This window comes from Sphingomonas elodea ATCC 31461 (genome assembly GCF_000226955.1).
GTDB lineage: Bacteria > Pseudomonadota > Alphaproteobacteria > Sphingomonadales > Sphingomonadaceae > Sphingomonas > Sphingomonas elodea.
The window spans coordinates 1-42,987 of sequence record NZ_AGFU01000072.1; the positions used below are offsets into that span (position 1 = coordinate 1).

General features: G+C 67.2%; 51 protein-coding genes and 1 tRNA gene. 30 read left to right on the plus strand and 22 right to left on the minus strand.

Features of this window, described 5'->3' with window-relative positions; translation table 11 throughout:
- Positions 1-181: 181 nt before the first annotated feature.
- On the plus strand, positions 182-484 hold the full coding sequence (locus KK7_RS0117135) for a hypothetical protein (protein ID WP_158000031.1): 303 nt from the start codon (positions 182-184) through the stop codon (positions 482-484).
- A 72-nt stretch (positions 485-556) separates the two neighbouring features.
- Here KK7_RS0117135 and KK7_RS0117140 read toward each other — a convergent pair whose 3' ends face one another.
- Both KK7_RS0117140 and KK7_RS0117145 read right to left on the minus strand, forming a co-directional pair.
- Positions 557-1,636, minus strand: coding sequence for a 1,9-bis(guanidino)-5-aza-nonane synthase (locus KK7_RS0117140; protein WP_010545877.1), 1,080 nt, complete (start codon positions 1,634-1,636; stop codon positions 557-559).
- A gap of 185 nt (positions 1,637-1,821) precedes the next feature.
- Positions 1,822-3,051, minus strand: a complete 1,230-nt coding sequence (locus KK7_RS0117145) for a type III PLP-dependent enzyme (RefSeq protein WP_010545878.1) — start codon at positions 3,049-3,051, stop codon at positions 1,822-1,824.
- A gap of 154 nt (positions 3,052-3,205) precedes the next feature.
- Between KK7_RS0117145 and KK7_RS0117150 the strand changes: the two genes are divergently transcribed.
- The 4 genes from KK7_RS0117150 (at position 3,206) to KK7_RS0117165 (ending at position 5,501) form a co-directional block, all read left to right on the plus strand.
- Positions 3,206-4,174: a threonine ammonia-lyase gene (locus KK7_RS0117150; RefSeq protein ID WP_010545879.1), complete on the plus strand. Its 969-nt coding sequence runs from the start codon at positions 3,206-3,208 to the stop codon at positions 4,172-4,174.
- Positions 4,146-4,352 (plus strand): hypothetical protein, encoded by a 207-nt coding sequence (locus KK7_RS0117155; RefSeq protein WP_010545880.1) that lies wholly within the window; start codon positions 4,146-4,148, stop codon positions 4,350-4,352. Before KK7_RS0117150 ends, KK7_RS0117155 begins: the two co-directional genes overlap by 29 nt.
- Positions 4,334-4,522, plus strand: coding sequence for a hypothetical protein (locus tag KK7_RS0117160; RefSeq protein ID WP_010545881.1), 189 nt, complete (start codon positions 4,334-4,336; stop codon positions 4,520-4,522). The genes KK7_RS0117155 and KK7_RS0117160 overlap by 19 nt, the downstream gene beginning before the upstream one ends.
- A gap of 91 nt (positions 4,523-4,613) precedes the next feature.
- Positions 4,614-5,501, plus strand: a complete 888-nt coding sequence (locus KK7_RS0117165) for an alpha/beta hydrolase (protein WP_010545882.1) — start codon at positions 4,614-4,616, stop codon at positions 5,499-5,501.
- A gap of 13 nt (positions 5,502-5,514) precedes the next feature.
- On the opposite strand, the gene KK7_RS0117170 is transcribed toward KK7_RS0117165, so the two are convergent.
- A complete protein-coding gene (locus KK7_RS0117170) occupies positions 5,515-6,264 on the minus strand; it encodes an alpha/beta hydrolase (RefSeq protein WP_083836133.1) in 750 nt (249 codons plus the stop codon).
- Here KK7_RS0117170 and KK7_RS0117175 point away from each other — a divergent pair.
- From KK7_RS0117175 to KK7_RS0117185, 3 genes are read left to right on the plus strand one after another with little or no spacing between them, the layout of a single operon-like run.
- Entirely contained in the window at positions 6,264-7,340 is a 1,077-nt protein-coding gene (locus tag KK7_RS0117175; RefSeq protein ID WP_010545884.1) for a cysteine desulfurase family protein, read from the plus strand. The two genes, KK7_RS0117170 and KK7_RS0117175, sit on opposite strands and share 1 nt — an antisense overlap.
- Entirely contained in the window at positions 7,337-8,419 is a 1,083-nt protein-coding gene (locus KK7_RS0117180; protein WP_010545885.1) for a cysteine desulfurase family protein, read from the plus strand. The genes KK7_RS0117175 and KK7_RS0117180 overlap by 4 nt, the downstream gene beginning before the upstream one ends.
- Positions 8,416-8,751, plus strand: a complete 336-nt coding sequence (locus KK7_RS0117185) for a 2Fe-2S iron-sulfur cluster-binding protein (protein WP_010545886.1) — start codon at positions 8,416-8,418, stop codon at positions 8,749-8,751. Before KK7_RS0117180 ends, KK7_RS0117185 begins: the two co-directional genes overlap by 4 nt.
- A gap of 3 nt (positions 8,752-8,754) precedes the next feature.
- On the opposite strand, the gene KK7_RS22700 is transcribed toward KK7_RS0117185, so the two are convergent.
- Positions 8,755-8,952, minus strand: a complete 198-nt coding sequence (locus KK7_RS22700) for a hypothetical protein (protein WP_158000032.1) — start codon at positions 8,950-8,952, stop codon at positions 8,755-8,757.
- 83 nt (positions 8,953-9,035) lie between these two features.
- Here KK7_RS22700 and KK7_RS21055 point away from each other — a divergent pair, with 83 nt between their 5' ends.
- The 8 genes from KK7_RS21055 to KK7_RS0117230 all read left to right on the plus strand — a co-directional run bounded on the left by KK7_RS21055 (position 9,036) and on the right by KK7_RS0117230 (position 16,319).
- Positions 9,036-11,711, plus strand: coding sequence for a bifunctional [glutamine synthetase] adenylyltransferase/[glutamine synthetase]-adenylyl-L-tyrosine phosphorylase (locus KK7_RS21055; protein ID WP_040599023.1), 2,676 nt, complete (start codon positions 9,036-9,038; stop codon positions 11,709-11,711).
- 13 nt (positions 11,712-11,724) lie between these two features.
- Positions 11,725-12,195 (plus strand): peroxiredoxin, encoded by a 471-nt coding sequence (locus KK7_RS0117200; RefSeq protein WP_010545888.1) that lies wholly within the window; start codon positions 11,725-11,727, stop codon positions 12,193-12,195.
- Positions 12,196-12,230: 35 nt separating this feature from the next.
- Positions 12,231-12,995 carry a ferritin-like domain-containing protein gene (locus KK7_RS0117205; protein WP_051121399.1) on the plus strand — a complete coding sequence of 255 codons (765 nt, stop codon included), beginning with the start codon at positions 12,231-12,233 and terminating at the stop codon, positions 12,993-12,995.
- 122 nt (positions 12,996-13,117) lie between these two features.
- The gene (locus tag KK7_RS23635) at positions 13,118-14,287 is read left to right on the plus strand and encodes a M23 family metallopeptidase (RefSeq protein WP_010545890.1); all 1,170 of its coding nucleotides are present in this window, start codon (positions 13,118-13,120) and stop codon (positions 14,285-14,287) included.
- A gap of 49 nt (positions 14,288-14,336) precedes the next feature.
- Positions 14,337-14,681 carry an iron-sulfur cluster insertion protein ErpA gene (erpA, locus tag KK7_RS0117215; RefSeq protein WP_010545891.1) on the plus strand — a complete coding sequence of 115 codons (345 nt, stop codon included), beginning with the start codon at positions 14,337-14,339 and terminating at the stop codon, positions 14,679-14,681.
- A gap of 10 nt (positions 14,682-14,691) precedes the next feature.
- Positions 14,692-15,462 (plus strand): exodeoxyribonuclease III, encoded by a 771-nt coding sequence (xth, locus tag KK7_RS0117220; RefSeq protein ID WP_010545892.1) that lies wholly within the window; start codon positions 14,692-14,694, stop codon positions 15,460-15,462.
- Positions 15,463-15,682: 220 nt separating this feature from the next.
- The gene (locus KK7_RS0117225) at positions 15,683-15,958 is read left to right on the plus strand and encodes a hypothetical protein (RefSeq protein WP_010545893.1); all 276 of its coding nucleotides are present in this window, start codon (positions 15,683-15,685) and stop codon (positions 15,956-15,958) included.
- Between the two features lie 94 nt (positions 15,959-16,052).
- Entirely contained in the window at positions 16,053-16,319 is a 267-nt protein-coding gene (locus KK7_RS0117230) for a hypothetical protein (protein ID WP_010545894.1), read from the plus strand.
- 49 nt (positions 16,320-16,368) lie between these two features.
- On the opposite strand, the gene KK7_RS0117235 is transcribed toward KK7_RS0117230, so the two are convergent.
- Complete coding sequence (locus tag KK7_RS0117235; RefSeq protein WP_029623392.1) at positions 16,369-17,526, minus strand: hypothetical protein; 1,158 nt, start codon at positions 17,524-17,526, stop codon at positions 16,369-16,371.
- A 151-nt stretch (positions 17,527-17,677) separates the two neighbouring features.
- On the opposite strand from KK7_RS0117235, the gene KK7_RS0117240 reads away from it, so the two are divergent.
- Together KK7_RS0117240 and KK7_RS0117245 are read left to right on the plus strand one after the other, a co-directional pair.
- Complete coding sequence (locus KK7_RS0117240) at positions 17,678-18,784, plus strand: fatty acid desaturase family protein (protein WP_010545896.1); 1,107 nt, start codon at positions 17,678-17,680, stop codon at positions 18,782-18,784.
- A 127-nt stretch (positions 18,785-18,911) separates the two neighbouring features.
- Entirely contained in the window at positions 18,912-19,712 is an 801-nt protein-coding gene (locus KK7_RS0117245) for a polysaccharide deacetylase family protein (RefSeq protein WP_010545897.1), read from the plus strand.
- 60 nt (positions 19,713-19,772) lie between these two features.
- Here KK7_RS0117245 and KK7_RS0117250 read toward each other — a convergent pair whose 3' ends face one another.
- The 3 genes from KK7_RS0117250 to lptF all read right to left on the minus strand — a co-directional run bounded on the left by KK7_RS0117250 (position 19,773) and on the right by lptF (position 22,768).
- Positions 19,773-20,351, minus strand: a complete 579-nt coding sequence (locus tag KK7_RS0117250) for a PEP-CTERM sorting domain-containing protein (RefSeq protein ID WP_010545898.1) — start codon at positions 20,349-20,351, stop codon at positions 19,773-19,775.
- Positions 20,352-20,462: 111 nt separating this feature from the next.
- Positions 20,463-21,560, minus strand: a complete 1,098-nt coding sequence (gene lptG / locus KK7_RS0117255; RefSeq protein WP_010545899.1) for an LPS export ABC transporter permease LptG — start codon at positions 21,558-21,560, stop codon at positions 20,463-20,465.
- Positions 21,557-22,768: an LPS export ABC transporter permease LptF gene (lptF, locus tag KK7_RS0117260; RefSeq protein ID WP_010545900.1), complete on the minus strand. Its 1,212-nt coding sequence runs from the start codon at positions 22,766-22,768 to the stop codon at positions 21,557-21,559. The genes lptG and lptF overlap by 4 nt, the downstream gene beginning before the upstream one ends.
- Positions 22,769-22,957: 189 nt before the next feature.
- Between lptF and obgE the strand changes: the two genes are divergently transcribed.
- The 9 genes from obgE to KK7_RS0117305 all read left to right on the plus strand — a co-directional run bounded on the left by obgE (position 22,958) and on the right by KK7_RS0117305 (position 32,480).
- Positions 22,958-24,013, plus strand: coding sequence for a GTPase ObgE (obgE, locus tag KK7_RS0117265; RefSeq protein WP_010545901.1), 1,056 nt, complete (start codon positions 22,958-22,960; stop codon positions 24,011-24,013).
- 126 nt (positions 24,014-24,139) lie between these two features.
- Complete coding sequence (locus tag KK7_RS0117270) at positions 24,140-24,805, plus strand: suppressor of fused domain protein (protein ID WP_237709245.1); 666 nt, start codon at positions 24,140-24,142, stop codon at positions 24,803-24,805.
- 42 nt (positions 24,806-24,847) lie between these two features.
- Positions 24,848-25,993 carry a glutamate 5-kinase gene (gene proB / locus KK7_RS0117275; protein WP_010545903.1) on the plus strand — a complete coding sequence of 382 codons (1,146 nt, stop codon included), beginning with the start codon at positions 24,848-24,850 and terminating at the stop codon, positions 25,991-25,993.
- Positions 25,990-26,895, plus strand: coding sequence for an NAD-dependent epimerase/dehydratase family protein (locus tag KK7_RS0117280; protein ID WP_010545904.1), 906 nt, complete (start codon positions 25,990-25,992; stop codon positions 26,893-26,895). The genes proB and KK7_RS0117280 overlap by 4 nt, the downstream gene beginning before the upstream one ends.
- 35 nt (positions 26,896-26,930) lie before the next feature.
- Positions 26,931-28,484 carry a hypothetical protein gene (locus KK7_RS0117285; protein WP_010545905.1) on the plus strand — a complete coding sequence of 518 codons (1,554 nt, stop codon included), beginning with the start codon at positions 26,931-26,933 and terminating at the stop codon, positions 28,482-28,484.
- Positions 28,485-28,567: 83 nt separating this feature from the next.
- The gene (locus KK7_RS0117290) at positions 28,568-28,810 is read left to right on the plus strand and encodes an acyl carrier protein (RefSeq protein WP_010545906.1); all 243 of its coding nucleotides are present in this window, start codon (positions 28,568-28,570) and stop codon (positions 28,808-28,810) included.
- A gap of 5 nt (positions 28,811-28,815) precedes the next feature.
- Complete coding sequence (gene spt, locus KK7_RS0117295) at positions 28,816-30,018, plus strand: serine palmitoyltransferase (protein ID WP_010545907.1); 1,203 nt, start codon at positions 28,816-28,818, stop codon at positions 30,016-30,018.
- A gap of 45 nt (positions 30,019-30,063) precedes the next feature.
- Positions 30,064-32,028 carry an ATP-binding protein gene (locus KK7_RS0117300; RefSeq protein ID WP_010545908.1) on the plus strand — a complete coding sequence of 655 codons (1,965 nt, stop codon included), beginning with the start codon at positions 30,064-30,066 and terminating at the stop codon, positions 32,026-32,028.
- 53 nt (positions 32,029-32,081) lie between these two features.
- Positions 32,082-32,480: a hypothetical protein gene (locus KK7_RS0117305; RefSeq protein WP_138983990.1), complete on the plus strand. Its 399-nt coding sequence runs from the start codon at positions 32,082-32,084 to the stop codon at positions 32,478-32,480.
- Here KK7_RS0117305 and KK7_RS0117310 read toward each other — a convergent pair.
- The gene (locus tag KK7_RS0117310; protein ID WP_029623393.1) at positions 32,477-33,058 is read right to left on the minus strand and encodes a TetR/AcrR family transcriptional regulator; all 582 of its coding nucleotides are present in this window, start codon (positions 33,056-33,058) and stop codon (positions 32,477-32,479) included. The two genes, KK7_RS0117305 and KK7_RS0117310, sit on opposite strands and share 4 nt — an antisense overlap.
- Before the next feature lie 184 nt (positions 33,059-33,242).
- On the opposite strand from KK7_RS0117310, the gene KK7_RS0117315 reads away from it, so the two are divergent.
- Positions 33,243-34,274, plus strand: a complete 1,032-nt coding sequence (locus KK7_RS0117315) for an SAM-dependent methyltransferase (RefSeq protein ID WP_010545911.1) — start codon at positions 33,243-33,245, stop codon at positions 34,272-34,274.
- A 29-nt stretch (positions 34,275-34,303) separates the two neighbouring features.
- Here the strand turns inward: KK7_RS0117315 and KK7_RS0117320 are convergent, their stop codons facing one another.
- The 4 genes from KK7_RS0117320 to hspQ form a co-directional block, all read right to left on the minus strand.
- Complete coding sequence (locus KK7_RS0117320; RefSeq protein ID WP_010545912.1) at positions 34,304-34,846, minus strand: GNAT family N-acetyltransferase; 543 nt, start codon at positions 34,844-34,846, stop codon at positions 34,304-34,306.
- Positions 34,847-35,019: 173 nt separating this feature from the next.
- On the minus strand, positions 35,020-35,289 hold the full coding sequence (rpmA, locus tag KK7_RS0117325) for a 50S ribosomal protein L27 (RefSeq protein WP_010545913.1): 270 nt from the start codon (positions 35,287-35,289) through the stop codon (positions 35,020-35,022).
- A gap of 31 nt (positions 35,290-35,320) precedes the next feature.
- Entirely contained in the window at positions 35,321-35,626 is a 306-nt protein-coding gene (rplU, locus tag KK7_RS0117330) for a 50S ribosomal protein L21 (protein ID WP_010545914.1), read from the minus strand.
- Positions 35,627-35,774: 148 nt separating this feature from the next.
- On the minus strand, positions 35,775-36,155 hold the full coding sequence (hspQ, locus tag KK7_RS0117335; RefSeq protein ID WP_010545915.1) for a heat shock protein HspQ: 381 nt from the start codon (positions 36,153-36,155) through the stop codon (positions 35,775-35,777).
- A gap of 217 nt (positions 36,156-36,372) precedes the next feature.
- Between hspQ and KK7_RS0117340 the strand changes: the two genes are divergently transcribed.
- A tRNA-Ser gene (locus KK7_RS0117340) sits at positions 36,373-36,462 on the plus strand.
- A gap of 211 nt (positions 36,463-36,673) precedes the next feature.
- The gene (locus KK7_RS0117345; protein ID WP_237709246.1) at positions 36,674-37,918 is read left to right on the plus strand and encodes a tyrosine-type recombinase/integrase; all 1,245 of its coding nucleotides are present in this window, start codon (positions 36,674-36,676) and stop codon (positions 37,916-37,918) included.
- On the opposite strand, the gene KK7_RS21065 is transcribed toward KK7_RS0117345, so the two are convergent.
- The 9 genes from KK7_RS21065 to KK7_RS0117390 are packed head-to-tail and all read right to left on the minus strand — an operon-like array spanning position 37,915 to position 42,885.
- Complete coding sequence (locus tag KK7_RS21065; RefSeq protein ID WP_010545917.1) at positions 37,915-38,151, minus strand: helix-turn-helix transcriptional regulator; 237 nt, start codon at positions 38,149-38,151, stop codon at positions 37,915-37,917. The two genes, KK7_RS0117345 and KK7_RS21065, sit on opposite strands and share 4 nt — an antisense overlap.
- A gap of 48 nt (positions 38,152-38,199) precedes the next feature.
- Complete coding sequence (locus KK7_RS0117355) at positions 38,200-38,478, minus strand: hypothetical protein (protein WP_010545918.1); 279 nt, start codon at positions 38,476-38,478, stop codon at positions 38,200-38,202.
- Positions 38,471-39,259 (minus strand): PRTRC system ThiF family protein, encoded by a 789-nt coding sequence (locus KK7_RS0117360; RefSeq protein ID WP_010545919.1) that lies wholly within the window; start codon positions 39,257-39,259, stop codon positions 38,471-38,473. The genes KK7_RS0117355 and KK7_RS0117360 overlap by 8 nt, the downstream gene beginning before the upstream one ends.
- Entirely contained in the window at positions 39,249-39,905 is a 657-nt protein-coding gene (locus KK7_RS0117365) for a PRTRC system protein A (RefSeq protein WP_040599043.1), read from the minus strand. Before KK7_RS0117365 ends, KK7_RS0117360 begins: the two co-directional genes overlap by 11 nt.
- Positions 39,905-40,396, minus strand: a complete 492-nt coding sequence (locus KK7_RS21070; protein ID WP_010545921.1) for a PRTRC system protein B — start codon at positions 40,394-40,396, stop codon at positions 39,905-39,907. Before KK7_RS21070 ends, KK7_RS0117365 begins: the two co-directional genes overlap by 1 nt.
- 51 nt (positions 40,397-40,447) lie before the next feature.
- Positions 40,448-40,657, minus strand: a complete 210-nt coding sequence (locus KK7_RS0117375; RefSeq protein WP_010545922.1) for a PRTRC system protein C — start codon at positions 40,655-40,657, stop codon at positions 40,448-40,450.
- A gap of 14 nt (positions 40,658-40,671) precedes the next feature.
- The gene (locus KK7_RS0117380) at positions 40,672-41,079 is read right to left on the minus strand and encodes a PRTRC system protein E (RefSeq protein ID WP_010545923.1); all 408 of its coding nucleotides are present in this window, start codon (positions 41,077-41,079) and stop codon (positions 40,672-40,674) included.
- Positions 41,080-41,083: 4 nt separating this feature from the next.
- Positions 41,084-42,454, minus strand: a complete 1,371-nt coding sequence (locus tag KK7_RS0117385) for a PRTRC system ParB family protein (protein ID WP_010545924.1) — start codon at positions 42,452-42,454, stop codon at positions 41,084-41,086.
- Entirely contained in the window at positions 42,451-42,885 is a 435-nt protein-coding gene (locus tag KK7_RS0117390; RefSeq protein ID WP_010545925.1) for a DUF4326 domain-containing protein, read from the minus strand. The genes KK7_RS0117385 and KK7_RS0117390 overlap by 4 nt, the downstream gene beginning before the upstream one ends.
- Positions 42,886-42,987 lie beyond the last annotated feature (102 nt).

Consider the following 42,987-nt stretch of genomic DNA (forward strand, 5'->3'; position numbering starts at 1 on the left):
CTCCTCCTTGGAGGAGGGGTTGGGGTGGAGGGATTCCAGAACGCTTGTTGGTCTCTGCGAAACACAGCCCCACCCCGATCCCTCCCCTGAAGGGGAGGGGCTAGGAAACACGGCAGGCTGTGGTCACGTGCATGGTAGGCCAACGCTTGCGTAGCGCAATGCTCCCATGCATCGTTTCGCCATGGCCCCAATCCTCGCGTCCATCATGGCTCTGCTGCTTCCGGGAGGAAGTCCGCAGCCATACGTCGTCATCGTGCGGGGCCCTGCCGACGCTTGCTATGTTGAAGTTGCGGGACGAAAGCTGACGATCGACGAACTGCTCAAAGCCGCGCAGACGGAGGTCAGGAAGGGGCGACGGGCCCGCATCCTCACGGACATGAACAATACGCCCTATCGCTGTATCGGCGGGGTCATCTACACTTTGCAGATGGCGGGTTTCGACAAGGTCGATTTCGACGCGAGCGCCAAGCCAGTCAGTAGGTAACCTCCTCCACCCCTTACAACAAAACGGCCGGGGATCGCTCCCCGGCCGTTTCGTTTGTCGATCCCGAAAGGCTCAGGCGAACAGCTTCGCCCAGCCGCGCTTTGCGCGATCCTTCCAATAGCCGCGGTGATAGGCGTCGCTGGCGAGCAGCGGCATCACCGAACCGGCTTCCGCGAACACCATCTGCTCGATGCCGGTGTTCACCTTGCCCCAGCTGGCGGCTTCCTGCAGCGTCGAGGACGAGCAGGCGCCGTCGCGCACGTCGGCGACGGTGATCTGCACCGCATACTTGTGCACTTCCACATCCTCATGGCCGAGGATTTCGGCGCAGACGACGGTGTCCTGGATGAAGTTCTTCGGCACGCCGCCGCCGATCATCAGCAGGCCGGTGGTGCCCGCCTGGATCTTGATCTCGGTCAGCTCGCGGAAGTCCGCGACCGCGTCGATCATCAGATAGGGCTTGCCCGCCTTCATCTGGTCGACCTGGTGCTTGACGAGGCCGAAGCCGGCCGAGCTGTCGACGAACGCCGGGCAGAAGATCGGCACGTCATGCTCATAGGCGAGCTTGACCAGGCTGTTTTCCTTCTTGCCGTGCTCCGACAGATACTTGCCCATCTCGCGGATGAAGGCGCGGCTCGAATAGGCGCGCGGCTCCAGCTCGTTCGCGATCTTGTTGATCGTGAAGTCGCAGTCCTGGAGCTGCTCCTCGTCGATATAGGTGTCGTAGATGCGGTCGATGTAGAGCGAGCGCAGCGTGTCGTCGTCGGGGATCTCGAGCGCCTGATAGTGCTTGTGGCCCAGGCCCTCGAAGAAATCCATGTCGACGATGGTCGCGCCGGTGGCGACGATCACGTCGACCATGTTGTTGCGCACCAGCTCGGCATAGAGGTCCATGCAGCCGCCGGCCGAGGTCGAGCCCGCGATGACGAGGCAGACCGTGCAGTCCTTGTCGGCCAGCATGTCGTTGTAGATCTTGGTGGCGCGGCCGAGGTCGCGGCTGGTGAAGCTCATATCGGCCATCGCATCGACGATCGGGCGCGCGTCGAAGCTCTTGATGTCGATGTGCTTGACCTGCTTCGAAAGCAGTTCGGCCTTGCGGGTGTCGTTGATCGGGGCGTTGGCCGCCGCGGTCTTGGTGAGGCTGTCGGTCATGGGAACTCCCATTTTCACATGGCCGCCGTCATTCAAAGGGGACGCGGAAACCCATATATCCCCTCCCGCTTGCGGGAGGGGTCAGGGGAGGGGCTGTTCAGCCGCTCCCGATCAGGAACACGCCATGCCCTCCCCCGACCCCTCCCGCAAGCGGGAGGGGAGCGAGGTCGGATAAGACGTGCTGATTACAGCTTGACGACGTTCGACGGGGTGGCGGCGACCGCCTCGTCTTCGCCGGTGTAGAGCGAGACCATCGGCTCGTCGTCGACGATCACCGTATCGCCGGCCGTGAAGCCGTTGAAGCCGGTACGCATCGCCGCGCCGTACGCGCCGAGCATGCCGATCTCGATATAGTCGCCCGCCTGGATGTCGGCCGGCAGCTCGAACGGGCCCGCCATGCGATCCATGTCGTCGCAGGTGGGGCCATAGAAGCTGAAGCCCATGTCCTTGGCGTTCGAATCCGGCTCGCGCAGCAGGCGGACCGGGAAGCGCCAGCCGATATGGGCCGCATCGAACAGCGCGCCGTACGCGCCGTCGTTGATGTACAACTCGTCGCCGCGGCGACGCTCGACGCGCACGACCAGCGAGCTGTATTCGGCGCACAGCGCACGGCCCGGCTCGGCCCACAGCTCGGCCGAATAGGAAATCGGCAGGCTTTCGAAGGCGCGGTGGATCGTCGCGAAATAGCGCTCGAGCGGCGGCGGCTCCATGCCGGGATAGCTGGACGGGAACCCGCCGCCGACATCCACGACGTCCACGGTAACGCCCGCCTCAACGATGGCGACGCGGGCGCGCTCCATCGCATTGGCATAGGCTTCCGGCGACATCGCCTGGCTGCCGACATGGAAGCAGATGCCCAGGGCATCCGCCACCTGGCGAACCGCGATCAGCAGGTCCTTGCTTTCGCCCGGGCCGACGCCGAACTTCGACGCGAGGCTGAGCTTCGAGTGATCGGAGGAGACGCGAAGGCGTACGCACAGCGTGAGATCGGTGGCGCCCTTGGTGGCGCGCACGATCTTGTCCAGCTCTTCCATGCTGTCCAGGCTGAATACGCGAACGCCGTGCTCGAAATATGCCTCGGCGATGGCTTCCTCAGCCTTTACCGGGTGCATGAAGCACAGGGTTGCTTCCGGCGCGACACCGGCGACGAGGCGAACCTCGGCGATCGATGCGACGTCGAAATGCGTGATTCCGCTCTCCCACAGGATCTGGATCAGATCCGGCGAGGGATTGGCCTTCACGGCATACATCGAACGACCCGGGAACTTCTCGGCGAAGAACCGGGCCGCACGCGATGCGGCGTGCGGGCGGACGAGCGTTACCGGCTGGACCGGACGAAGCTTAGCGATGTCGGCTACTCGAGTGGTGCCGATCTGGGTGGTCGCTAACCCCAGCGCGCGATGATGCTTGTGCAACTCAAGGGACCTCCAAATGCCGTGAGGCAAACATTGACGAAAAGCTGCCTTGCGGTTGGAAGTCCCATGGGGCAGCGGAGGAGCGCACATATGCGCGTCGGACCCCGGTGTAAAGTGATTCTGGGGTCCGTTTTTCTACGGCGAGGGATGCACTGTGACGATTTTGCGACAGCCCACCCGCGCAGGGGTCCGCGACGCCGCCGCCAAGGTCGCGGCGATCCTCCCGCCCACGCCCTTGCTGGTGCAGGACGTGCGCGGCGTGCCGGTCGCGTTCAAGGCAGAAAGCCTGCAGCCGATCGGCGCGTTCAAGATCCGTGGCGCCTGGCACCGGCTGACCGCGCTCGACGAACGGGTGCGGGACAAGGGCGTCGTCGCCTTCTCCTCGGGCAACCATGCGCAGGGCGTCGCCTGGGCAGCGAAGCGGCTGGGGATCCCGGCGGTGATCGTGATGCCCGCGGATGCGCCGCGGGTGAAGCTGGAGGCGACGCTGGCGCTGGGCGCGGAAGTGGTGCGCTACGATCGCGCCACCGAAAGCCGCGAGAAGATCGCCGAGCAGCTCGCCCATGCCCGCGGTGCGGCGCTGGTGCCGAGCTTCGACGATCCCTGGATCATCGAGGGGCAGGGGAGCGCTGGCATCGAAGCGGCGCGGCAGATGGCCGAAGCGGGGCTCCCGGCGCCGGCGCGGGCGGTGGTTCCGTGTGGCGGCGGCGGCCTCTCCGCCGGGATCGCCCTGGCGTTGCCCGACGCTGAGGTGGTGCCGGTCGAGCCGGAAGGGTGGGACGACATGCGCCGCAGCCTGGAGGCGGGATGGATCGAGCCGGTCGGCCCGAACCCACCGCCGACGGTGTGCGATTCGCTGCAGACCCAACGTGTTTCCCCGCTGACCTTCGACGTGCTATCGCGTCGGGGCGCTACCGGAATCGCGGTAACCGAAGCCGAAATCCGGGCCGCGCAGCGCTGGGCAGCGGCAAAGCTCCGGCTCGTCGTCGAGCCCGGTGGAGCGGCGGGCATTGCGGTGTTGCTGGCCGGCAAGATCGCGATGGAACCCGGCACGCTCATATTGGTTTCGGGCGGAAATGTGGACCAGGAGGATTATGCGCGGACGCTCGGGGACACGGAATGATCGCGGCAATCCCGTCGGCGGCGCCATTGCCCGCCTTGCAAGCATCGGCACGCTCGCGCTCGGTCACTTCCTCTGGATCACGTTGCGGATCGCCTATCGCGGCGAGCCGCGGCTGGTCGCGGGCGGTGCCTGCGTCTTCGTCGCGACGGGGGTGACGCTATGGGTGGTGGTGACCTGAGCGGCCTTTCCGCGCTCTACCCGCTGGTGATGGGCATCGCCATGCTGGCGGTGCTGGCCCTTGCCTGGGGCGGGGTTGCCGTGCTGCGCCGGGGCGATCGGCAGCGCGGGGTGCTGATGTTGGTCTGCGCGCTGGTGATCCTGGGCAATGTGCTGATCTGGACGGTGTAGGAAGCCAGCGTCTGCGACATCTTGCGACCTTTTCCGGTTAGACCCCGCGCCGCCACCTGCGATACCATGCAGTCGCAGCAGGAGAGCCGGAATGCGCGCGATCGGATGGGTGTTGGCCGGACTGTTTCTCGCGGGGCCGCCTGCGCTTGCCCAGCAGCAGATGGCATCGCCGCCGCCCTCCGCCTTCGCGCCCAAGCGCGACCTGGCCTATGGCCCGCTGCCCGAGCAGAAACTGGATTATCACCCGCCCGTCGCCGCCACCCGCTCGCCGCCCCCGCTGGTCGTGTTCGTGCATGGCGGCGGCTGGGAGCGCGGCTCCAAGGACAATGCGACGGGCGTGGCCAAGATCCGACACTTCACCGGAGAGGGCTATGCCTTCGCGACGATCAACTACCGGCTGGTGCCCGGCGCGACCGTGGAGCAGCAGGCGCAGGATGTGGCGACCGCCATCGCCTGGCTGGTCGCGCATGCCCGGGAGCTCGGTTTCGATCCCGACCGCATGGTGTTGATGGGGCACAGCGCGGGTGCGCATCTCGCTGCGCTGGTGGGCACCGATCCGCGCTACATGCACGGGCAGGACCTGATGCTGGACCAGCTGCGCGGCGTGGTACTGCTCGACGGCGCCGCCTATGATGTGCCGGCGCAGATGGCGGCGGCAGGGCGCTTCATGCGGCCGATCTATACCAAGGCGTTCGGCAGCGATCCGGCGCGGCAGCGGGCGTTGTCGCCGATCGCGCATACCGCGGGGCCGAACGTGCTGTCGTTCCTGATCCTTCACGTCCGGCGTGACGACGGGACACGCCAGTCGGAAGCGCTGGCGGCGGCGCTGCGCGCGGAAGGATCGAAGGTGGAGGTCGAAGGCTTCGAGGGTCGGGGCCTGCGCGGCCATGTGGCGATGAACCGCCAGCTGGGCGAGGCGGACTATCCCGCTACCGCCGTGGTCGATCGCTGGCTCAGCGCGACCTTCGCGCCGCGCTGAGCCGCAAAGGTATTCAGCGGATCGGGCAGTTGGGATCGAGCCGCATGTCGAGATAACGGTCGACCGAGCCCATCAGCTGCTCCATCTCGTGCTCGAAGAAATGGTTCGCGCCCGGGATGGTGTCGTGGTGGATGGTGATGTGCTTCTGGGTGCGCAGCTTGTCGACCAGCTTCTGCACCGCGCCCGGCGTCACGACCTCGTCCTGCTCGCCCTGCACGATGATGCCCGAACTGGGGCAGGGGGCGAGGAAGGTGAAGTCGAACATGTTCGCCGGCGGCGCGACCGAGATGAAGCCGCGGATTTCCGGGCGGCGCATCAGCAGCTGCATGCCGATCCAGGCGCCGAAGCCGAAGCCTGCGACCCAGGTGGACGATGCCTCGGGGTGGAAGCTCTGCACCCAGTCTAGCGCGCTGGCGGCATCCGAAAGCTCGCCGATGCCGTTGTCGAACACGCCCTGGCTCTTGCCGACGCCGCGGAAATTGAAGCGCAGCGTGGCGAAGCCCCGGCGCTGGAAGGTCTTGTAGAGATCCTGGACGATGCGGTTGTTCATCGTGCCGCCCGCATTGGGATGCGGGTGGAGGATCATCGCGACCGGCGCGCGCGGGCGCGGGGCGGGGGCAAAGCGGCCCTCGAGGCGGCCTTCGGGTCCAGGGAAAATGACTTCGGGCAAGGCGGATCCTGTTCGATAGGGAGATGCGCGGTGGAGCGCAGGAACTTGGTCGCTATATAGGCAGCGGGTCCCTTCACGCAATTGGAACGCCATTGGCCGCTCGACTCTATCTGGATCATGCCGCGACGACCCCGATGCTGCCGCAGGCGGTGGCGGCGGTGATGGAGGGCATGGCGCGCTGGGCGAACCCCTCCTCGCCGCATGGCGACGGGCGGGCGGCGCGCGCGGCGCTGGAGGATGCGCGGCGGCGGATCGCAGCAAGCTATGGCTGGGCGCACGAACTGCTGCTGACCAGTGGGGCGAGCGAATCGCTGGCGATGGCGTTCGGCCGCAGCGTCGTCGAGCGGCGGCTGGTGACGGCGGTCGAGCATGATGCCGTGCTGCGGCTGGGTGAGGGCGCGCAGGTGCTGCCGGTGACCGCGGGCGGGATCGTTCGGTTGGACGCATTGGCGGCGGCGCTGGAGGGCGCCGGTCGCACGCTGGTCTGCGTGCAATGGGCGAACAGCGAAACCGGCGTGCGCCAGCCGATCGCGGCGATCGCGGCCACCGTGCACGGCGCGGGCGGACTGCTGCTGGTCGATGCCGCGCAGATGCCCGCGCATGCCGATGCCGAGGTGTTGCGCCATGCCGATCTGGTCGCGATTTCCGCCCATAAGCGCGGCGGTCCGCCCGGGATCGGGGCGCTGCTGGTGCGCGATCTCGGGTCGTTGATGCCGACGGGCGGGCAGGAAAAGGGCTATCGCGCGGGCACCGAGAACCTGCCGGGCGCGCTGGGCTATGCCGCTGCCGTGACGGTGCCGGAGGATCTGGTGGAGATGGCCCGGCTGCGGGTTCGGCTGGAGGCAGCGATCCTGGAAGCCGGCGGAGCGGTGGTGGGGGCGGAAAGCCCGCGCAGCCCGCTCATCGGTGCCTATCGGATGCCCGGCGTTTCCTCCGCCGCCCAACTGATCCGCTTCGACCTGGCGGGCGTCGCGGTGTCGGCGGGGAGCGCCTGCTCCTCGGGCAGCATGCGCCCGAGCCATGTGCTGACCGCGATGGGCTGGGCGGAGCCGGCGTTGCGCGAGGTGGTGCGGGTCAGCTTCGGGCGCGGCACGACGGAGGCGGACGTCGACTCCTTCGCCGAGCTGTGGCGCGCCACCTTTGCCGACGCGAAGGCGCGGGCGGCATGATCTATCTCGACTATCAGGCGACGACGCCGCTCGCGCCGGAAGCATTGGCGGCGATGCTGCCCTGGCTCGAATCGCAGCACGCCAACCCCCATTCCCCCCATGCGCCCGGTCGCGCGGCGAGGGCTGCGGTGGAAGTCGCGCGCGGGCAGGTGGCGGCGTTGCTCCCGGCCGGCGGGAAAATGGCGTTCACCAGCGGCGCCACCGAGGCGCTGAACTGGGCGATCAAGGGCACCACCGGACCCATCGTCACGCTCGCCACCGAACATGCTGCTGTGCTGGATAGCGTTGCGGCGACGGGACGTCCGGTGACGGTGCTGCCGGTGGGGCCGGACGGGATGGTCGACCCGGAGGTCGCGCGCGCGACGATCCTGCCGGGCACGGGGCTGGTCGCGGCGATGCTGGTCAACAACGAAATCGGCGTGATTCAGCCGATCGCGGAACTGGCGGAGATCGCCCATGCGGCGGGAGCGCTTTTCCTGTGCGATGCCGTGCAGGGCTATGGCCGGGTGCCGATCCCTGCCGGTTGCGATCTGGTGGCGATTTCCGCGCACAAGATCCACGGCCCCAAGGGCATCGGTGCGCTCTGGGTACGCGACGGGGTGACGCTGGCACCGCTGCTCCATGGCGGCGGGCAGGAGGCGCCGGGACGATCGGGCACGCTCTCGCCTGCGCTGTGCGCGGGATTCGGCGCGGCGGCGAAGGTGGCGGCCGCGCGGGGAGAACAGGATTCCGCCCATGTCGCACGGCTCTGGCAGACGGCGCGGCATTTGCTCGGCGAGATGTGGACCTTGAACGGCTCCGCGACGAACCGGTACCTCGGCAATCTCAACGTACGCCGCGACGGCCTCGACGTCGGGCGCCTGATGTCCGACCTGCGCGACATCGCCTTTTCCGCGGGCTCGGCCTGTGCGAGTGGCTCGGGGCGGCCGAGTCATGTGCTCCGGGCGTTGGGCCTGTCGGACAAGGCGGCGCGTTCCAGCATCCGGATCGGCTTCGGCCGCATGACCACCGAGGGGGAATTGATGACAGCACTCGATCGACTCCGTGCCGCCGCCGACGCCCAGCGGGGCGCCGCATGATCCGGATCCGGTTCGAAGGTGCGCGCGGCGGCGCAGTCCAGGAGGTCGTTGTCGCTCCGGGCGCGCGGTTGCTGGAGGTAGCGCAGAATGCGGGGCAACCGCTGGAAGGCACGTGCGAGGGGCAGATGGCCTGTTCCACCTGCCACGTGATCGTCGCGCCCGACGATTTCGCCCGATTGCCCGCGGCCAGCGAGGAGGAAGAGGATATGCTCGATCTCGCCATGGGCGCGGTACGGACCAGTCGGCTCGCCTGCCAGATCGTGCTTACCGATGCGATGGACGGGCTGACCGTGCGGATGCCGGCTGCGCACCGTGACATGCAGGGTCGGTGACGCTTACCAGTGGCAGCGCGGATCGCGGTCGTTCAGCTTGGCGAGCAGGGCCGCCATGTCCTGGGGCAGGCCGAGGTCCCGCGCATAGGCATTGGCCAATGCGCGGCCGATGCCGTCACCGGCGCGTGGCGCCTCGATGCGATAGGGAGTCGCAACGCTTGCCTCTTGGGCCTTTGGGGATGCCGTCTGAACCACGGCCACAAAACGGTCATGTGGCCGTTTCGTTGCCTCGGAGATCTGCAATTCGCCGCAGCTGTGTGGTTTTTGGACGATAGGGTGTCCTTGTGAACAATCCTGCACTCTCCGCGGCGCTGGAAAGGGTTAACGCGCACTCCTCCTTTCTTTCGATGGTGCTGGGCCGCGAGCGCGACATCGTCGACGATCTGGCGGGCGCGGTGGCCGATCCGATCGGAGTCGCGGCCGCACCGACGGCGGGCATGCCGGTGCCGCAGGCGCTGCGCGTCCAGCGCCGGCGGCTGGCGGCGATCGCGGCGATCGGCGATCTGGCCGGCGTCTATGGTTTTGGCCGGACGACCCGGCTGCTCAGCGACTTCGCCGATGACGCGCTGGACCGCGCGATCACCGCCGCCATTCGCGAGCGCACGCCCGATGCCGAACCCCGGGGCTTCGCCGCGATCGCACTCGGCAAGCAGGGCAGCCGCGAGCTGAACTATTCGTCGGACATCGATCCCATCCTGATCTTCGATCCCGCCACGCTGCCGGTAAAGCCGCGCGAGGTGCCGGAGGAAGCGGCGGTGCGGATTGGCCGCCGGGTGCTGGAAATCCTTCAGGCGCGCGACGGCGACGGCTATGTCCTGCGCGTCGACCTGCGGCTGCGCCCCTCGCCCGAGGTGACGCCGATCGTGCTGCCGGTGGAAGCGGCGATCAGCTATTATGAAAGCCAGGCGCTGCCCTGGGAGCGCGCCGCCTTCATCCGAGCCCGCGCCGCCGGGGGCGACCGGGCCCTGGGGCAGAGCTTTCTCGACGCGATCCGGCCCTTCGTATGGCGCCGTGCGCTCGACTACGGAACGATCCGCGAGATCCAGGAAATCTCCCGCCGCATTCGCGATCATCACCATCAGGGCCAGCGCTTCGGCCCCGGCTATGACCTGAAGCGGGGCCGGGGCGGCATTCGCGAGGTGGAGTTTTTCGCGCAGATCCACCAGCTGATCCATGGCGGGCGGGATCCGGCCCTGCGCGTTCCCGCCACCCGCGATGCGCTGGCGGCGCTCGCCGCGGCAGGGCGGATCGATGCGGAGGAAGCCGCTGCGCTGGACGCGGCCTATGTGCTGCTGCGCACGGTCGAGCACCGGCTGCAGATGATCGACGATCGCCAGACCCATACCCTGCCGAGTGATCCGGCGGCGCTCGACAATGTCGCGCGGCTGCACGGAGTGGACGACGGCGCGGCGCTGATCGCGCTGCTCCAGCCGCATGTCGAGCGGGTCGGCCGCATCTACGACGCGCTGGCCGAGGGCAGCGGCAGCGGCGTGCCCACCGATCCCGACCTGCTGCGCGAACGGCTGGCAAAGGCGGGCTTTCCCGATGCCGATGTCGCCCGCCGGGTGGTGGAGGGGTGGCGGGGGGCCACCTATCCGGCGCTGCGCAGCCCGGCGGCACAGAGCGCGCTGGAAGCGGTGCTGCCGACGCTGATGACGGGCTTCGGCGGCGCGCCCGACCCTCAGCATGCGATCACGCGGTTCGACGCGATGCTCAAGCGGCTGCCGAGCGCGGTCAACATCTTCCGCCTGCTGGAGGCGCAGCCGGCGCTCACCCGGCTGCTGAGCGCAATCCTCAGCCATGCGCCGACGCTTGCCGAGCAGCTCGGCCGCCGCGCAGAACTGCTCGACGGGCTGATCGATGCGAGCGCGCTGGCCCCGGTGGGCGAGGTGGCCGAGCTGATGGCGGCGATGGCGGCCGAGGAGCGCGGCGCCGATTATCAGTGGCGGCTCGAACATGTTCGCCGCATCGTCAACGAAAAGCGGTTCGCCCTCGGTGCGCAAATCGTGGCCGGGGTCAGCGACCCGCTGGCCGTCTCCGCCGGATATGCCCGGGTCGCCGAGGCCGCGATCGACGTGCTGGCGGCCGCGACCGTCGAGGAGTTCGCCAGCCAGCACGGGACGGTGCCCGGCAGCGAGCTGGTGATCCTGGCGCTCGGCCGGATGGGCGGCGGCGCACTCACCCATGCCTCGGATCTCGACCTGATCTACCTGTTCACCGGCGATTATGCCGCGGAATCGGACGGGCGCCGGCCACTGGGCGCGGTGACCTATTACAATCGGCTGGCGCAGCGGGTTACCGCCGCATTGTCCGTCCCGACGGCGGCGGGGCCGCTCTACGAGGTCGATACGCGGCTGCGCCCCTCGGGCACGCAGGGGCCGCTGTCGGTGTCGCTGGAGGGCTTTGCCGGCTATCAGGAAAAGGACGCCTGGAGCTGGGAGCATATGGCGCTCACCCGGGCGCGGCCGGTGTTCGGATCGGCGGAGGCGCGTGCGCAGGTGCAGGACATCATCACCCGCGTGCTGCACGGCGCCCGGCCGGCACGCGACATCCTGGCCGATGCCGCGAAGATGCGCGCCGACATGGCCGCGCACAAGCCGCCGGCGGGGCCGCTCGATGCCAAGCTGCTCGACGGCGGGCTGGTCGACCTGGAGTTCGCGGTGCACGTCCAGCAGCTCTGCCACCGCACCGCCTTCGACCCGCGTCTGGGCAATGCGATCGACGCGCTGGTGGGGCAGGGGCTTCTGCCGCCCGCGCTCCGGGGGGCGCATGATTTCCTCACCCGTCTGCTGGTGACGCTGCGGCTGGTGGCGCCCGATGCGCAGCCGCCGGGCGAGCGCACCCGCGCTCTCATCGCCCGCACGCTGAGCCTGCCCGATTGGGAAGCGGTGGTTGCGACGCTGGACGGGACGCGGCAGGAGGTGCGCCAATGCTGGGCCGCGATCCAGGCCGGCAACTGAAGGAGACCAGGCAATGAGCATCGAGCAGGGCGACGCGCTCCCCAAGGGCGCGCTGGTGGCGGCGGACGGCAGCGCGATCGCGCTGCCCGACTGGGGCGCAGGCAAGCCCTTCGTCCTCTATTTCTATCCCAAGGACGATACCTCGGGCTGCACCCGCGAGGCGCAGGATTTCACCGCGGTGATGCCGGAATTCACCGCGCTCGGCGTGAAGGTGCTCGGCATCTCCAAGGATCCGCCCGCCAAGCACCAGAAGTTCACCGCGAAGTACGACCTCACGGTCCCGCTCGCCACCGACGAGGACGGCGCGCTGATGGAAGCGCTGGGCGTGTGGGTCGAAAAGTCGATGTACGGGAAGAAGTATATGGGCATCGAGCGTTCGACCTTCCTGTTCGACGCTGGCGGCACGCTGGTCCGCGCCTGGCGCAAGGTGAAGGTGCCCGGCCACGCCGCCGAGGTGCTCGCGGCGGCAAAGGCGCTCGGGTGAGCGAACGGCGCAGCGTTGCGGCGGCGGTGCGGGCGGTGCTCGACGCCGCCGACCCGACCGAGAAGGTGATGGCCGCGCGGGCGGCGGCACGTGATTGGCGGCTTGGGCGGCTCGACTTCCGCTTCGACGTGGCGATGCCGGATCGTCCCGCGCGGCCCGACACGCCCGAACTGCTGCCGCCCAACCGGATGCCGAAGCGCGGGCGCGGCGGCTCCGAGCGCGGGCGGATCGCCCTGATCCATGCGCTCGCCCATATCGAATTCGTCGCGATCGACCTGGCCTTCGACCTGATCGGGCGCTTCGGCGGCGAATTCCCGGCGGCGTTCACCGACGAATGGATGCGCGTCGGCGCCGACGAGGCGATGCACTTCGCGCTGCTCGATCGGCGGCTGCGCAGCCTCGGCAGCCACTATGGCGCGCTGCCGGCGCATGACGGGTTGTGGGATGCGGCAACCGAGACCGCCTATGATGCAAAGGCCCGGCTGGCGATCGTCCCGATGGTGCTGGAAGCGCGCGGGCTCGACGTCACGCCCGCCACGATCGAGCGGTTCGAAGCTGCCGGCGACATGGTCACCGCCAGGATCCTGACGCGGATTGTCAACGACGAAGTGCGGCACGTCCGGGCCGGTACCGCATGGTTTGAGTCGGCCTGCGAGGCGGCTCGTTGCGTACCGGAAACGACTTGGCAAGATCTGGTGCGTACCCATTTCCGGGGTGCCGTTAAGCCGCCGTTCAACGACTCGGCGCGCGAGTCTGCCGGTTTGACGCGCGCATACTACCAAGCGCTTGCCGCCGGCTGATTATCCTCCAAAAGAGTCCCCAAGCGAGACGGAGAGGACAGGGGCTCACCTCCGTCGCGCATCATCCTGAAGCTGCGCGCCGGGTCGCACGGTGTTTGCTTCCATGAATTTGCCGGGGACTCATGGCCGTACCGTCCGAACGCAAGAACGATGATTTTGCCAGCAAGTTCCGGGACTTCTTCACCACGCGGGATGTGATCCTGCACGAAGGCGGCAAGCTCCGCCGGTTCAGCGTCGGCGGCCGTTCGCAGCTGCTGTTCGCCAGCGCCGCGGTGATGACCGTGCTGTTCTCCGGCTATGGCGTGTCGCAGGCGATGGCCGGTGCGATCGCCTACACCGCGCCGGTGGCGGGTTCGCCCGAGGCGCAGGTCGCCGCGATGCGGGCCGAGGTCGCCCGGATGCGCGCCGAAGTCGCCGCGGCCAAGGAAGCTGCCAGGCTCCAGGCCGCCAGGATCGAGCAGCGCCAGGCGGTGCTCAACGCCGTCGTCTCGGGCAAGGCCGATCGCTCGGTGCTCGAAGCCGATCTCCAGGCCGTGCCGCAGAATACCAGCGCGCTCGCCGACGAAATCGCCGCGCCGCTGAAGCAGGTGGAGGCGCGCCAGGTCGCGCTCGCCGTGCAGGCGCAGAAGGTGGGCGAGGCGCGGGTGCGCCAGGCGTCCGCCCGCATCCAGCATCTCGGCCTCGCGCCGCACCGCTTCGTCAAGGTCAAGGTCGCGATGGGCGGCCCCTATGAGCCGGCGAGCGACGAGGACGCGGCGGCTGCGACCACCGCGGATGCCGATGCGCAGTTCCGCAGCCTGTTCGAGACGTGGAAAAAGCTCGATTCGATCGAATCCGCGTCGATCTCGATCCCGTCGATGCAGCCGGTGCAGCATGTCAGCTTCACGTCGCACTTCGGCGTCCGCTCGGATCCGTTCCGCGGCACCGCGGCGATGCATGCCGGCGTCGACATCCCCGGTGAGATGGGCACGCCGATCTATGCGACCGCGGACGGCATCGTCTCGCATGCCGGTCGTCAGGGCGGCTATGGCAACCTGGTCGAGATCAATCACGGCCGCGGCCTCGAAACCCGCTATGGCCACCTCTCGAAGATCCTCGTTGCCGACAACAGCCGCGTCCGCCGCGGGCAGATCATCGGCCTTATGGGATCGACTGGCCGTTCCACCGGCACGCACCTCCATTACGAGGTTCGTCTCGACGGGCGCGCGATCAATCCGGTCCCGTTCATCCAGTCGGGCGAATATGTCGCCCAGGCGCCGGTGACCGGCGGTGGCGTCGGCGGTCCGCGCTGATCGCACCACTGCATTGCCGGACGGGCGCCGGCACATTATCTCGGCGCCCATGACGACAGCCCTCGATCCTTCTACCATTGCGCTGACGCCCGCCGCTGCGGCGCGCGTCGCAGCGATCGCCACCAAGCAGGCCAAGCCCGCGATCCTGCGGCTCTCGGTAGAAGGTGGCGGCTGTTCGGGCTTCCAGTATCGTTTCGGCCTCGCCGACGCGGTGGAGGCGGACGACACGATCGCCGAGGTGGACGGCGTGCGGCTGGTGGTGGATCCGATCAGCCTGGACTTGGTGCGCGGCGCGCAGGTCGACTTTATCGACAATCTCGGCGGCGCGCATTTCGCCGTGACCAATCCGAACGCGGCATCCGGATGCGGTTGCGGCACCAGTTTCTCGATCTGAGCGCAAGCCTTTGAAAATCGTCAGCTATAACGTCAACGGCATCAAGGCACGCATCGATCGCCTGGTCGAGTATCTCACCGAGCAGCAGCCCGACATCGTCTGCCTGCAGGAGCTTAAGAGTTCCGACGACACGCTCCCCGTCGCGGCAATCGAGACTGCTGGGTACGGTGCCGTCTGGCACGGCCAGAAGGGCTTCAACGGCGTCGCGATCCTCGCCAAGGGCCAGCAGCCCGTCGAGCGGCAGCGCGGCCTCGCGGGCGATCCCGAGGATGCGCACAGCCGCTATATCGAGGCCGAGGTGGGCGATCTGATCATCGGCGGCCTGTATCTGCCCAATGGCAACCCGCAGCCGGGGCCGAAGTTCGATTACAAGCTGCGCTGGATGGACCGGCTGTACGATCGCGCGGCGCAGCTGCTCGCCGAGGAGCGGCCGGCGATCCTGGCGGGCGACTTCAACGTCATCCCCAATGACGACGACACCTTCTCGATCCGCGCCATGGCCGAGGATGCGCTGATGCAGCCGGAATCGCGCGAGCGCTACCGCAAGCTGCTGGCGCAGGGCTGGACCGATGCGCTGCGCACCCGCTTTCCCAAGGGCGGCGTGTGGACCTTCTGGGACTATCAGGCGGGGGCCTGGCAGCGCGACGCGGGATTCCGCATCGATCACCTGCTGCTCAGCCCCCAGGCGGCCGACCGGTTTACCGGGGCGGGCGTCGACAAGGACTATCGCGGTCGCGAGAAGGCCAGCGATCACGCGCCGACCTGGGTGACGCTGCGCTGATCGCGCAAGCGCAGCGAGTCCGAATACTCAAATGGTGGCGGCGATGGTGAATTTCACCGATATTTGGTGAATTTTGCTGTGTTGTGGCGGTATTACACTTCAATGGCTTCAGCTAAGTAGCTGAAATGCAAGTATCTGTGAAACTGGCACGGCCCCTGCAAAGAACGAGGCACCGGCGAAAACGAAGGAACGTCGGACCTCGCAAGTACAGGAGCCTGACATGACCACGTATCGCAACACCAAGTTTTTCGGCCTGATCCCCGCCGCCGCGCTGCTCGCCACGACGCTGGCCGCCGCCGCGCCGGCCCATGCGGCCCCCGATCCCGAGCCGACCCCGGTGGCGATGAAGAAGGATGTGCGGACCTTGAGCCGTACCGCCCGCAACCTCGTCTGGTGCGTCCAGCGCAAGGCGATCGATACGGGCAAGACCACCAAGCAGTGCAAGACCCGCGAGAGCTGGATCCGCGAAGGCGCCGATCCCTTCGGCGAGTATTGATCGCCCCTAGCCGACCGACATCGAAAGCCAGACCAAAAACCCCCGCATCGCGTGCGGCGGATCGCCCCCGCACGCCCGTTTTCAGGAGTGAGACATGGCCAAGTTCGTTCGTACCGCTCGCATCGGCGCCATCCTGTTCGGCGCCTGCGCGCTGATCGCCGGCAGCGCGCTTCCCGCCAGTGCGGCATCGGATACCGAAGTGAAGCGCCAGGAAAGCCCGGCGAAGGTCGCGCCTGGCGCGGTTCGGGTGTGCATCCAGAGCGAGCCGGTGACCGGAAGCCGTATCGCGCGTCCGAAGGTGTGCAAGACCCGCGATCAGTGGATCAAGGAAACGGGCGTCGATCCGCTCGCGGACCGCTGAGCGCCGGCAGGCGGCGGGTTCCATCTGGCACCCGCCGCTGCCCGCAGGGTCAAAGCGCCTTCTGGTAGATCAGATATTCGCGGTTGATCTTGCTCTCGATCGCATCGGCGATTGCGATCATCCCCTGGTTGTCGTCCAGGATCCAGCCGATCTCGCCACGGCTCGCGCCATAGTTGGCCACCGATGCGCGGCGGATATACTCGATCATCATGAAGGCCAGCTGGCTTGCCATGCGCGAGCTTTGCAGGCGCTTCACCACGCCCATCAGCGGCACCCGCATCGTCCGCGCCTTCGGTTTGCGCAGCCACAGCAGCAGCTTCGCCCAGCCGAAGGGGAAGAGCGAGCCCTTCAAGGGCTTCAGCGGCTCGTTGAGGTCAGGCAGGGTGACCATGAACGCTACCGGCTCGCCGTCATATTCGGCGATGCGGATCAGATCGTTGAACACCAGCGGCTTCAGCTTCTTGCCGACATCGTCGATCTCGGGCTGGGTGAGCGGCACGAAGCCCCAGTTATCGCCCCAGGCATCGTTGAGGATGGCGAGGATGATCGCCGCTTCCTCGGCGAATTTGGACTTGTCGACTTCGCGCACGCGGATGCGGGCATTCTTCTCGCCGGCAGCGACGATGCGCTGTACGATCGGCGGGAACTCCTTGCTGATGTCCAGCTCATAGGTGACGATTTTCTTGGCCTCGGTATAGCCGAGCGCCTCGATCCAGCCCTGGTAGCGCGCCGGGTGATGGCCCATCAGCACGGTAGGCGAATGGTCATGGCCCTTCACCAGCAGACCGGGTTCTTCCCAGATCGAGAGGCTGACCGGACCCAGTGCCTTGGTCATGCCCTTGGCGCGCAGCCAGGCCTCGGCCTGATGGATTACCGCCGCGGCAACCTCGGCGTCCTCCGCCTCGAACAGACCCCAGAAGCCGGTGCCGGGGCCGAAACCCTGCTCGGGCGGCATCTGCAGGGCGAGCGTGTCGATATGCGCGGAGATGCGGCCGACAACCTTGCCCCCGCGCTCCGCCAGGAACAGCTGTGCCTCGGCATGGCTGAACCAGCCGTTCTTCTTCGGGTTGATCGTGCCGGCGACCTCGTCGCGCAGCGGCGCGACCCAGTGCGGATCGTCGCCGTTCAGGCGATAGGCGAGTTCGATGAATGCCTTGGTATCGGCCTTGCCCGAAACGGGCCGGACCTTCAGATCGGCACTAGCCACGATGCTTCCCCAGAAATTCTTGATACGGCGCAATGCAGTCTTGCGTCCGGAGGCGCCTGTCAAGCGGGAGGCGTGCAGCGCAGCGAACTGGCCCTTTGGTCGCCCTGTACTGCCACCGTATAGCCACTATCTAAGGCCAATGGCAGAACCCATGACCCAAACGCTAGCCTTCGATCTTCCGGACGCGCCGGACGCCGATGTGTCGGCAACGATCGCGCGCATCCGGCTTTCGGGCGTGCCGGACGACCGCGCGATGCTCCGCGCCGCCGCCGAGCTGACCCGCGACCTGCACACGCCCAAGCAGTGGCTCTACTGGACCGACTGCCTGCTCTCCGCCGCGATCGGCTATGCCGGCATGGCGACCGCGATGTTCGCGGCCTCGCCCTGGGTAGCGGTGATCGGCGCGGTGGTCGCGGTGCTGGCGCTCTACCGGGCCGAGCTGTTCATCCACGAGATCACCCATCTCAAGCATTCGCTGCTGCCGGGCTTCCGACTGGGCTGGAATCTGGTTGTCGGCGTGCCGCTGCTGCTGCCCTCGTTCATGTACGAGGGCATCCACAGCCTGCACCATGCCCGTACCCGCTACGGCACCGACCAGGACCCGGAATATCTGCCGCTTGCGCGGATGAAGCCGTGGACGCTGCCGCTCTTCCTGCTCGTCTCGGTGCTGATGCCGATCGGGCTGCTGCTCCGCTTCGCGGTGCTGGGGCCGCTGTCGCTCCTGTTCCCCAAGCTGCGCCGCGTCGTCGTCGCGCGCTATTCGGGGCTGCAGATCAACCCGTCGTTCGAGCGCCGCGCGCCCGAGGGGGATTTCCGCCGCCAGTGGTTCTGGCAGGAGCTGGGCGCGAGCGTCTTCGCGATCACGCTGATCGGGATCACCATCGCCGGGATCCTGCCGCTGCGCGCGTTCCTTGCCTATATCGGCATCGTTGCCGCCTCGGCGGTGATCAACCAGGTCCGCACGCTGGTGGCCCACCTCTGGGAGAACGAAGGCGAGCCGCTGACGGTGACCGCCCAGTATCTCGACAGCGTCAACGTGCCCGAGCCGGGCGTGCTGCCCTATCTGTGGGCACCGGTGGGGCTGCGCTACCACGCGCTGCACCACCTGCTGCCGGCGGTACCCTATCATTCGCTCGGCGAGGCGCATCGCCGGCTGGTCGCGGCGCTGGACCCGAGCTCGGCTTATCACAAGGCCAATTATCCCACGCTCTCCGGGCTGGTGGTGAAGCTGGCACAGGGCACGATGCGCCAGCGGTGATTGCGGCGCAGGACGAAAGGAAGGGGCCGGGCACCGCGGGTGCGCCGGCCCTTTTCCTTTCTGATACCGCTACCTTGCCTCGGCACCGCGACGCGCTAGGCTGGCGCGGACGATGAGGGAGAGGATCATGCGTTCGATTTTCGCGGCCGCCGCCGCCTGCTGTGCGCTGCTGGCGCTTGCCAACGGCGCACACGCCCAGACCCGTTGGCCCAACGGCGCCAAGGCGGCGGTGGTGCTCACCTATGACGACGCGCTGACCTCGCAGCTCGACAATGTCGTGCCGGCGCTGGACGCGGCCGGGTTCAAGGGCACCTTCTTCCTCGCCAATGTCGACGGCGCGCAGGTCGGGCGCTGGCGGCAGGTCGCCGCACGCGGGCATGAGCTGGGCAATCACACCATTTTCCACCCCTGCACCAAGGCAAGCTACCCGGCCGATCCGCGCTATGTGAGCGAGGCCTACACGCCGGCCAGCATGCTGCGGGAGATCATCCAGCAGAACGTGCTGCTCCGCGCGCTCGACGGCAGGCCGCGCCACGGCTTCGCCACCCCGTGCGGGCAGAGCCTGGCCGGGGGCGTCGACTATCTGGAGGACCTGCGTAAGGCCAACCTCGTCCCCTATGTCCGCGGCGTGGTCGACACGCCGGCGGACGCGCGGGCGGATGTCGCCAAGGCCGATCCGATGCATATCCCTTCGCGCGGTTTCGGCGAGGGCGCGACGGCGGAGAAGATGATCGCCTATGTCCGCGAGGCCGAGCAGGGCGGCGGCTGGGCGGTGTTCCTGTTCCACGGTGTCGGCGGCGATTACCTCACCGTGCCGGACGCGGAGCATCGCAAGCTGCTCGACTGGCTGGCCGCCCATCGCAGCGAGGTGTGGGTGACGACACTGCAGGGTGCGCTGGACTGGGCCAAGGCGCATCCGGGGAGGTAAGGCCGGTATAGCGTCCCCGCGGGCAACAGGGACGCCGTGCTGAGAAAGGACAGGCCTCGATCAGCCGCGAGCGAGCTGTGGTCGTTTGCGACGCACCGCGCCCCCCGCCAGCGCAGATCCAGCGAGTAGCATGAGCCACGTTCCCGCTTCGGGAACAGCACTGACGCCGGTCGTCTCGCGTACGACGGCATCGGTGGACAGAAAGGCCCCGGGCTGGGCGGTCGAGTCGAATGAAATGGAGGCGAAGCGGATGTCCTCAACATCGAAAACGATGTAAAAATCATCGCTGTTGGCCAGCAACACGTTGCCGCCGTTGATAGCGCCCCCCACCCCGATGCGCCCCGTCTTGCTGATGCCGTTCGGCGGGAAATATCCCGCAATTGGCGTTGCCGAAAAGGGGCCGGCATTAACCTGCCCGTCAGTAACGATCCGCAGAAAATCCGGCGCACCGTAGAAGCCGCTCTGGCTCGTATCGTAGGTGACAGTGATGTCCGCGCTGAACGTCTTGAACGGTGTGGGCTTGTTGAAGAAGTTCGTGAACTGCGACGCGCTGACGTTGAAGCTACGAGTCACCGTCGCAGCATTCGCGCTGCCCAGCGTCGCGGCGCACAGTATTGCCGCGAAAATCCAGTGTTTCATGCCGTTCCCTCCGTTTTGGTTAAGGAGGGGTATACAGGCAGCGTGTTGAAATCAATGCGGAAAGACCAGAAGGGTTCGCGACGTTAATCTAGATTCCAGCGGTGCAGGTCCTTATTCCTCGGTCCGCAGCAGCACCGCCTCGCCGATCATCAGGAACAGCAGGAACGGCGCCCAGGCGGCGAGGAACGGCGGGTAGGCGCCAAGATTGCCCATCGCCAGCGCGAAATTGTCCGCGACGAAATAGAGGAAGCCGAGCGCCATCCCGATCACCACGCGGACGAACAGCTTGCCCGAACGCGCGAGGCCGAACGCCGACACCGCACCCAGCAGCGGCATCAGGAATGCCGACAGGGGCCCGGACAGCTTGTGCCACAGCGAACCCTCCAGCGCCTTGGTCGGCCGGCCGGCTGCCTTCAGCTCGTCGATCGCCGCCCGCAGCTCGGCGAACGAGCTCGAATCCGGGTCGACATGGGCGAGGGTGAACTGGTCCGGGCGCACGCCCTGGCCGATCACCGTGTCGCCCACCGGCGCGAGCGTGGCACTGGCGACGTCGAACCGCTTGGCCCCGTCGACCTTCCAGGCCGTGCCGGCGCGGGCGCCGTGCTTGGCGGTGAGGATCGAGGCGAGCGAGCCCTTGTTCCGTTCATAGACCGTGATGTCGTACAGCTGGGCGGCATCGCCCTTGCCCTTGATCTGCTGGACATTGATCAGGTTGCCGCCTGCCTGCACCCACACATTGGCGCGGTCGCCCCGATCAACGGGAAGCGGCGCATATTCCACCTTCTTCCACTGCTCCAGCGTGGCGGTCGCGCGGCTGACGATGCGGTCGTTGAACAGGAAGGACAGGCCGGCGACGACCAGACCGGAGAGCATCAGCGGCGCCAGCACCTGGTGCGCGGAGAGCCCGCCGGACTTGAGCGCGATGATTTCGCTGTTCTGGTTGAGCTGGGCGAGCGTGAAGATCGCGCCGCCGAGTACCGAATAGGGCAGGAAGGTCTGCATGATCTGCGGCACGCGCAGCGTCACGTAGCGCAGGATCTCGCCATTGCCGTTGCCGGGATGCGCGAGGATCGCGGCGCTTTCGGTCAGCAGGTCGAGCGAGGTCAGCACCAGCACCAGGGCGCCGAGCAGCGCGAAGGTGCGGAACACGAACAGCCGCGCCATGTACAGCGACATGGTGGGCGAGGGGAACAGCCCGGTCAGGTTCATCGTCCCGCCTCCGCCTTGCGGCGACGTCGCTTGGCGCCGGGCATCAGGCGCCCGATCAACTTGCCGGTCTTGGCGAAGGCGCGTTCCAGCGCGCCGATCGGCTGTCCGCCGGGCACATAGGCAACGGTGTAGTACATCCAGATCGTCAGTCCCGCGAAGATCGAGAAGGGCACCCATAGCGCCAGGATCGGATCGATCAGGCCCAGGCTGCCCACGCCCTGCGCATATTCGTTCACCTTGTGATAGGTGACGATCATCAGGATCGACAGGAACACGCCGAGCATCGAGGTGGAGCGCTTGGGCGGGATCGCCAGCGCCACCGCCAGCATCGGCAGCAGGAACATCGTCGTCACCTCCGCCATCCGGTAGTGGAAGGCCGAGCGGCTGGTCTCGCGGTCGGTCTCCGGCGCGGAGCGGTTGCGGCCGATCACTGCCAGTTCGGGCAGGGTCCGTTCCAGGTTGCTGTCGCCGCGCTTGCGGAACTGCTCGTACTTGGGAAGCGGAATCGGCAGGTTGTGGGTGGTGAAGGTGAGCACCCGCGGCACCGGCGAGCTCTTGTCGTAATGGACGAGCGTGCCGTTGGTGAGCCGGAAGATGATCGTGTCGGGATCATCGGCGCGCAGGAACTGGCCCTTTTGCGCGGTCACCGCCAGCGGGGTGCCGCTGGGCGTTGTCATCTCCACGAAGATGCCGCGCAGGTCGCGTCCCTCGTCCTGGCTCGATTCGATCCGCAGCGTCATTTTCGAGCCGAAATTGGTGAACTCGCCGACCTTGATCGAGGCGCCGAGCGCGCCCGAGCGCAGTTCGAAGCGCAGCTGCTCGTAATTGTAGCGCGAGGTGGGCTGGACAAAGCCGACGATCGCGAAGTTCACCGCGGCCAGCACGATCGCGTACATATAGGGCACGCGAAGCAGCCGGGTGTAGCTGATGCCGACCGCGCGGAGTACGTCGAGCTCCGACGTCGTCGCCAGCTTGCGGAAGGCGAGCAGCACGCCGAGCATCAGGCCGATCGGAATACCGAGGCCGAGATATTCGGGCAGCAGGTTGGCGAGCATGCGCCAGACGACGCTCACCGGCCCGCCCTCGGTCGCGACGAACTCGAACAGTCGCAGCATGCGATCGAGCACGAGGAGCATCGCGGAGATGATCAGAGTGGAGACCAGCGGCACCGCGATCAGCCGCGCCATGTAGCGATCGATCGAATTCATGCTGTCCGCTGAACGTCCTTCGAGAGTGATCCTTCCGCCCACCGAACGGAAAACGAACCGAAACGATCCGGTCGCGTATAGCCGTGCTGAACGCCGATGCCACCCGGAAAGTGTCATCGGCGCAACGGCATTTGGGCCAAAGGCGCCGCCGGGGGTGACGGAATCGCGCCGAACGTCTATGGGCGCGCGATGCATTTCCTCGATCAAGCCAAGATTTTCGTCCGCTCGGGCGCCGGCGGCCCCGGCGCGGTGAGCTTCCGCCGCGAAAAGTTCATCGAATATGGTGGTCCCGACGGCGGCAACGGCGGCAAGGGCGGCGACATCATCTTCGAAGCGGTGGCCGGCCTCAACACGCTGATCGACTTCCGTTACACCCAGCATTTCCGCGCCCCGCGCGGTGGCGGCGGATCGGGCTCGAACCGCACCGGTCCGGGCGGCGACGATCTGGTGATCAAGGTGCCGATCGGCACCCAGGTGCTGGCGGACGACGACGAGCGCACGCTGCTGGCCGACCTGACCAAGGAAGGCCAGCGCGTGGTGTTCCTGCGGGGCGGCGACGGCGGGCGCGGCAATGCGAGCTACAAGACTTCGACCAATCGGGCACCGCGCCAGCACGGTACCGGCTGGCCGAGCGAAGAGGCCTGGGTGTGGCTGCGCCTCAAGCTGCTCGCCGATGCGGGTCTTGTCGGGCTGCCCAATGCCGGCAAGTCCACCTTCATCAATGCGGTGACGAACGCGCAGGCCAAGGTCGGCGCCTATGCCTTCACCACCACGCGCCCGCAGCTGGGCGTGGTGCGCCACAAGCAGCGCGAATTCGTCGTTGCCGATATTCCCGGCCTGATCGAGGGGGCGGCGGACGGTGCCGGCATCGGCGACCGCTTCCTCGGCCATATCGAGCGCTGCCGGGTGCTGCTCCACCTCATCGACGCGAACGACGAGGACGTGGCGACCAGCTACCGCATCGTCCGCGACGAGCTGGAGGCATATGGCGCCGGCCTCGCCGAGAAGCCGGTGGTGATCGCGCTCAACAAGATTGACACGCTGGACGACGAACTGGTCGCCGCCCTGTCGGCCGAGCTGGAAGAAGCCAGTGGCGCGCAAGTTATCCCGCTGTCCGGCGCGGCCGGCACGGGTGTCGACTGGGTGCTCGATCAGTTGTTGGAAGTGATCGGGCCGAACGAAAACCGCGCGGCCGATGAAACGGCGGAAGATGGCGAAGAACCGGTCGAATGGTCGCCGGTCTGACTTATTTCTAGGGCACAGCCGCACTCCTGATTTCTTTCGGGAGAGGCGCGGATGGGTGCGTTCGGCTGGTTGCGCAAACTGTTTGGTGCGAAGGCACAGGCGGTTGGCGAGCTTGGCCCTGGTCGAATGGCGAGCCTGGCCGAGCGCTCGGCCGAGGCGCGCGGGCGGTTCTGGGCGGCGCTCGGCCCGGCAAGCGACCGCATCCTTTCCTCCGCGCCGGCCGGTTTGCGCTGGCCGGGTGGTCATGAAGCCTATCGACTGATCCATCGCGGCAACGCGCTGCTGCTCGCCACCGACGGCCTGTCCGACCCGTTCGACGCGGAGGCTACGGTCAACGGTTTCGAGATAGAGCTGTTCGTCGAGGGGCCGGGCGAGGGCGCGTCGACGCCGGTGGCAGGCGATGGCTGGATGCTGGAAGTGCTGCGGCGGGTGGCGGCGATCGTCGCGGAAGAACAGGGCATCCTCGGCCCGCTCGAACGCCATGGCCCCATTGCGCTCGAACTCACCAACGTTTCCGCCTCGGCGGCAATCGCCGCCCGGCTGCCGGCCCATTTCCTGACGGCGGACGACGTACTGGGGGTGATGATCGGCGGTCCCGATCCCGACTTCGAAACCCAGATCGCGGACATGCCACTGTCGCCCGTGCGGGTGGTGCCGGTGGTGCTGCTGACTGCCGCCGAGTTGGGAGAAATTCGCGCTGGCGACAGCGACACCCGCGACGGGGTGCTGGCGGCCCTGCAGGCGACCGGCGTCGGCCATTGCAGCGACCTCCTGCGCGAATCGATCGTCTGATCGGCTTGGCATATGGCAAATCGCACCGCTAAGAGCGCGGCCATGTCCGCGCCCGCACGCCCCTCCGACGCCATCGGTTTCAGCCCTTCCACCTGCGGCCGGCTGGTCGTGAAGGTCGGCTCCTCGCTGCTCGTCGACCCCGAGGGCCGGATCCGGCGCGACTGGCTTGCGGCGCTCGCCGCCGATCTCGGCAGCCGGGCGCGGGAGGGGCAGCAGCTCGTCATCGTCTCCTCCGGCGCGATCGCCCTGGGCGCGCGGCGGCTGAAGCTCCCCAAGGGCGGGCGGGCAAGTCTGGAGGATGCGCAGGCGGCCGCGGCCACCGGCCAGATCGCGCTGTCCAGCATCTGGGCCGAACTGCTCCACGACCAGGGGATTGTCGCGGCCCAGATGCTGGTGACGCTCGACGATCTCGAGGATCGCCGTCGCTATCTCAACGTCTCGGCGACGCTCGACCGGCTGCTGCGCCTGGGCGTGGTACCGGTGATCAACGAAAACGACTCGGTGGCGACGGAGGAAATCCGCTTCGGCGACAATGACCGGCTCGCCGCCCGCGTCGCGAGTGCGGCCAATGCCGATGGCGTGGTACTGCTGTCCGACGTCGACGGGCTGTACACGGCCAATCCGAACACCAATCCCGATGCCGTGCTGATCGAGACGGTCGACATCATCGACGAGCGGATCGAGTCGATGGCCGATCGCGGCTCGGGCTCGGGCATGGGTTCAGGCGGCATGGTCTCCAAGATCGAGGCGGCGCGGATCGCGACCAGCGCGGGCGCGCATCTCGCGATCGCCGACGGCCGTGTGGAGCATCCGCTCGCTCGTCTGGCGGCAACACGGCGGGGGACGCTGTTCCTGGGGCAGAAGGGCGCTGCCGCCCGCAAGGCATGGCTGCGTGGTGGACTTACCGCCAAGGGCGCCATTCATATCGATGCCGGCGCCGCGCAGGCCTTGAAGGAAGGACGCAGCCTGTTGTCGGCCGGGGCGACCCGGGTCGAGGGTCGGTTCGCGCGCGGCGATCTGGTGGTGGTCATCGGGCCGGACGGCAAGCATCTTGCGCGCGGCCTGGCCGAATATGGCCATGTCGACGCCTCGCGCATCGTCGGGCGGCGGAGCGAGGAGCTGGTCGAGCTGCTCGGCTATGCGCCGCGCTCGGCGCTGGTTCATCGCAGCCATATGGCGCTGCTGTGAGCGTCTTCGCCCTGACCGGCGGCACCGGCTTTGTCGGGTCGCGACTGATCGATCTCGCGCTGGAGGCAGGCCATCAGGTCCGCGCGCTTACCCGGCGCGACCAGCCGGCGCGCGACGGCGTCACCTGGGTGCGCGGCGATCTGGATGCGACGGCAGCGCTTGCCGCGCTCTGCTCCGGCGCCGACGCCGTGATCCATGTCGCGGGCGTGGTGAACGCGCCGGACCGCGAGGGCTTCGCACACGGCAACATCACCGGCACCGCCAACATGCTCGCGGCCGCCAAGGGGGCGGGGGTGCGCCGCTTCGTGCATGTCTCGTCGCTTGCCGGGCGCGAGCCGCAGCTGTCAGCCTATGGCTGGTCCAAGCGTGAGGCGGATGCGCTGGTCAAGGCCTCGGGCCTCAACTGGACGATCGTCCGCCCGCCCGCGATCTACGGCCCCGGCGACCTGGAGATGCTCGAGCTGTTCCGCGTCGCGCGCTTCGGCCTGGCGCTGCTGCCGCCCGGCGGCCGCATCTCGGTGATCGAGGTGAGCGATCTCGGCCGCCTGCTGCTTGCGCTCGCCGCGACCGACACCTTCTCCGGCGAGATCGATCCCGATGACGGCCGGGCAGGGGGCTGGACCCACCCCGAATTCGCCCACGCGATTGGCCGGGCGGTCGGCCGCCGCGTGCTCGCGCTGTCGCTGCCAAAGGCGGTGCTGATGCTGGGCGCGCGGGTCGACCGGCTGTTGCGGGGCAAGCGCGCCAAGCTGACGCCCGACCGCGTCTCCTATTTCTGCCATCCCGACTGGGTGGCGGACCCCGCGAACCGCCCGCCCAGCAACCTGTGGGCGCCGCAGGTGGAGACCGAGGCGGGGCTGGTCGAGACCGCGCACTGGTATCGCGCCAAGGGGCTGCTCTGAGTCCGACGCACGCTTAACCATTCTATAATGGGGGCATGTGGACCGCCCCGATCAAGCTCATCCTCTGGGATCTCGACGACACGCTGTGGCGGGGTACCCTCGCCGATGGCGATGCAGTGGCGCTGTTCGAGCAGCGCGCGGAGATGATCCGGGCGTTCAACGCGCGCGGGGTGGTCTCGTCGATCTGCTCGAAGAACGACTTTGATGCCGCTCGCGCGAAGCTGGAGGCGTTCGGGCTGTGGGACGAATTCGTCTTCCCGCATATCGCCTTCACCCCCAAGGCCGAGGCGATTCGCGGGATCATCGCCGATATGCAGCTGCGCGCGCCCAACGTGCTGTTCATCGACGACAACCCGCACAATCTGGCGGAAGTCCGCCATGCGCTGCCCGAGATCCAGACGCTCGACGCGACCGCAGCGGATGCCGACGAGCAGCTCGCCGGCCTGCTCGCGCTCCAGACCGCCACGCGCAGCCGTGTCGCCGAATACCGCATCCTGGAGGCGAAGAAGCGCGATCGCATCGCCGTGGCGGGTCAGTCCAACGAGGAGTTCCTGCGCGCCTCGGGCCTGTGCGCCTGTGCGCCGTTCATCATGGACAACCTGGAGTTCGTGCCCCGCATTGCCGAACTGATCAACCGCGCCAACCAGCTGAACTACACCCAGTCCCGCGTCGATCCGGCTCAGCTCGAGGCCGACATCATCGACGTGACCAACCATGACAGCTGGTCGATCTTCGCCTGGGACAAATACGGTCGCTACGGCCTGGTCGGCTTCGTGATGTGGCACCGCGTCGAGCAGCGGCTGGTGCACTTCACCTTTTCGTGCCGCGCGATGCACATGGGCCTGGAGGAGTATGCGCTGGGCAAGATCCGCGCGCTGTGGCCGGAAGCCGATTTCAGCGCGCTGAACGGCCGGTTCAGCCGCGTGCCGCCCGACTGGATCGAGGATCATGGCTTCGACGAGCCGGAGGTGCGCGCCGCGATCCGATCGGAGCTGCTCGCCCAGCCGGTGATGGCGCCCGCGATCCGCATCCTGTTCGACTGCCAGTCCGGCGGCATCGCGCATTACAGCCGCTTCCGCCCCGCGATCGAGTTCGACAACGCGCCGCGTCTGTTCGCGCTTCGGATGATGGAGGACGGCAGCTACAAGGAACAGCGCTTCCCGCCCTTCCTCGTCTACGGCGCGACGATCGACTATCTCGACAATCGGTGGCCGAACCAGTGGCACCTGCTGGAGATCGGCCTCTACCAGAAATGCGTGCTTCGGCTGTGCATCCATGTGCTGGAGAACGACCATCGCATGCTAGTCGTCCTGCCGCCCGAAGATGCGCCGATCACGAAATACCGGCTCGGCCTCAACCATTCGCCCGAGCGGGCGCGCATCTTCAACGCGGTATGGCGGCAGATGGCGCGGGAGAATCCCGGACGCATCTTCACGCTCGAGGTCGCCGACCTGCTCGACAGCTATGACGAGATGGCGGACGTGACGCACTTCCATCCCGGCCTCCTCCAGAAAATCGCCGAGCAGACCGATCTTTGGGTCTCGCAGCTGCTGAGCGAGGCCGGTGGGGATCAGGCGGCCGCCGCCTGACCTTTGGGGTATTGCCCCGCCACGGGCTCGGTTTCGCCGCATTCGCTTGGCACCTGCGGCCGATCAATCTAAGGACCGGCCGCATGACTGACCGTGCAGAAATCTTCGACATCGTCGCCGCGCAGATCGAACCCTTCAACAAGAAGGGCGTCGCGCTTTCGGACACCACCACCTTCGCGGGCGATCTCGAATGGGACAGCCTGACGGTGATGGATTTCGTCGCCGCGATCGAGGACGAATTCGACATCGTCATCACCATGAACATGCAGGCCGAGATCGAGAATGTCGGCCAGCTGGTCGACGCCGTGCAGAAGCTCAAGGGCTGAACCCGATGACCGACCTGATGAGCAAGTTCGACGGCCTGATCGCCGAGCGCCAGGCGCTGCTCGACAGCGGCGTGATCGATCCGTTCGCGATCGTGATGGAGCAGGTCAAGTCGCCCACCGAGGCGGTGATCAAGGGCAAGGACACCATCCTGCTCGGCACCTACAACTATATGGGCATGACGTTCGATCCGGACGTCATCCAGGCTGGCAAGGACGCGCTCGACCGGTTCGGTTCGGGCACCAACGGCAGCCGCATGCTCAACGGCACCTTCCGCGACCATATGGAAGTCGAGCAGGCGCTGCGCGACTTCTACGGCGTGTCGGGCGCGATCGTGTTCTCGACCGGCTATATGGCCAATCTGGGCATGATCTCCACGCTCGCCGGCAAGGGCGAGTACATCATCCTCGACGCCGACAGCCATGCGTCCATCTATGACGGCTGCAAGCAGGGCACGGCGGAAATCGTGCGCTTCCGCCACAATGACGTGACCGACCTGGACAAGCGCCTCGGCCGCCTGCCGGCCGAAGCGGGCAAGCTGGTGGTGCTGGAGGGCGTCTATTCGATGCTCGGCGACATCGCCCCGCTTAGGCAAATGGTCGCCGTCGCCAAGAAGCACGGGGCGATGGTGCTGGTCGACGAAGCGCACTCGATGGGCTTTTTCGGCCCCAACGGCCGCGGCGTGTACGAGGACCAGGGTCTCGAGGACCAGGTCGATTTCGTCGTCGGCACCTTCTCCAAGTCGGTCGGCACGGTCGGCGGCTTCTGCATCTCGAACCATCCGAAGTTCGAGGCGATCCGGCTTGCCTGCCGTGCCTATATCTTCACCGCCTCGCTGCCGCCCAGCGTGGTGGCGACCGCGGCCACCTCGATCCGCAAGCTGGCGACCGCGCACGAGAAGCGCGCCCGGCTGTGGGCGAATGCCCGCAAGCTGCACGGCGGTCTCACCGAAATGGGCTTCAAGCTCGGCACCGAAACGCCCGAAAGCGCGATCGTCGCGGTGATCCTGGAGGACCAGGAACAGGCGGTGACGATGTGGCAGGCGCTGCTGGAGAACGGCCTGTACGTCAACATGGCGCGCCCGCCGGCCACCCCGGCCGGCACCTTCCTGCTGCGCTGCTCGCTCTGCGCCGAGCATCGCCCCGAGCAGATCGAGCGCGTGCTGGGCATGTTCCGCGCCGCCGGCCAGGCGGTTGGGGTGATCGCCTAAACGCGGCTTTTCAGCGTGGTTCCAAACGCCTAGAGTCGGGGTCGGATGAGCGAAGCGATCCCGTCTCTGGAGCGTTCGGTTCACGCCAAGAACTGGCGCCTGTTGCTGCTCGGTGCCCTGGCAGTGGCGGGCGTGCTGGTGCTGGGTGCGCTGATCCTGATTCAGCAGCGTACGGATCTGGAGCGCGATCGCGCGATCGCGCTACGACAGCACAGCTTCGAAGTGATTCTGCGCGCCAATCAGCTTTCGGGCGGCATCGCCGCGGCCGAAGCGGCGCTCGGCCGTTATGTGGTGAGCGCCGACCGTAATCTTGGTCAGCAATATGCCGAGCAATGGCGCAGGGCCGGCGAGGCCTTCCAAAGCCTGCGCCAGCTGACGCGCGACAATGCCCAGCAACGCGATCAGATCGATCGCCTGCAGCAGGCCTTCGCCCAGCGGGGCAAGGAACTGGACGAGACCGCGCTCTACACCACCTACAAGCGCGACCGCGATGCGTGGGGCGCCTATTATCAGGTCCGCGAGAGTGACGCGCGACGACAGCTCGAGGCGCTTCTCGACAGGATCGTCGAGCAGGAGCGGGGGCTTCTCGACGACCGCACGCGGGCTGCCGCCCAGCTGATCGAGAACAGCAGCTATGCCTCCCGCGTGCTCAGCGGATTCGGCCTGGTGATCGTGCTCGGGGCGGTAATTCTGGGCTGGCTGGCGATCGAGGCGCAGGGGGATCGCGCGCTTGCCGACGCCGATGCCGCATGGGAACGCGAGCGCGCCGGTCAGCTGCGCGAGGCTGTCGCCGCTGCCACCGCCCAGCTGCGCGAGGAAGCGCGCGAGCGCGAAGGCGCCGAGGCCAAGCTCCGTCAGGCACAGAAGATGGACGCGGTCGGCCAGCTTACCGGCGGCATTGCGCATGACTTCAACAACATGCTGGCGGTTGTTCTGGGCGGAGTGGAGCTTGCCCGACGCCAGATGGACAGCGATCCCAAGGAAGCTGCCCGCCACCTCGACAATGCGATGGAAGGTGCCCACCGAGCGGCGGCGCTCACCCGCCAGCTGCTCGCCTTCTCGCGTTCCGAATCGCTCGCCCCCGAGGCGGTCGATGCCGGTGCGCTGATCCGTGGCATGCGCGACCTGATGGACCGTACGCTGGGCGACGCCATCCGCGTCGAGGCGCAGGACCGCGGCATGGGCTGGCGTATCTGGGTCGATCGTCACCAGCTGGAAAATGCGGTGCTCAACCTGGCGGTGAACGCACGCGACGCGATGAACGGGCGGGGGACGCTGACCATCATCACTGGCGAGTCGCGGCTGGCCGCCAACGAGGTGGGGCATTGCGCTGCGGGTGACTATGTATCCGTCGCGGTGCGGGACACCGGCTGCGGCATGACGCCCGAGGTGCTGGAGCGCGTGTTCGAACCCTTCTTCACCACCAAGCCGGTAGGCAAGGGCACGGGGCTGGGGCTCAGCCAGATCTTCGGCTTCGTGCGCCAGTCGGGTGGCGGCATCGCGATCGAGACGGCGCCGAGCGAGGGGACTACCGTCACGCTGTACCTGCCTCGCTACACGGGGGCGGTCTCCGGCGCCGCGCCCGCCCCGGCCCGCATCGACGCGGGTGAAGAACAGTCCGGCGAGCGCTATGACATTCTTGTCGTCGAGGATGATCCCCGGGTGCTGGCGGCGACGCTGGCAGCCCTGCGCGAGCTGGGCCATCGCCCGGTCGGCTGCGCGGACCCGCTGCGCGCGCCCGCCGCGATCGAGGGGATGGCGTCGATCGACCTGATCATGACCGACGTTCTGATGCCCGGCCAGACCGGTCCGGAGATGATCGCCGGGGTCGAGGGGCGGCTCCGTGGTGCTGCCGTGCTGTTCGTCACCGGCTTCACCGGTGAGGCGAGTGCCGAGCAGCTCCGCGACCGTCCGGTGCTGCGCAAGCCGTTCACGGTCGCGGCGCTGTCCCGCGCCGTGCACGAAGCCGTCGAGGGGGAAGCGCGGCGGGTGGCGCAGGCGGCGGAATAGTCTATCGCTTCCCGGACGGGGGAGGGCTGCGAATGGCAAGGCGGATGGTCGCAGTGGCAGTGCTGATCGGCGTAACCGCGTGCGATGCACGAACCGACCATGACGTCGCGGTTCGTGCGGCTGCGATTTCCGGTGCGATGCTCCGAGGCAAGGCACGGGCCTTGTACACCGATCTCGCAATGGGTGCCTGCCGCCGTCCCGAAGGGAAGGCTCTGAACGCCGTGCGCCGCGAGGAGGCCGCCTTCGTGGCGGCGCTGGAAAGCGGGGTGGCCGGTCCCGCGGCCGATCATCCGGCGATCGCGAGGGAAGATGTCGCCTACGCGATCCGGGCCGGGCGCGCGCCGTGCTGGGGCAATGTCGAAGCCGGTTTTCCGGAAGCGCATCGGAGCATGGTCTTCCGCGACATTCTCGCGCGCATCGTCGTCGCACCCACGCTGGTCGCGGGCGGCTAGGCGGCGGCGGTCTCGATCCGTTCGCGGAGCATCGCCGCGGCCAGGTCGCGCGCCTTGTCGCGGGGGAGCCCCAGCGCACGCGCCATCGGGGCGCCGAGCAACGCGTCGCCCAATGCCATCAGGGTCAGTTGGAGCGTCTCCTCGCGCAGCGGCGCGCGCGAATCGGCGCCTTCGCTGATCCGGTCGACCAGCCGATGAATCGCCTCCATGATGGGATCGAGCGCGTCCTGGTTGCCGGTGAGCAGCATCCAGCTGGCGAGCGCGCCGGCACCTTCGCGCCCGAATGCGTCAAAGGTGAGGTCCACCACTTCGCGCAGATTCTGGTCGCCGCTGCGGGCGCGCAGCACCGCTTCGCCGATCTTGGCGGTCACTGCCTCGGCCATGCTCGCGGCGAGCGCTTTCTGCAGCCCCGCCGCGGAGCCGAAATGGTGCAGCAAATTGGCATGGGTGCGACCGATCCGGGCGGCAACGGCCTTGAGCGTCACCGCCTGCGGGCCGTCCTCGATCAGCAGCGCGCGCGCAGCCTCCAGTGCCGCGTCGCGCGATTCTTCGGGGGAGAGGCGCTTGCGCACCGGCATGGTCGTCAACGACACTTCATCCTGACTATCGTACATAGGATTACGTACTGCATTGCGCCAACCCTCACGGCTCGGCGCGAATTCCGTTCTGGTTTCAATCTACTGATAACCGCACTATCCGTCTCCCCGTGGTCGCGGGGAAAGTTTCAGGAAAGCGACGGACCGCAGGTCAAATGGGGGGGTAATGTCGATACGCAACAAGATTCAATCGAGCATACTCAATCGCTTGCTTTCGATGGTGAACGAACAATCGCAGCCGAATCTGAATGCGCTGAATGACATTGTCAAAGAGGTGCGTGTTCTGGAGCTGAATATGAAGGCGTTCGGCTACGATCTCGCGAGAAAGATGGCTGCTGCGCTGCCGCCAACCGTCGACCGGGGGCCGCAAGTCATCGGCCTGCAATCGAAGGGCTGCACCCAAAGCGACATGGAAAGTGACTGGGTCGCACATTGGGCGCACGCGATCGGTACCCCCATGATTTACCATCGAAAGCTGTGGGAGTTTGCGTACGTGCTCCAAGCGCTGTTCGAAGGGGGGCATTTGCAGCCGGGGCAGCGTGGCCTGGGCTTTGGTTGCGGTGCGGAGCCGATCCCAAGCTATCTCGCGGCACAAGGGGTCGGCGTGACGGCGACGGACTTTTCACAGGAGGAAGCGATCGAATCGGGCTGGGTCGACACGAACCAGCATCTCGGCTCCGCAGCAGTTCCGTTCATCCCGCACCTTGTGACCAAGGAGGTTTTCGAGCGTTTCGTGGAGATCGATACCGTTGACATGAATGCCATCCCGGACCGCCTTAAGGGTTTCGATTTTTGCTGGTCGATCTGCGCGTTGGAGCACTTGGGAAGCATCGAACGCGGCCTTGCCTTCATCGAGCGCTCACTCGACACGCTTCGCCCGGGCGGCACTGCAGTTCACACACTAGAGTTCAACGTTGAGGCAGATGGACCAACGGTCGACAATTGGGTGACCGTGCTGTTTCAGCAGCGACACCTGGAGGCAATGGCGGCGCGCCTGGATCGTGCCGGCCATCGCGTCGCTCCCTTGGATTTCTCCACGGGTGCGGGAGTGTTGGATGGTTTCATCGACATGCCGCCCTGGCACGACGCACGCACGCAGGGAGGGGCGGCCGGGCTCGGAGAGCCTTCGCACTTGAAGCTGTCGATTGACGGATTCGTCTGTACCTCATTCGGTATTGTCGTTCGAAAGGGGGCGTGACGCCCCCTTTCGTGCCGTCGAATCGGCACTCATGCGGCTACAGCGAAAGGCGTCTTTGATCGGGCGATCTCGTCCATCTCCAGCACCAGCCGCACGCACGCGACATTGCAGCCGCGTCCTCGTGACCAGATCGGCTGGATCGTCCCAGACGAACGAAACCCCAACTTGCGCAACACGCGGCCGGAGGCAGGATTGTCTACATAGTGTCCGGCCGTGATCCGGCGGATGCCGGTCGCATGTGCGGCAGCCAGGGCCGCGCGTGCAGCTTCCGTGGCGTAGCCCTTGCCCCAGGCGGCGGGGGTGAGCCAGTAGCCCAACTCGTGCGGCTCCTCGCCTGCCGCTTCAATCCCGACGCAGCCGATCAGCGCCGTCTCGCCGCCCTGGTGCTCGAACACCAGGAAGCGCGTATCGGTCCAGTGCTGGAGGAAGGTTTCCGCCGCTTCGATCGAATAGGGCCAGGGCACGCGCGACAGGTTGCGCACGACCGCCTCATGGTCGATCGCCCGGGCGAGGGCAGGGGCGTCCTCGGGCCAGCCGGGGCGCAGTGTCAATCTCTGGGTCCGCACGAACATGACCAATACTCCTCGGTCCTGCAGCTCCCCACGCCATGTCCATGGCGTACGGGTGTTGCGCTGCGATTGCAGGGAGCATGAAAAAAGGGAGACCGGGGCAACCCGTCTCCCTTTTCGCGTTGGTTCGTCGAACCCGGGTCACCCTGGTGGGCAACCCGTACGGTCGCCCGATGTTATTCGGCCGCCTCGGCAATCATGTCTACGGAGCAGAACTTGCGACCAAGCTTGCCTTCCTTGAACGACACGCGGCCGTCGGTGAGCGCGAAAAGGGTATGGTCCTTGCCCATGCCCACGTTCACGCCCGGGTAGAATTTCGTGCCGCGCTGACGCACGAGAATGTTGCCGGCGAGAACCGTCTCGCCGCCGAACTTCTTCACGCCAAGACGGCGGCCAGCAGAGTCGCGACCGTTGCGGGACGAGCCGCCTGCCTTCTTATGTGCCATTGCCTAATACTCCTCGTATCTCGCCAGTCGCTCAGTTCGCCGCGCCGATGGCGGTGATCTTGAGGATCGTGTGTTGCTGGCGATGGCCGTTCTTGCGGCGATAGTTGTGCCGGCGGCGCTTCTTGAAAACGATGACCTTCTCGCCCTTCGCCTGCGCGACGATCTCGGCAGAAACGGTCAGGCCGTCGGTCGGCTTCAGCTCGCCGCCATCGCCGGCAAGCAGGACGTCGCCCAGCGTCACCGTCGAACCGGCTTCGCCGTCGAGCTTCTCGACGACGATCTTGTCTCCTGCGGCAACGCGATACTGCTTGCCGCCCGTGCGCACGATAGCGAACATCGGTCTCTTCTCTGGTTCAAATGCATGTGCCCGCCAAGGTTGCACCTCGGCAGGAGGAAGGGCGCAACTATGCGAGGGGGGCGGGATTGTCAACCGTTTCGCAAGACGCGCCTGCGATTTTCCGGGACATTTCCGCCGCCCGGCGCCCTTAGTGGCGGTGGGTGCGCTTCAGCAGGTAGCGCCCGGCGTCGAAACGTTCAAACAGCCCGCTGATTCCCGGGTGATAGACCGGCTCGTCGCTGTCGTCCGCCACCAGATTCTGCTGGCTGACATAGGCGATGTAGGTCGAGTCGTCGTTTTCGGCGAGCAGATGGTAGAAGGGCTGGTCCTTCGCGGGCTGCATGTCGACGGGAATCGAGTCGTACCATTCGTCGGTATTGGCGAAGACCGGATCGACGTCGAAGATCACGCCGCGGAAATCGAGAAGACGGTGGCGCACCACGTCGCCGATCGCGAAGCGCGCGCTGGCGATCGACGGCATCGGCGTGCCGGACGAAGCGATGGTAAGCGAACCGTTGGTTTCTGACATGGTCCTCAATCTAGGGTTGCGGAGCCGCAACGGCAACGGTGGAGACGGCGTAGGATCCCGTTCCGGGAACGGCGAGGGCGGTGCGGGGCGCTTCTCGCACCGCGAAAAAACTTGAAACTGCCTGCTTGCGGGGCCCGGAACTTTGCGCTAGTGGCCGCGCCTCACAGCGACCGGTACGCAGGTCGGGGCCTCCCCGAAGGTGCGTATCCTCCCATGCGGAGAGGTGCCGGAGTGGTCGATCGGGGCGGTCTCGAAAACCGTTGTGCGGGTAACCGTACCGAGGGTTCGAATCCCTCCCTCTCCGCCATTGGGGCATTCCAGACAGTTCAGAACGATACCAAAAGGCGCTGATTTCAGCGCCTTTTTGCGTTATACCTCCCCCAGAATGATCCCGATTTGTTCCAATCAAGCCGCGCGGCTATAGGGGTACGGATCGGGGTATCGCTTTTGGTGTGGGGGTATCGATGCTCACTGAAGTTGCCATCAAGCGCGCCGAGCCGCGCGAGAAGCCGTACAAGATGGCCGACGCCGGCGGCCTGTTCCTCTACGTCGCCCCCTCGGGCCTGAAGTCCTTCAGGATGAAGTTCCGGTTTGGCGGCCAGGAGAAGCTGCTGACGTTCGGCCCTTACCCTAGCGTGAAGCTGTCAGAGGCGCGCGAGCGGCGCGATGAGGCGCGCCGGCTGATCCGCGACAACATCGATCCGTCTGGCGCTCGGGCGCGCAAGGAAGAGGAGAAGCGCCGCGCCGAGATCGAGGCGGCGAAGCAGCTGACCTTTGAACAGGCCGCGCGCGCTTGGCACGAGCTGCAGAAGGGGCGGTGGGCTCCCGTCCATGCCGACGATGTGATCACCAGCCTCGAGCGCGATATCTTCCCGGCGCTGGGGCGCTTTGCGCTCGCCGAGATCGACGCACCCATGGTCTTACGCGCGCTGCGCAAGGTGGAGGAGCGCGGCGCGATCGAGACCGCGCGCCGGCTGCGGCAGCGCATCTCCGGCATTTACGCGATGTACGTCTCGGAGGGCGTCGTCTCCGCCGACCCGGCGGCAACGGTGGTGAAGGCGCTCAAGCCGCTGCCGAAGAAGGGCCGGCAACCCGCGATCACGAATGTTGACGGCGCGCGCGAGGTGCTGATCGCCGCGGAGGCTTCCGGCGCCAGCCCCATCACGAAGCTGGCCTCTCGCTTCCTTGCGCTCACCCAGGCCCGGCCGGGGATGGTGCGCGGTGCTGAGTGGCGAGAGATTGAGGGTGTCGATTGGACCGGCGACCGCTTCGGGCCCTTCCTGCCGATATGGCGCGTGCCGGCGGCGCGGATGAAGCTGATCCTCGACCTCAAGGACGAGGAGGCGTTCGAGCACGTCGTTCCGCTTAGCTGGCAAGCTGTCGACGTGCTGCGCGCCGCGCGGCGGCTCACCGGCCGCAACCAGCTAATCTTCCCAGGCCAGCGGCACAGCCATAAGCCGCTGAGCGAGAACGCGATCGGCTATCTCTATAATCGCGTCGGCTTCCATGGCCGCCATGTGCCGCACGGCTGGCGGTCGTCGTTCTCGACGACGATGAACGCGCTCGCGGTGAAGCAGAAGCGCCTGGGCGATTCCGAGGTGATCGAGCTGATGCTCGCCCACGTGCCGGCGAACAAGGTGAAGGCTGCATATGACCGCGCCGGCCACATGGAGCGCCGGCGCGTGTTGACCCAGGAATGGGCGGACCTGTTGATGGACGGGATGATCAGGGCGAACGATCTGATCGGGGAGCCGCGGCGCTAGGCCGCGGTTTGCCACCCTGCCGGGTTCGCGACCCATGCATCAATGTCGCGCTCGTACCACGCCACCAGCCCAACGCTGATGTTCACCTGCTTCGGGAAGGTGCCGGCGGCGATCTTTCGATAGATCGTCGTGCGGCCCAGCCCGGTGCGTTGCTTGACCGCCGCGAGCCGCAACAGGCTGTCCTGCTGTCGACTGTAATTGCGCGCGAACTCCTCCCGCGTCTCAACCTGCATTGGTGGTCTCCTTTTGTTCTGCGCCTCGACGCGGCCTCGCTTCTTCGTTCATGACTGCCAAGCCTCGCGGTTTATGAACTCCATATTGCGCGCCTCGATGAATGGTTCTCGATCATCCTCGTCACGATCATCTTCATCGCCGCTGGTTCGCGCCTCGATAATGTAGAAACCGCCATCATCCTCGTCGCGCAGGCCTGCTGCGATCGCGGCTTCACGGGTCGCGTAGGATCCGATGTTGTAGAGGGCGTCTTGTTCAACGCTGTCCTGGTCGCCAACCCACCATAGCCAGCGTTCTGCAGCATGATCGGCCTGTGTAAGCTCAGCCATCGCTTTTCTCTCCTTCTAGCTGCCGGGGCAGCGGCATGGGCACGACCTGCCCCGTCGATAGGTTGATGAAGCCGCCGGCGTGGCCGATCGAGCCGCGGCCGAGCAGGTCGAACAGCAGCGCCAGGGCGTGGCTGGCGACCACTCGGTTCACGAACAGCGACTGCTTCTCCAAGGCCTCCGCGACCGAGCAGGATGGTGCGTCGTCTTCGGTTATCGTATCGTCGGCCAGCTCGGGGAAGTGCTCGAGCACCGTCGGCAGCCGCCGAGGATCATCCTTGTCGCTTCGCTTCGGGCACCCGATCAGGAACTGGCCGTCCGTGGCGCGGTTGCCGAGGTCCATCCAGTAGATCGGCGGCTTGCGAGAGCGGAAGGGGTCGGGCTCCGATGTGAGGGCCACCCCGATCGCACGCCGCGCGGCCGCGGTGTCGACGCAGGTGATCAGCAGATCAAATGCCTGCACATCGACGCTGTCAGGCGCGCGGCCGTGGACCGCCTTCCAATCCAGGCCGTGGGCCAGGTTGATGCGCTCGACCAACGTTCGCGCCTTCGAGGCGCCGAGGTCGCAGCGGTAGAACGGCTGGCGGCCGAGGTTCGCCTCGCTGACCGTGTCGTCGTCGACCACCGTCACATCGAGCGATCGCGACGAGATCGCCCTCAAGGCAGTGTCGAGCGAGGCGAGCCCCATCAGGATCTGCGCGCCGTTTCCGCCGCAGCCGACCAGCAGCAGCTTGATCCGGGCATCCTGCAGCTTGGCGGCCAGGTAGTGGCGATCAGGCTGCATCGGGCGCCTCCGAGAACGGCAGGCTGGGCAGGGGCAGGAACATGCCGCCGGCGCAGAGGCGAGCGGCGAACAAGGGCGCCTCGGACTGGCCCAGGCGGCCAACCACCACCGCAACCTTGGTGCTGTTTCGATCGTCGGCGTCGTCCGTCGCGCTGAAGAACGCCGGGCTGGTCCCGTGGCTATGGAGGTCGCAAACGACGTGGCAGTCAGGCCCTGGGTGCGGCGTGCGATAGACCAGGCGGGAGGGCGTGGCTGCGTCGATCACCGGGAAGTCGATCGAGAACTCGCCGGTTCGCTCGTTCCAGAGGACGAACGCTGCGGCCTCGTTCGGCAGCGCCTGGCGGAAGTGGTCGAGGATTCGGCCGAGCAGCGCGCCGGGGATCAGGCCGCACCGAAGCAGCACCGCGTCGGGCCCGGTCTCACCGTACGGCGCATGGCACTCCGGACCTTCGGTGACCCGATAGTCCAGCTGCAGCCAGGGGCGGCGCAGGATCAGCATCATGCCGTCGGTGCCGATCGCGAAGCCGTGGCTCGCGCGGGCGGTCCGCAGCGCATCGATCGCCGGCGAGCGGCCGACCGGCGGCACTGGATAGCAGGGCACTGCGTCTAGCACCGCGCCGCCGGTAGGATCTTCAGCAAGTCTCATCAGCATGCCCACTCGATAAGCTGCGCCACCGTGATCGGCCGGAGGTCGGCCGGGCGGCGCTGTTGCGGGAAAAAGGTCTTGAGGCGGCGGACCGGGAAGCGCTTCGCCTGGCGGGCTGCGAGATCATCCCACAGCCGGACGAGGCCGCCCTTGCCGGTGACCGTCTGGTCCTGGCCGGCGTTCGGGTGCGTCGACCACGAATCGAACACGGCCCGCTCATATTCGGCCATCGCCGCCACGCTCAGCGCCTTCGGCTTGGCGATGTTGCCCCAGCAGAGCTGACCGCCGAGGAAGACGTTCAGCACCGGCGAGTGCAGCACCGGCGTGTCGGCCGCCGGGCGCGCATTGGACGGGAGCGCATAGACCCCAAGGCCGCGGCGCGAGCGGCTCGCGCGCTTCGCCGTGCGCCGGCTGGATGCCGATTGCTTGGTGAAGCGCGGTGAGCTTGGGGCTGCAGCTGGGGCGGCCATCGTGTGCAGGGTCGCTAGCATCGGTTTCGATCCATTCGAGCAGTGTCTTGCGGGGCGGCGGGGCTATTCCGCTCATCGTCCCTTCGTGCCCACGGCGCGCCGATACTCGGTCAGCAGCACGCCATTGGTGGGCCCGGTGTCGACGGTCTCGGCGTTCAAGATCGCCGGGTAGAGCGTCGAGTGATAGGCCCGGAGGCCGGCGGGGTCGTTCGCGAGGTGCGGCGGCACCGGCAGGTCGATGCCGTCATAGCGATAGGTGCGGGTGAGCTGGGTGACTTGCATGGCAGTATCCTCGGTCAGAAAAGGCTGACGGGCTCGCCGGGGGCCGCGGTGGCGACCGTAGCGGCAGCGACGGTGGGTTCGGGTTTCGCTTCGGCTGGCTTCGCGGCCGGCTTCGCCTTCGCGGTGGCGCTCTTCGCGGCCTCGGTGGCAGCGCGGTGCTCAGCGAGCTGGTCGGCCAGCGTCTTTCGCGCTGCGAAGATCTGGCCGAGCGCGCCTTCCTCGCCGCGCGCGAGCTCGGCGTCGATCTCCGCGGCGGTCGCAGTGATCGAGATCGGCCGCGCCTCGCCGGCATCGAGGGCGGCCTTAGCGCCCTCTGCCTTCCGCGGCAGGATGGTCAGGGTGACCGTACCGTCCGGCCCGGCGGCAAGATCCAGGCCGAGGGAGTAGCGGGCGAGCATCGGCAACAGGCTGGTGATCAGCATCGATTCAATCCTTGGTGATCGGGGAGGCGGGGCGCGCTTCAGCGGCGTGCGGCGGGCCATAGTTGCCGGCCAGCGACATGCAGCTGGGGATGCGCCCGGCCCAATCGAAGCCGGTGGCGTTCAGCATGGAGCCGATCAGCGTCTTCAGCGGCTGGGTGAGGAGCTGGGAGAACTGCTTCTCGCCCATGTGCGACACCAGCCCGCACTCTTTTGCGACGAACCTGAGCTCGTCCCTGTTCAGCAGCTCGAGGAATTCGCGATCGACGCGCCAGTGCTGGCGCAGATCGACCTCGAACTCGGATGCCAAGTCCGTGACCTGCGCAAACCGGGCCGGCGAACCGCTCTTGATGAAGCTACCCGCGATATCGGCGACGCGCAGGTGGTCGGCGCTTTCGGCGATCGCCGCTGCGACGGCCTCGCGCCACTTGCGCTCCCGGGTGCTCGACAGCCTTGCCGCCAGGCTGGTTGCCGTGACCTTGCCCTTCTCCGAGGCGGCCGGCTTCGCTGCGGGAGCGGCCGAGGGCGCCGGGTCTTTGCGCTTCTCCGCATCAACCTCGGCCGCCTTGCCCTCGTCGCCAGCGAGCTTCGCTGCAGCCTCCACCTTGAGCGTGAAGCAGGCGGCATTGGTGCAGTGGCCGTCTTCGACGTGCGTGTCGAACAGCGCGCGCTGGCGAGCGGAATTGTACCCGCACCCGGCGCATTCGGTCTTGTCGAAGGTGACCGCCGCGAGGCTCTGCGTGACCCGCATCAGCAGCTCGCGCGTCTTGGCGACGTCGATGCCGCTGCTCAGGATCGTCTCGAGCGCCTTGTCCTGCTTGTCGTCCGGCACGGCGGCGAGCAGCTCGGCATGGCCGACCTTGATCCGGCGCTCGTCCAGCGCCGTCTTCACCGCCGAGGAAAGGCCCGCCAGCGCCAGACGCCGATCGAGCTTGCTCGCCGACCATCCCAGGCGGCGGGCCGCCTCGGCACGATCATCGGCGCACGCGGCCAGCACGCGCACCGCGGCGTCGGCCTGCTCGGTTTCGCTGGCGTCTTCGCGGACGTCGTTCTCGTCGATCGCGGCCTCAAGCGCCTCCTGGTCGCTCATGTCGCGGATGATCGCCGGCACGGTGCCGTCTGGCCCGAACGCCTCAAGCGCAGCGCGATAGCGGCGGCCGCCTGCGACGATCGAATAGCTGTCCTTCGCGTCGGGCGCGGGCCGCAGCAGGATCGGCTGTAGCATGCCGCGCAGCCGCAGCGATGCGACGAGCTCGTCGTGCTTGGCCTGATCGAAGTAGCGGCGCGGGTTCTCGCCTGGCCGAACGGACGAGAGGGGAACAAGCGTCGGGGCTGCTGAGGCAATCGCATCCTCAGGCGGGCGGTCTGGGGTGGTCATCGGCAAAGCTCCGGATTGGCCGAGCGCAGCAGCGCATCGGCGTGGCACCAGGATGAAGTGAGCGGACACCAGCACTGCAGGTCGCGCCCGCGCAGCTGGTGGAGGCAGGCAATCAACCGGCGGCGCCAGCGATACAGGCCGTTGATCTCCGGCTCGTCGAACGCCGCGGCGCGCAGCACGCGGGGGCTGAGATCGCCATCCAGCCAGCTGCGATAGAGGATCACGCTGCGCGCGTGGCCGATCTTCGGGCGATCGCTGAACGGGTTTCCCCAGACCGTCGGGCGGCCGACATAGACGGCGCCGGCAGGCGTCCGTGCGTCGCGGCGGCGGGTGCGTTGCAGGCGAACCGGCTGGCGCTGGGCGAGCGGGTTGATCGGAGGGGCGGTGCGCCCCTCCGATCCTATGGCGACGAACTTGGAACAGGCGGTCACGAGTAGCTTGCCCCGTCGCCGTAGCCGTAGCCGTCGCCGTCGCCGGAGCCGGAGCCGTCGCCGTAGCCGTCGCCGTAGCCGTCGCCGTAGCCGGAGCCGTAG

What these genes read in the sequence shown, in the direction of transcription:
- KK7_RS0117135 (WP_158000031.1), top strand. Translation starts at nt 182, where the DNA reads ATGGCCCCAATCCTCGCGTCCATCATGGCTCTGCTGCTTCCGGGAGGA.
- KK7_RS0117140 (WP_010545877.1), bottom strand. Translation starts at nt 1,636, where the DNA reads ATGACCGACAGCCTCACCAAGACCGCGGCGGCCAACGCCCCGATCAAC.
- KK7_RS0117155 (WP_010545880.1), top strand. Translation starts at nt 4,146, where the DNA reads ATGCGCGGACGCTCGGGGACACGGAATGATCGCGGCAATCCCGTCGGC.
- KK7_RS0117160 (WP_010545881.1), top strand. Translation starts at nt 4,334, where the DNA reads ATGGGTGGTGGTGACCTGAGCGGCCTTTCCGCGCTCTACCCGCTGGTG.
- KK7_RS0117165 (WP_010545882.1), top strand. Translation starts at nt 4,614, where the DNA reads ATGCGCGCGATCGGATGGGTGTTGGCCGGACTGTTTCTCGCGGGGCCG.
- KK7_RS0117170 (WP_083836133.1), bottom strand. Translation starts at nt 6,264, where the DNA reads ATGGCGTTCCAATTGCGTGAAGGGACCCGCTGCCTATATAGCGACCAA.
- KK7_RS0117180 (WP_010545885.1), top strand. Translation starts at nt 7,337, where the DNA reads ATGATCTATCTCGACTATCAGGCGACGACGCCGCTCGCGCCGGAAGCA.
- KK7_RS0117185 (WP_010545886.1), top strand. Translation starts at nt 8,416, where the DNA reads ATGATCCGGATCCGGTTCGAAGGTGCGCGCGGCGGCGCAGTCCAGGAG.
- KK7_RS0117200 (WP_010545888.1), top strand. Translation starts at nt 11,725, where the DNA reads ATGAGCATCGAGCAGGGCGACGCGCTCCCCAAGGGCGCGCTGGTGGCG.
- KK7_RS23635 (WP_010545890.1), top strand. Translation starts at nt 13,118, where the DNA reads ATGGCCGTACCGTCCGAACGCAAGAACGATGATTTTGCCAGCAAGTTC.
- erpA (WP_010545891.1), top strand. Translation starts at nt 14,337, where the DNA reads ATGACGACAGCCCTCGATCCTTCTACCATTGCGCTGACGCCCGCCGCT.
- KK7_RS0117225 (WP_010545893.1), top strand. Translation starts at nt 15,683, where the DNA reads ATGACCACGTATCGCAACACCAAGTTTTTCGGCCTGATCCCCGCCGCC.
- KK7_RS0117230 (WP_010545894.1), top strand. Translation starts at nt 16,053, where the DNA reads ATGGCCAAGTTCGTTCGTACCGCTCGCATCGGCGCCATCCTGTTCGGC.
- KK7_RS0117240 (WP_010545896.1), top strand. Translation starts at nt 17,678, where the DNA reads ATGACCCAAACGCTAGCCTTCGATCTTCCGGACGCGCCGGACGCCGAT.
- KK7_RS0117245 (WP_010545897.1), top strand. Translation starts at nt 18,912, where the DNA reads ATGCGTTCGATTTTCGCGGCCGCCGCCGCCTGCTGTGCGCTGCTGGCG.
- KK7_RS0117250 (WP_010545898.1), bottom strand. Translation starts at nt 20,351, where the DNA reads ATGAAACACTGGATTTTCGCGGCAATACTGTGCGCCGCGACGCTGGGC.
- lptG (WP_010545899.1), bottom strand. Translation starts at nt 21,560, where the DNA reads ATGAACCTGACCGGGCTGTTCCCCTCGCCCACCATGTCGCTGTACATG.
- lptF (WP_010545900.1), bottom strand. Translation starts at nt 22,768, where the DNA reads ATGAATTCGATCGATCGCTACATGGCGCGGCTGATCGCGGTGCCGCTG.
- obgE (WP_010545901.1), top strand. Translation starts at nt 22,958, where the DNA reads ATGCATTTCCTCGATCAAGCCAAGATTTTCGTCCGCTCGGGCGCCGGC.
- KK7_RS0117270 (WP_237709245.1), top strand. Translation starts at nt 24,140, where the DNA reads ATGGCGAGCCTGGCCGAGCGCTCGGCCGAGGCGCGCGGGCGGTTCTGG.
- proB (WP_010545903.1), top strand. Translation starts at nt 24,848, where the DNA reads ATGTCCGCGCCCGCACGCCCCTCCGACGCCATCGGTTTCAGCCCTTCC.
- KK7_RS0117285 (WP_010545905.1), top strand. Translation starts at nt 26,931, where the DNA reads ATGTGGACCGCCCCGATCAAGCTCATCCTCTGGGATCTCGACGACACG.
- KK7_RS0117290 (WP_010545906.1), top strand. Translation starts at nt 28,568, where the DNA reads ATGACTGACCGTGCAGAAATCTTCGACATCGTCGCCGCGCAGATCGAA.
- spt (WP_010545907.1), top strand. Translation starts at nt 28,816, where the DNA reads ATGACCGACCTGATGAGCAAGTTCGACGGCCTGATCGCCGAGCGCCAG.
- KK7_RS0117300 (WP_010545908.1), top strand. Translation starts at nt 30,064, where the DNA reads ATGAGCGAAGCGATCCCGTCTCTGGAGCGTTCGGTTCACGCCAAGAAC.
- KK7_RS0117310 (WP_029623393.1), bottom strand. Translation starts at nt 33,058, where the DNA reads ATGCCGGTGCGCAAGCGCCTCTCCCCCGAAGAATCGCGCGACGCGGCA.
- KK7_RS0117315 (WP_010545911.1), top strand. Translation starts at nt 33,243, where the DNA reads ATGTCGATACGCAACAAGATTCAATCGAGCATACTCAATCGCTTGCTT.
- KK7_RS0117320 (WP_010545912.1), bottom strand. Translation starts at nt 34,846, where the DNA reads ATGTTCGTGCGGACCCAGAGATTGACACTGCGCCCCGGCTGGCCCGAG.
- rpmA (WP_010545913.1), bottom strand. Translation starts at nt 35,289, where the DNA reads ATGGCACATAAGAAGGCAGGCGGCTCGTCCCGCAACGGTCGCGACTCT.
- rplU (WP_010545914.1), bottom strand. Translation starts at nt 35,626, where the DNA reads ATGTTCGCTATCGTGCGCACGGGCGGCAAGCAGTATCGCGTTGCCGCA.
- hspQ (WP_010545915.1), bottom strand. Translation starts at nt 36,155, where the DNA reads ATGTCAGAAACCAACGGTTCGCTTACCATCGCTTCGTCCGGCACGCCG.
- KK7_RS0117345 (WP_237709246.1), top strand. Translation starts at nt 36,674, where the DNA reads ATGGCCGACGCCGGCGGCCTGTTCCTCTACGTCGCCCCCTCGGGCCTG.
- KK7_RS21065 (WP_010545917.1), bottom strand. Translation starts at nt 38,151, where the DNA reads ATGCAGGTTGAGACGCGGGAGGAGTTCGCGCGCAATTACAGTCGACAG.
- KK7_RS0117355 (WP_010545918.1), bottom strand. Translation starts at nt 38,478, where the DNA reads ATGGCTGAGCTTACACAGGCCGATCATGCTGCAGAACGCTGGCTATGG.
- KK7_RS0117360 (WP_010545919.1), bottom strand. Translation starts at nt 39,259, where the DNA reads ATGCAGCCTGATCGCCACTACCTGGCCGCCAAGCTGCAGGATGCCCGG.
- KK7_RS0117365 (WP_040599043.1), bottom strand. Translation starts at nt 39,905, where the DNA reads ATGAGACTTGCTGAAGATCCTACCGGCGGCGCGGTGCTAGACGCAGTG.
- KK7_RS21070 (WP_010545921.1), bottom strand. Translation starts at nt 40,396, where the DNA reads ATGCTAGCGACCCTGCACACGATGGCCGCCCCAGCTGCAGCCCCAAGC.
- KK7_RS0117375 (WP_010545922.1), bottom strand. Translation starts at nt 40,657, where the DNA reads ATGCAAGTCACCCAGCTCACCCGCACCTATCGCTATGACGGCATCGAC.
- KK7_RS0117380 (WP_010545923.1), bottom strand. Translation starts at nt 41,079, where the DNA reads ATGCTGATCACCAGCCTGTTGCCGATGCTCGCCCGCTACTCCCTCGGC.
- KK7_RS0117385 (WP_010545924.1), bottom strand. Translation starts at nt 42,454, where the DNA reads ATGACCACCCCAGACCGCCCGCCTGAGGATGCGATTGCCTCAGCAGCC.